This window comes from Pontibacter sp. HSC-14F20 (assembly GCF_019599265.1).
GTDB lineage: Bacteria > Bacteroidota > Bacteroidia > Cytophagales > Hymenobacteraceae > Pontibacter.
Map to the genome: position 1 here is coordinate 1 of NZ_JAHZTC010000021.1, position 57,671 is coordinate 57,671.

Consider the following 57,671-nt stretch of genomic DNA (forward strand, 5'->3'; position numbering starts at 1 on the left):
TTTGTTGCTGTTGCGCTACCATCTGAATGCTCTCTGATTCCACCAGGAGATACGAAAAAAGGAGCAGAAAACTTAATTCCTGCTCCTTTAATTCTCCAGTTTTCACGGAGACTTTTTCAGTGCCCTCGCCCTGTGGCGGGGGCTTTTTGATCAACCTATACCTGAGATTAATAATTCAGCAACTCTTCTATGGCAGCGGCTACTTTATCAGGATTTGGAAGCATCATTTTCTCCAGTTCGACATTCAAAGGTATAGCAGGCAGGTTGGCGGCACCCAGGGTATAGACTGGCGCATCCAGCTGCTGGAAACACGCTTTCGAAATACGACCGGCTAATGATTCAGCGAATGAGTTCATCAGTGGTTCCTCGGTCAATACTAAAGCTTTACCATGGCGGCGAACTGAGGCAACTACTGCTTCAAAATCTAAAGGGTTAAGTGTGCGCAGATCCAGGATCTCTACACTGCCTTTAAATTGTTTTGATGCTGTTTTGGCCCAGTATACGCCCATACCGTAGGTAATCACGGTCATGGAGTTACCCATACGCATTTCCTCATCGCTTGCATGCTGCACTACATTGGCTTTGCCAAGCGGCAGGATGTAGTTTTCGTCTGGTTCTACTGTTTTGGCATCTTCGGTGCCGGCTACTTTCGACCAGTACAGGCCTTTGTGCTCCAGCATGATGACCGGATTCGGGTCCAGGAAGGCGGCTTTCATCAAACCTTTCATATCAGCAGCGTTGCTCGGGTATACCACCTTAATACCACGTATAGTTAACAAGGTCGATTCGATGCTGCCGGAGTGGTACGGACCGCCGCCGCCATAGGCACCGATCGGCACCCGGATCAGCGACTGCACCGGGAACTTGCCCATCGACAGGTAACAGCTTTTTGAAAGTTCTTCTACCAACTGGTTCATACCCGGCCAGATATAGTCTGCAAACTGGATCTCCACGATCGCTTTTGCTCCCACAGCGGACATACCTGCGGTTGAGCCGACAATGTAAGCCTCCTGGATTGGGGTGTTGAACACGCGGTTGTCACCATATTTCTTGGCCAGCAAAGCAGCTTCACGGAATACACCACCAAGTTCACCTCCTACGTCCTGACCGTAAAACAGCGCCTCCGGATAAGTACGCAGGATATCGTCTACAGCATGAAGAGCGGCGTCCACCATAATGGTTTTTTGAGCACCGGATGGACTGCGTTCACCCAGCTCTTCAGTTACAGGTGTTAATGCAAACTCGTGCTGGTCAAATGTAACGGGATCAGGTACAGGCGCATCCAATGCACGCTGGTAGTCGGCTGCTACTGTTTTCTGAGCTTCCTGTTCCAGCCACTGTACTTCTTCAGAGGTTACTTCTGCTTCCAGCAAAGCCTGCCGGAGTTTCGGGATCGGGTCGTTTACGCTGTGCTCCTGCAGGTTGTCTCCGCGGTACCACTCACGGCGCACCCCGGAGGTATGGTGACCCAGCAAAGGCACTTTGGCGTGCACCAGGATCGGCTTGCGGATCTCCCGCACATACTCAAATGCTACCCGCATACCTTCATAAGACTCAGTAAAATCTGAGCCGTTTACACGCAGTCGTTCCATGCCCTTAAAGCCAGCCGCATATTCGTAGGCATCCATAGCACGCATTTCCTTGCCGGTGGCCGAAATGCCCCAGTCGTTGTCCTGCACCAGGTATACGATGGGCAGATTCTTGAGCACCGCCATCTGGAAAGCCTCGGCTACTTCGCCTTCGGTTACAGAACCATCGCCCAGCGAGCAAAGCACAACTGGTTTTTCCGCGCCATTGGCCAGGCCCTGCGATTCGAAATAAGATAGCGCGTGTGCCATACCTGTGGCAGGTATAGCCTGCATGCCGGTCGCTGAACTTTGGTGCGGAATCGTCGGGAAGCCCTCGCGACGCAGTGACGGGTGTCCGTAATAAGTACGGCCACCTGAGAACGGATCATCTGCCTTTGCCATCAGCTGCAGCATCAGTTCGTATGGTTGCATGCCTATACCTAGTAGCATGGAGTCATCGCGGTAGTAAAGCGAGGCGTAATCGTAAGGCTTCAGCTGAAAGGCGGTAGCCAGTTGAATGGCTTCGTGGCCGCGCGATGTGCTGTGCACATACTTGCTACAAATCGTTTTATTTTCTTCGTAGGTGTCTGCCATGGTTTTGGCAGTTATCATCAGGCGGTAGGCCCTTTTAAGGATAGCAGTGTCAATCTTAAAAGCCTCCATCAGTTCTTTTGACATAGGTTGCGCTTAGTTTATGCCCGAAGTTAAGCAAAAAAGCCCTTTTTCTGAAATCCTTACGAATGTTCGGTAGAGCGGCGTTATTTTGGTAATTTTGTGTTCTGATTTTAAGTGTGTAGTGCTTTACACTGGTTTTCAGGAATAGCACTCATACAAAATCTGATGTCTTTTGTCTTACAACTAACATCTATAAAATGTTCAGAGAAGAAGTTAAAGCTTTTATGCGCCAGTTCCAGCTGGATTTGGTGCGTGACCTTGAAAACTGCGATGGTGGTGCTACTTTCCAGAAAGATGAGTGGCAGCATGAGCAAGGCGGTGGCGGCATTTCCCGCATCATTGAGAATGGAAACGTGCTCGAGAAAGGCGGCGTCAACTTCTCTGCCGTTCAGGGTGAGCTTTCTCCCCAATTCCTGAAAATGCTGCAGATGCCCGACCCGAAGTTTTTTGCAACAGGCGTTTCGGTAGTCATGCACCCGCACAGCCCGATGGTGCCGATCACGCACATGAACGTGCGTTATTTTGAGGCGGGCGACGGCACGGCCTGGTTTGGCGGCGGCATCGACCTGACACCTATTTATGTTGATTTGAAACAAGCGCGGGAGTTCCACGAGGCCATGAAAGCCGTATGCGATAAGCACCATCCCTCCTATTATCCGGAATTCAAGAAATGGGCAGACGACTATTTTTATAATGAACATCGCCAGGAAACACGCGGTGTAGGCGGCATATTCTTCGACCGGCTGATGGCCACTGACGAGATCAGCATGGAAGAACAATTTGCCTTTGTACGCGATGTGGCCTATGCTTTTGCGCCTTTCTATACCAAGATCATCAACGAGAATCGCAATTTGCCTTTTGGGGAGCGCGAAAAACAGTGGCAACTGATCCGACGTGGGCGCTACGTCGAGTTCAACCTCGTGTACGATCGCGGCACCAAGTTCGGACTGGCCACCAACGGACGCATCGAGTCGATTTTGATGAGTCTGCCGCTGCACGCCTCCTGGGTATACAACCACAAACCGGAAGCGGGTGGACCAGAAGAAAAAACGCGGGGCTACCTCAAGAAAGAAATCGACTGGATCAATATAGCTTAGCGCTGCATTGCAGGAAATGATAGCTCGTGTTTAATTTCTGACAAATGAAAGACAGGTTTCTCGCCATTATTTCTAATTCAGAATTTCTAATTTTTAATTAAGCGTAGCGTTCATATGCTCGATCAACTGGAGAAGCTGGACCAGGAACTGTTCCTATACCTGAACGAACAGCAGAGTCCGTTCTGGGACACCGTGATGGTTACGGTTTCCAACAAATACTTCTGGATTCCTTTTTACCTACTGCTTATCGGCTACATCATCTGGCGCTATAAAATGCAGAGTATCCCGATGCTGCTCATGGCAGTAGCAGGTATAGGATTGGCTGATTATGTGGCTTCTGGCATCTTCAAACCGTATTTTGCCCGTCTGCGTCCGTGCCACGATCCAGAGCTTTCAACAATGGTGAACCTGGTGCAGGGCTGCGGGGGTAAATTCGGCTTCCTCTCCTCCCACGCCTCCACGGGTTTTGCACTGGCTGTTTTTTTTAACCTGATCCTCTCCGATCGTTACCTGATCTTCAAGATTGTGCTGGTGATCTGGGCTGTGCTGGTTTCCTATAGTCGTATTTACCTGGGCGTGCATTATCCGGGTGATATTATTGGAGGCGCTTTGGTAGGCACTGGTACGGCCATGCTGGCTGTGGTGGGCTACCGGTTGTGGCTGCGAAAATATACCCGCTTTCAGCATGAACCTTTGACATAATCCGCTGTTTCTGTCGTATTGTTAGAACAGCTGATTTCCGGACTTGCAACTACGACGCTTTTTATACCTGTTTCTGCCGCTATTACTCCTGCCTTTGCTACCCGCCTGGGCACAGGATGACTTTGTTCTGCGCGGCCAAGTGTTAGACGCAAATACAGCAGCACCGCTGGCAGGCGCTTCCATCAGTTTGAAAGAACGCCCTTCTATCGGCACCGTCTCGGAGCCCGACGGCAGGTATAGCCTGCTTGCGCCGGCCGGGAGCTATACCTTGGTTATCCGCTACATCGGTTACGAAAACCAGGAAACGCCGCTGCATCTCTTTCGCAACGAAACCCTCGATCTCAAACTAGCCCCGGCTACCTACAGCACGCGGGAGGTGGAAATCATCGGCACACGACTCAAACCCATTACCCAAACCGCCACGATGGGCGAACTAGATATTCCCATGCAGTCGGTGAAGAGGCTGCCGGTACTGTTTGGCGAGACGGATATCATGAAAACAGTGCAGCTGATGCCGGGAATTCAATCTGGTGGGGAAGGTAATACGGGCTTTTATGTACGCGGCGGTGGGTCCGATCAGAACCTGATACTGCTCGATCAGGCGGTCGTCTATAATCCGGGACATCTGCTCAATTTCTTCTCGGTCTTCAACAGCGACGCCATCAGCAATGCCACGATGATCAAAGGAAATATGCCGGCCAGGTATGGTGGACGACTTTCGTCGGTGCTGGACGTGGAGTTGCGCGAAGGCAGTGCCGACAGTCTGCAGGCTGAAGGCGGCATTGGAATGATCGCTTCCCGACTGACGGTGCAGGGACCGCTGATTAAAGACAAGTCTGCCTTTATCTTCTCGGCCCGCCGGACCTATGTGGATGTTCTGTTCGGCCCGTTTTTGCGGAACACCGAGCAAGGTGGTGTGCCTTATTATTTCTACGATTTTAACGGGAAGGTCTCCTATACCTTGTCACCCGAAGACAAGCTATACCTGAGCGGTTACTATGGCAAGGATGCGGGTACGCTCACGCTTTCTTCCGGACGCTTTGAGGCCGATTTTCAATGGGGAAATGCCACTGCCACAGCTCGCTGGAATCACCAGTTTTCGGACAAGCACTATGTGGATGTTTCAGCTATACTGAGCGACTACGCGTTTGATTTCACCTGGGATTTCGGCGATATTACAACCTCAGTGGAAACCGGCATCCGGGATTATACCCTCAAGACAGATTTTGCCTATACCCCTTCAGCGCAGCATCATTTGGAATATGGGCTGCAGTACACGCACCATACCTTGCGTCCCCGCACGGGCAGCGCCGAAACCGCTGAGGGTGATGTATTCACTACGGACCGGATTCTTTCCAAAACTGCCCATCAGGCAGCGATCTACCTTTCTGACGAATGGAACGTGACGGACCGGCTATTGCTGAGTCTGGGTATACGCGGCAGCTATTTTGCGCAGATGGGGCCTTTTACTTTCTATGAGTTTGACCAGAATCAATGGGCTGTCGATTCGGTAGCGTATGGCGATGGAGAACGTGTGAAGACTTTTCAGGCGCTGGAGCCGCGGGTATCAGCTCGCTATACCTTGAGTGCGACATCGTCTGTCAAAGCCAGCTATACCCGTTCGGCGCAGTACCTCCACCTGGTTTCCAATGCCTATACCACCTTGCCGCTGGATGTCTGGGTGCCGAGCTCAGCCATTGTGGAGCCGCAAAGGGCGACCCAATATGCGATTGGTTATTTTCAGAGCTTCAGCCAGAACATGTACGAAGGCTCAGTGGAGCTTTATTACAAAACTATGGCAAACCAGCTCGAGTACCGCGAAGGTTTTGTGGCCGGGCCGAGCAACCGCGATCTGGAATATGAATTTGTTCGTGGCAGCAGCGAGTCGTACGGAGCGGAGTTTTTCCTGCGTAAGAACTATGGCGACCTGCAGGGTTGGATTGGCTATACCTTATCACGTACTGAACGCACATTCCCCGACATCAACCAGAGTCGTCCCTTCCCCGCCCGCTTCGACCGCCGGCACGATGTGTCGCTGGTGGCCACTTATATCTATAATCCGCGCTGGACCTTTGGCGGCAGCTTCGTCTACGGCACCGGGCAGGCGACCACCATGCCCGAGCGGCGTTACCTGATTGAAGGCACGGTCAATTACCAATACGGCGACCGCAACAGCTTTCGGATGGAGCCTTTCCACCGTCTTGATTTGTCGGCCACTTTGGAGGGAAAAGCGCAACGCAGGCTGCAGTCGAGCTGGACTTTTGCGATCTACAACGTGTATGGCCGCCGCAATCCCTTCCTCTACTACATCGATAGCGAGGGCGCACCCTACGGCACAGATACAAAAGTGCAGGCCAAAAAGGTGTCGCTGATTCCTTTCCCGCTGCCATCAGTCACCTGGAATTTTAAATGGTAAAACGATGCAACTGAGATATTTCCTGCTTTTGCTGTTACTATCTTTTCTCACCGCCTGTGAAGAGAACCTGACCATTGACATACCTGCCGGGCAGGAGAAATTGGTGGTGGAAGGGCATATTGAGCAGGGGGCGCCGCCGGTGGTGGTACTCACGCGCAGCAGGCCGGTTTTTGCGGGCTTCTCTCCTGCCGATATTGAAGACAGTTTCGTGCACGGTGCGCAGGTGGTGGTGTCGAGCGGCGGACAAAGCTATACCTTAAAAGAAGCGCCAGCCGTTGCCTTTCGGCCTGAACTGCGGCGCGTGGTTTCGGAGCAATTTGCTATACCTGAAGAACAACTGACTGGCAACAGCAATTTTATTTTCTATGTCTATACCTCCGAGGAGTTGCTGGGTGAAGTGGGCAAAAGCTACCAGTTGCGGATCAGTTACGAAGGGCGTGTGCTGACTTCTTCTACTACTATCCCCAACCTGAATCCGCTGCAGGAGCTTTTTATGCAACCCCACCCCGACCCAAGTCAGGACAGTTTGTTCACGCTGTTTTACCGCTACCAGGATCCTGATACAATCGGAAACAGCATTCGTTATTTTACAAAGCGCAACAGCGAGCCTTTCTACCCGGGCTATTTTGCTTCTGTCTTCAATGACGAGCTGATCAATGGCGTACAAAATTTGAGTTTCCCACTAGACCGTGGCGAGCCACGTGGTCAGGATGTGGACTTCGATACTTACAGCTACTTTGCAAAAGGTGACACGGTTATTGTGCGCTGGGCGGCAATTGATATTGAACATTACCGCTTCTGGTATACTCTGGAGAACGAGCGAAACAATAATGGCAGCCCCATCGGCTCGCCTAATACCACGCGGTCAAATATTAATGGTGGACTGGGCGTATGGGGTGGCTATGGGGTGACCTATCATCAGATTGTAGTGGAGTAAGGTTTAAGCTTTCCCCAGCAACCTCGCCACATACTTCCCGATAATATCAAACTCCAGGTTAACAGTCGCCCCAGGCTTTACCTGGTGCAGATTGGTATGTTCGTAGGTATAAGGGATGATCGCTACAGAAAAACGGTCCTCCTGCGAATTGACTACCGTCAGGCTGATGCCGTTTACCGTCACAGAACCCTTCTCCACGGTTACATTGCCTAAAGTTGTATCATAACGGAACGTAAAAACCCAGCTGCCATTCTGATCTTCTACAGATTCACACACTGCTACCTGGTCCACATGCCCCTGCACGATGTGGCCGTCGAAGCGGCCGTTGGCGCTCATGCAACGCTCCAGGTTTACTTTATCACCCACTTTCAGGTTGTTCAGGTTCGTTTTCTGCAGCGTTTCGTCGATAGCTGTTACCGTATAGTCAGTCTCTGAAATATTCACTACCGTCAGGCAAATACCGTTGTGGGCCACACTCTGGTCTATCTGCAATTCGTGCGTGAAAGGAGACGACAGCTTGAAATGCTTGTTGGTGCCTTCTTCCTGAATGGCCTGTACTTGGCCCATACCTTCAATTATACCTGTAAACATGGCTCTGTGGGGTTGTTAATTCAATTCAAAATTAACCATGTTTTCACTTAAATGCACGGTCATACTCTGCAAATCCGTGCGCTGGCAAGATTAAATTGCGATCGGGTTAGGTAACTGTGGGCAGGTATGCTTATTTTCGCATACACGAGCTTCAGGCTGATTTCAGGCAAGGTATAGCGGAATTTCTATACCTGAAACTGTTCAGCGTGCTTGTTTTTTACATTATAAAAGACTCACAGGGAAATGCAGACAGATTTGTACAAGCACAAAGGCATGCGCCGCGCCTTAGTAAAACAGTTGAGAGACAAAGGTATACGCGATGGACGGGTGTTAGCGGCAATCGAAACTGTACCACGGCATTTTTTCTTTGAGAAAGCTTTCCTCGAACAAGCCTACCAGGACAAAGCTTTTCCGATTGGCGAGGGCCAGACCATCTCACAACCTTATACCGTGGCCTTTCAGACGGAGCTTTTAAGGCTGCAACCAACCGACAAAGTGCTTGAGATCGGGACCGGTTCCGGTTACCAATGCTGTGTGCTCTTGCAGATCACGCCCAAGGTATACACCATCGAGTACAACAAGCCACTCTACGATAAGGCGGTGAAGTTTTTCAAAACGTATGGCTTATTTCCGCATACCTTCCACGGCGATGGTTCTCAGGGACTACCAGCCCATGCCCCTTACGATAAGATCATTGTGACGGCAGGTGCGCCAGGTATACCGAAAACGCTGGTGAGCCAATTGAATATTGGTGGCATTCTCGTGATCCCTGTTGGAGGCGAGTCGAGCCAGAAAATGCTGCGCATTACCCGCACCAGCGAGAGTGAATTTGCACAGGAAGCATTCACCGATTTTAAATTCGTACCATTGCTCGGTAAATCCGGCTGGGACAAGCCTTCTTTTTAAGGTAAAGTAAAACTCTCTAAATTTTTACCCGGCTTTTTGTTTGGCCGCCTGTCCCCTATATTTGCGGCAGATTTTATAGAACAGACATGCGTAAACAGAAAAAAGTAAGCGAATCCTACGTGATCATGACCGAGTTGGTATTGCCCAATGATACCAACACCCTGCACAACCTGATGGGCGGCAAAATGATGCACTGGATGGACATCGTGTCGGCCATCGCCGCCCAGCGTCACTCCAACCGCATCGTGGTAACGGCTTCGGTAGACAACGTTTCTTTTGCTGAAAGTATAAAACTGGGCAATGTGGTCACTCTAGAAGCCAAGGTAACCCGTGCTTTTTCCTCTTCTATGGAGGTGCACATTGTGGTGTATGCCGAGGACATACCTTCCGGACGAAAAGTTATGTCGAACCAGGCCTTCTTTACTTTTGTGGCAGTTGACCAGTCTGGCAAAGCGATTGATGTGCCAGAGGCTATACCTGAAACAGAAGAAGAGATCAAGCTTTATGAAGGTGCACTGCGTCGTCGTCAGTTGCGCCTGGTGCTTGCTGGCCGTATGAAGCCGAGTGAAGCAAACGAATTGCGCTCCATTTTCGATCTTAAGGAAGATCAGGATTAATTTATACCTATACAAATGACTGCACTCACGCCAGAGCAACTAAACAGCGAGTTTCTCCGACATTTTATGCCGGAAATGCTATACCTGATCGCAGAAGATCAAGTAGCTGGGCTCGATGTGCCTGCTGTTGCGCCTGAAGTAGAAAGTGCATCAGATTTTTCTGTGTCAGCAAGTTCCGAACAACCAGCCGAGTCTACCAGCCAGGCAACTGCAACCCCGGTTCCCTCAGTTTCTGCTGCAGCTATACCTAAAATACCAAAAGTTGAAAAGACGCAACAGCCAAAGTCTTTTGAGGTGATTGGTGATAACCGCAAGGGGCTGGTCGTTTTGGTCACGCTGCCAGAGCCAGCATTCAAAGCTTTGCCGCAGTCCGATTTTCTGATCAAGATTCTGGCTGCGATTGGTTTTGGTCCTGCTGATGTCGCTTTTGTGAATAACGTATCCGGTGCCACGACCAGGTTTGAGGCTCTTTCTGATGCACTTCAAACCAATTATATCCTCAGCTTCGCCAGCCGCCTGGATACTGAGCTGCCACACGATAAATTTACGCTTTACAATCCGGTGCTGGTTGGCAGTGTACCAGTGGTTTTTTCGCAATCGTTAGCTGTGCTCGATGGTGATCAGGAGCAGAAGAAGCTACTTTGGGGAGCGCTACAACGCGTGTTTAAAAAGTAATTCGGGATTATGCTCTTCAGTAAACAGTTCATGGGCTTATTTATTGCCAGTAATTAAAACCCATTATGAACCAACAGCTACAAAAGCTAAAGGAAAGATATGCTGCCGGAGAACGTCTGAAATATTTGTTTTTTTGGGGCCATTTGCCAGGACATGGACAGACGGTTGGTCCGTTCCTCTTCAGCCAATGGTATCCTTCTGAATTTACTGTAGACGGTATTAAATATCAGACGGCAGAGCATTGGATGATGGCTGGAAAGCAAAACTATTTAAAGATAAGGAAACGGAAGAAAAAATTATCAATGCTACGACTCCGGGACATGCAAAAGATTTGGGCAGACAGGTAAAAAACTTTGATAATCAGAAGTGGCTAGATAATAGATATGATATCGTCAGGGCTGGTGCTTATCACAAGTTCAATGCTCATGAATACATGAAAAAATATCTGCTCTCAACAGCAGACAGAATATTGGCTGAGGCCAGCCCCGTAGATAATATTTGGGGGATTGGTATGCCAAAGGGCCATCCTGATGCTGAAAATCCTATAAAATGGGAAGGCGAAAACCTACTAGGTTTTGCGCTTATGGATGTGAGGGAGGAAATGAAGAATAGCAATTAATTCCTGGCAACGACAGAATAATGCAAGAGACTGCTTAACGGTCGAAGATCATATTACGGAATGCTTATAAACCAGAAAAGCCCCTCCTGTACGGAAGGGCTTTTCTGGTTTTAGAGGTATAGCTATATCTTATTGAACGAGCGAAGCAATTTTAGCTTCCAGTTCTTCTCCTCTCAAACCTTTGGCGATAATATTTCCTTCTTTGTCAAGCAGAATAGTCTGTGGGATGGCGTCGACTTGGTAAAGTTGAGCCGCAGAACTTTCCCAGCCTTTCAGGTCAGAAACTTGTGGCCACGTTAATTTGTCATCTGCGATTGCCTTCAGCCATTTTTCGCGTGACTGGTCCAGCGATACACCGAAAATCTCGAAACCTTTGTCTTTATACTTATTGTACATCTTCACCACATTCGGATTCTCTTTGCGGCATGGTGCGCACCAACTGGCCCAGAAATCGATCAGCACGTACTTACCTCTGAGTGAGGAAAGGGCAATTGCTCCACCTTCCGGTGTCGGAAGCTTGAAGTCTGGTGCAAGGGAGCCAATGGCCGTTGTGCGCAAGGATCCAAGTCGCTCCGTCAATGTTTTTGTATACTTCGACTCAGGCAGGTGCTGGGTATAAAGCGTGAGCATGCTATCGGCAAAAGCAAAATCCAGTTGCGGATTCACCAGGCTCAATGTTCCAAATGCCGACACGATGGATTCAGGGTGACTGGCAATGAAATTCTTAACCTCTTTTTGCAAATTCAGATACTGCTGTCGGTACCCTTCGGCTTCCTCCGTTTTACCTTCCGACATGGCACGGTTAAATTGTTCGCTCAGCGCCATTTCCTTCTGACGGTTTTCATTCACCATCTTGTTCAATTGCTGGAAGAGCTCCGAGTCGTCTGAGTTTTCGAATTTGGCGGTGTTGTTCAGGTCGCGCGCATCAGCCTCTACTTTGATTGCCTTATTCTCCAGCACCATCATCATTGCATTTTGCTGGTCAAGGCCAAGTCGGTACAGCGTTGGTTCTGTCACCTCGCCCTGAAAAGTAAACGTGCCATCCTGACTAATATCAGCAGTGTCGCGCGCAATGAATTGCTGTTCTCCCAGTTCAAACAAAAAAATCTGACCTGGCGTGGCATTTTGCAATTTCCCTTCTATAGAATAGGCGCTGCCGTTGGTTGCTGTTTTGTTGCCCTGGCAGCTGGCCATCAATGCAGCCGCTGAAGCCAATACGACATAGTTTCTTAGGTTCATATTTATCTTTGTTGACTGTTTGATAAAAGACTATTAGACAAAGTAATATATCATCAAGCAGGCTCTCCTATCAAAAATAGAAGAGCTTGAGTGTTGACAACTTTGAGTAAAGCAATAAGAACAAGCTTCCTTTGCCCGATATAATTAAGCGTTCAACCCTTCTTGTAGCAACTTGTTTGCCACTTTCGGATCGGCTTTACCTTTGGTTTTCTTCATGATCTCACCCATGAACATACCTATCAGCGATTGTTTGCCTGCTTTATATTCTTCCACTTTCTGTGGATTAGAAGCCAATACTTCAGCTACTATAGTCTTCAAAGACTCAGAGTCTGAATCCTGTAACAGATTCTGCTCTTCGGCTACCTGGTGTGCAGGTATACCCGGATTCTCCAGCATGTAAGGGAAAATTTTCTTGGCCGCTACCGAGTGACTCACCTTGTTGTCGTCCACCAGCGCGATAATCTCCGCGATGGTGTGCGGCTGCAGTGGGAAGTCCTTAATGTGTAGCTGCAGTTCGTTCAAGTATGACTTCACCGGACCCGTTACCCAGTTGGCTGCACCTTTATAGTTTTGAGTGTGCTTGCAAAGTTCTTCGTAATACAACGCAATTTCTTTCGCGTCTGTCAATACACCCGCGTCATATTCAGACAGTCCAAATTCTTCTGTGAAGCGCTTGTACAGTTCCTGCGGCAGACTTGGCATGGTTGCCTTAATGCGCTCCAGCCACTCCTGCTCGATCACTAGAGCTGGCAGGTCCGGCTCAGGGAAGTAGCGGTAATCATTCAGTGTCTCTTTTGAACGCATGGCCGTGGTCGTGCCGGTGTTCGCATCGAAGTTGCGGGTTTCAGAATCAATCGTACCTCCATTTTCGATCACCATGATCTGGCGCTCTATTTCGTGCTCGATGGCACGCTGCACGTTGCGGAATGAGTTCATGTTCTTCACCTCTACCTTTGTACCCCAAAGCGGTGAATCTTTCAGCATCACCGAAATATTGGCGTCGCAACGCAATGAGCCTTCTTCCATGTTGCCGTCGCAAATCTCCAGATAACGCACCAGACGGCGGATTTCCGTCAGGTAATTATAAGCTTCTTCTGAATCACGGATATCCGGTTCCGAAACGATCTCAATCAGCGGCACGCCGGCACGGTTCAGGTCAATCAGCGTTTCGGTTTCGCCTGCCAAGTGTATGGATTTACCAGCATCCTCTTCCATGTGAATCCGTGTAATACCGATACGTTTGTCATTGCCTGCAGCATCTTTTACGTCCAGATAGCCAGCCGTACAAATAGGTGTTTTGTCCTGCGTGATCTGGTAGCCTTTCGGAAGATCCGGGTAGAAATAGTTTTTGCGGGCGTAGATGTTGTAGCGTCTGATGTCGCAGTTTGTCGCCAAACCCATCTTCACAGCCATCTCCACCACAGACTTATTTATGCGTGGCAGCGTACCGGGGTGACCCAGTGTAATTACGCTCAGGTTTGTGTTTGGCAGTACGCCATACTCGGTTGAGTCAGACGAGTAGGCCTTGCTCTCTGTCAGCAGCTGGGCGTGTACTTCCAGACCGATAATCGCCTGGTATTTGTCTCTTATTGCTTTATCCATGATTCTTATTTGGAAAGCTGTGCTTTTATATGTCTAATTTGGGATATATACTAGTCGATAAATGACTTTTTTTCTGTTACCATCATAAAGACTAGGTACAAAGCCAGACTGTTAATCAATAGTAAACCCAGCAGGTATACCCATTGCTGTTTCTTGTTTTGCTCTTGTTGCTGAAAGCTCTTCAGTATAAAAATGAGCCCAACTGGAGCCAGCAACAAGCCAAGAGCAGCGGGACCAAAACCTACTATTTCTTTTGCGGGGCTCATCAGCTTTATATACCTTGTCAGTAAGCTTAGCGGAACTGCCGAACCAACTGCCCAAAGTATAAAGGTATAAAATGATTTAGCCTTGTCTAAATAAGGCGTTTCTATACCTGCCACTTACCTATTGCAGTAGACCTTTCACCAATTCCTGTGCCTTACCTGGCACGGCCTGCAAACCAGCAACTTCCTTGCCACCAGCAGTAGCGTAGAACGGCTGTCCACCGCCCCCTCCTTTTATCTCTTTGGCGAGTTCGCGCACCATTTGGCTGGCGTTCAGTTTTCGGTCAGCAACCAGGTTATCCGACAGCATCACCGCAATCTGTGGCTTGCCGTCAATCTCGGCGGCCAGTACCAGCACCAGGTTGTCAACTGCCTGACGCATGTCGAAAGCCAGTTTTTTCAGGTAGTCGGCGTTGCTTACATCTACTTTTTCCGCAACAAAGTTAACCCCATCAATCGATTGGGTTTTCTGTACCAGACTTTCTTTCAGGCTAGTGAGTTGCTTCAGCTCAAATTGCTCGAGTTGCTTTTGCAGGGCTTTGTTGTCTTCCTGCAACTTCTGCACAGCACCTGAAATATTGCTGTGTGTACCGAGTACTTCACGCACGGCGTTCAGCTCGTTCAGCTGTTGCTGCATGTATTCTTCTGCTGTTGCTGCTGTGGTTGCCTCGATGCGACGCACGCCAGCAGCTACGGAGCTTTCTGATAGAATTTTGAAATAACCGATTTCACCAGTGTTGTGCACGTGTATACCACCGCAAAGCTCCACAGAGTGGTCACGGTCGAAGGCTATCACACGAACAAACTCGCCGTATTTCTCACCAAACAGTGCCATGGCACCCATTTCTTTGGCTTGGGCAATTGGCACGTTGCGTTGCTCTTCTAAAGGTATAGCCTGGCGCACACGCTGGTTCACGATTGTTTCAACTTCCCGCAGTTGCTCGTCGGTTACTTTGGAGAAGTGCGAGAAGTCGAAACGGAGTACTTTTTCGTTCACCAAAGAGCCTTTTTGCTGCACATGCTCACCTAAAACTTTACGTAAAGCGGCATGCAGTAAGTGCGTAGCAGAGTGGTTCTTACGAATCAGGTTGCGGCGCTCAAAATCGACTTCGCTTTTGAAAGTAGCCTCTATATTCTGTGGCAGCTTAGAAGTGATGTGCAGAATCAGGTCGTTCTCCTTTTTCGTGTCGAGCACTTCAATTTGCTCTGCATCCGAAATCAAATATCCCGTGTCACCTACTTGTCCGCCGCTTTCGGCATAGAACGGCGTGCGGTCGAGCACAACATGGTACTCACTCTTGTTCTTGGTCTTCACCTGACGGTAGCGCACAATGTGCGAATCAGCCACGTTATGCTCGTAACCTAAAAACTCCGTCTCCACGTCTGGCTGAATAATCACCCAGTCGCTCTGCTCCGATGCCGAAGCGTTGCGGGAGCGGTTTTTCTGCTGCTCCATCTCTACACCAAAACCAGCTTCGTCCACCTTCAGGCCTTTTTCGCGCGCAATCAGCGCAGTCAGGTCCAGCGGGAACCCGAAGGTATCGTACAGTTCGAAGGCGGTTTTGCCGTCGATGGTATTGTTGTTCTCTTTAAATCTGGCTTCCAACGCATCAAGTCGCTTCAAACCATTTTCCAGCGTGCGCAGGAAGGCATTCTCTTCTTCCTCAATCACGCGCTGCACAAAGCTAAGTTGTGCCTTCAGTTCCGGGAACACGGTTTCCATCTGGTCGGCCAGCACAGCTGCCAGTTTGTAGAGGAATGGCTTTTTGAAGTCCAGGAAAGTGAAGCTATACCTAACAGCACGGCGCAAAATGCGACGAATCACATAGCCTGCCTTGTTGTTAGAGGGCAGCTGTCCATCCGAAATCGCGAAGGCAATAGCACGTATATGGTCGGCCATCACGCGGATAGCAATGTCTACTTGCTCGTTCTCACCATAAAGTACACCGGCCTCTTTGGCGATGAACTGAATCAGCGGCTGAAACACATCGGTATCGTAGTTGGAGCGCTTGCCCTGTATGGCCATGCACAAACGCTCGAAGCCCATACCTGTATCCACGTGCTGCGCAGGCAGTTTCACCAGCGAGGCGTCGGCCAGTCGGTTGAACTCCATGAATACGTTGTTCCAGATTTCGACAACCTGCGGATGGTCTGCATTCACGAGTGTTTTACCATCAACCTGCGCACGTTCTTCGTCGGTACGCAAATCCACGTGTATCTCCGAACACGGACCACAGGGACCTGTGTCGCCCATTTCCCAAAAGTTGTCCTTCTTGTTGCCCATCAGAATACGGTCTTCCGCAATCATAGACTTCCAGATGTCAAATGCTTCCTGGTCCATTGGCAGGTTCTCAGAGCTATCACCCTGGAAAACTGACACATACAGCCTGTCTTTCGGCAGTTGGTATACCTCTGTCAACAGCTCCCATGACCAGGCAAGGGCTTCTTTCTTGAAATAGTCACCAAATGACCAGTTGCCCAGCATCTCGAACATGGTGTGGTGGTAGGTGTCGTAGCCTACTTCCTCCAGGTCGTTGTGTTTGCCCGATACACGCAGACACTTTTGGGTGTCGGCAATGCGCTTAGACGGGGCTGGTTTGTTGCCCAGGAAGTAATCCTTGAAAGGCGCCATACCTGAGTTGATAAACATCAGGGTGGGGTCATCCTTTACCACAAGGGGTGCTGACGACACGATCTGGTGCTGTCGCTGCGCGAAGAAGTCAAGAAACTTTTGTCTAATCTCAGCTGAGTTCATCTATGATTATTAAGCCTTTAGATACAATCTGCTATACTTGTTGTTTAATAACAAAAAATATAGAATTTTTGCCTTATAGAAACAGCCCTTTCGGGCAATGCTTATGCGGGCCTGCATTAGGGCAAAAGTAGCAATTTTAGCCGTAATAGTGCGTGCTATACCCGAAAATTAGTGCTGTGACCCTATACCTTGAAACCGACACTATGCCTTATAAAGAGAAAGAAATCGAAAAGCAGTACTACACCATCGGGGAAGTAGCTGCCATTTTTGACGTTGCCCCTTCGCTGATCCGCTTCTGGGAGACCGAGTTTGACCAGCTCAAGCCAAAGAAAAACAAGAAAGGCAATCGTCAGTACACCGCCAAAGACATTGAAGAACTGCGTTCGGTTTACCATCTGGTGAAAGAGCGCGGTTTTACGATTCAGGGCGCCAAGGAAGTACTCAAGAACAAATCGGTACAAACCAAGGATAAGATTGAGATCATCAACTCGCTGGAGAAAGTGCGTTCTTTCCTGGTAGGTATAAAAGAGCAGCTGAACACAAAAAGCTAAGCCTGCGTACCTTGGTGCATGTCACACGAAGCTCAATTTGAAGTTGCCCTCTCATTTTTGCCCCACGTCGGCGACCAGCTGACAAAGGTGCTCGTGAGCTATTGCGGCTCCGCCAAAGCTGTGTTCGATGCGCCTGTTGCCAAACTGATGAAGGTGCCAGGTATAGTTGAAAAGGTTGCTAAAAGTATACGCGACAACGGCCGCCAAGCTTTGCTGGAGGCGGAAGATGTGCTTAAAAAGGCGGCAGATAAAGATGTTCAGTTGTTGTTCTATACCTCTCCGAAGTACCCGAACCGACTAAAACAGCTTCCTGACTCTCCGCCCCTACTCTATTTCCGTGGTAACACCGACTTAAACCATCGCCGCATTATCAGTATTGTAGGCACCCGTTAACCAACGAGTTATGGTCAAGGTATAACCGAGCGGATAGTTGAAGAGCTGAAGCCCTATAATGTGATGATTGTCAGCGGGCTTGCTTACGGCATTGACATTGCCTCACATCGGGCCGCTTTGCAGGCGGGCTTGCCCACTATTGGCGTTATGGCTTCCGGTCCTGACACGATTTACCCAGGCGTGCACAAGAAGTATGCAGAGAAAATGCTCGAGCAAGGCGGTATGATTACAGAGAATACCTTCGGCACCAAACCCGATGCGCCACGTTTTCCGGCCCGCAACCGCATCATTGCAGGGTATGTCCGACTGCACGATTGTGTTGGAAGCGGCTTTTAAAAGTGGCACCTTGATCACCGCGGATATTGCCCATAGCTATGATAAAGACGTAATGGCTGTGCCCGGAAATATAAACTCACCCATGTCGGAAGGCACGAACTGGCTTATTAAATCGCACCAAGCTGCCGTGCTGACCTCCACACAAGACCAGATCGAACTATTGAACTGGGATGTGGAAGATAACTTGGCGGCGAAACGTGCGAAGTCTATACCTTCGCTAGATCCGGCGGACTTTACACCCGAAGAAATGCAGGTACTGCAAGTGCTGATTCAATCTGGTGAAGAGCAAATGGACAACTTGGGATGGAAGTCACAAGTACCGGTTAGTCAATTGGCCTCCGTGCTGTTATCGCTTGAGTTTAAAGGAATGGTGAAAGCCATGCCAGGGAAGCGTTTTGCCCTGATCCGACAAATTTTAATAGATTAAAGTGTTGATTTGCCAGATAGAGTAATTTCGTATTCCTCATTTTAAGTGTATAGTCTACATGCAGAATTTTTATCTCTTCGTGAAATCAGCTTATAGTTTTAAACTTTGAACTCTTAAACTAAAGAAATCTTGCTTCTCTACAACAACGCCTTCCTACCATTGCAAGACCTGAAGCTCCCAGTTACGAATCGTGCTTTTCAGTATAATGATGGGTTTTTTGATACAATGATGGTGGTTGCTGGCAAGTTGTGTTATTGGCGCGACCATCAGGCGCGTATGCGGGAAGCTGCTGACGCTTTGAGCTTAGCTATACCTGACAGTTTTTGGAATGGTGAGTTGAAAGATAACCTGTTGCAGTTGGCCAAACAGCGCAAGGCTTTAAAGTATGGCCGCATCAAATTAAAGGTATGGCGAACTGGTGGCGGTCTTTACTCTCCACAATCAAATGAAGTGGAGTGGCTGGCGACGGCCCAGGTTGCACAACCTATACCTGATGCAGGTATGCGGATCGGGATTTGCAAGTCAGTAAATACAATTTTTTCTCCCCTCTCCCATTTTAAAGGTCCTCAAGCCCCGCTTTATGTGCTGGCAGGTATAGAGAAACAGGCCAGTAGTTTTGATGATATGCTTCTCTTAGATGCAGAAGGACATGTCTCAGAACTGATTTCTTCCAATATCTTCTGGATGAGGGAAGAAGTGCTGATGACCCCTCCGCTGGAGACAGGGTGTATAAACGGTATTTTGCGGAGAAACATTCTGCGCTGGTATGAGCAACAAGGTATAGCTGTGCAGGAGATTTTAGCTAAACCAGAAGAGCTGGCTCACGCTGATTGTGTGTTTGCTTCGAATGTGACAGGTATAAGAAATATAAACCAGCTGGAACAAACTACTTTAGCGACTGAAAGCAATTGGCTACAGGGCATAAAATATGGCTTGCAGATATAAACAGGTATAGCTGGATAATGGAACCAGCGTCTTTACCTTATACCTTAAACTTAATTATTGTTCGTGCGTCTGTTTTGTATTTTCTGACAGAGAAACAAGTCTCTTTTTTTGGCTGCAGCGTTCATGCACGTTCCTGCTCTCAAATTAACCTCATTAACTTTATGTTTTGCCAAACTATAACTTAAGATGATGCAGCAAAAAATTTCAGTAGGCCTTCTGGGCTTCGGAATGGCCGGACGGGTCTTTCATGCACCCATTGTGTCAGCTATCGGCGGTTTGAGACTCAGCAAAATAAAAGCGAATCGACCCGAAAGCATTGCCCTGGCAAAACAGCTATACCCTGATACAACCGTTGTTAGTGACACTTCTCCAGTCTTGGAAGACCCTGAGATTGAGCTGGTGATAGTTGCGACGACCAACGCTACTCATTTCGAGCTGGCAAAAGCTGCCTTGCAAGCCGGAAAGCATGTGGTTGTCGAAAAGCCCTTTACCGTGACTTCAAAAGAGGCAAACGAACTCATAGAATTAGCCCGTGCTGAACGAAAGCTGCTGACTGTGTATCAAAACCGCCGTTGGGACAGCGATTTTAAGACAGTAACAAAACTGCTCGAAAATGAAATGTTAGGGCGATTAGTAGAGTATGAAGCGCACTTCGACCGTTTCCGGCCTATACCTGCCCACAACACCTGGAAGGAAGAAAACCAGCCAGGCACAGGTATACTGTATGACCTCGGCTCTCACCTCATCGATCAGGCACTTGTTTTGTTTGGCACTCCCCGGGAGGTATACGCCGACTTACGCACCCAGCGCAGCTGCGGGCAGATCATCGATAGCTTTGACCTGAGTCTCTATTATGCCAATGGCTTTAAAGCAATTTTGAAAGCAGGTATGCTGGTGAGGCAGCCGGGCCCTCGCTTTCTACTTTCAGGCGACCAAGGCTCTTTTGTAAAGTATGGCCTCGATGTGCAGGAAGCTGCCCTGAAAGCCGGCCTCGCTCCTACGGCACCAAATTGGGGCGAGGAGCCGGAAGAGATCTGGGGCAGGCTGGATACAGAAGTACACGGACAAAGAATCGTGGGTAAGATCCAGAGTGAAGCGGGTGATTATAGGGGCTTTTACGAGAATGTCCGCGATTCCATCTTAGGTATAGCAGAACTTGATGTGAAAGCTGTACAGGCTCGCAATACCATCCGAATCATTGAACTGGCCATGCAGAGTAATGAAAAGAAGCGTCGTTTTCCTTTTGAATAATAGCGTGTGTTGGCGAATATTGGGAGCAACCCTCATTTTTTAAGGCAGACTGTCGTATATTTGTAGCTACAAACATTGCATATTTATTACATGGAATCATTAAAAGGAAAAAGTGCTCTGATCACAGGCGCTGGTAAAGGTATAGGCCGTGCCATAGCAATTGCGCTGGCCAAAGAAGGTGTAAATGTAGGTCTGCTAGCCCGTACAACATCACAACTGGAAGAAGTGGCAGCAGAAGTGCAGCAACTGGGCGTAAAAGCTGCTGTCGCTACCGCTGATGTGACGGATATAAACTCAGTGAATGAAGCAGTGAAATATATCGGCACTGAACTTGGCCCGATCGACATCCTGATCAATAACGCAGGTACTGCTAAGTTTGGCAAATTTCTGGAACTGGAGCCTGCTGACTGGGAGCATATTATTCGTGTCAACCTGATGGGGGTATATTTTGTAACCCGCGCCATGCTGCCCGAAATGATCGAGCGCCAGACAGGTGATATCATCAACATATCTTCTACAGCCGGACAGCGGGGTGCTCCGGTTACGAGTGCCTATAGTGCTTCGAAATTTGCTGTTATTGGTTTGTCTGAGTCGCTGATGCAGGAGGTGCGCAAGCATAATATCCGGGTGAGCACGCTTACACCAAGTACTGTGGCAACTGACATGGCCATTGATCTGAATCTGACTGATGGCAACCCGGAGCGCGTGATGCAACCAGAAGACTTTGCCGAACTGATCGTGGCACAGCTCAAACTGAACCGTCGCGTATTCATCAAGGAAGCCGGAATCTGGTCCACTAACCCATAACAAACAAAAGGCCCGAAGCTTAACTTCGGGCCTTTTGTTTTAAGCCTCTATACCTTAAACTGTTATACCGCAACAGGCGCTTTTATACCTGGGTGCGATACGTAATTTTCCAGTTTAAAGTCCTCGAACTTGAAGTCGAAAATATCCTTTACTTCCGGATTCAGATGCAAAGTCGGTAGTGAATGCGGGGCTCGGGTGAGTTGCAACTGTGCCTGCTCCAGGTGATTCAGGTATAGGTGCGTGTCGCCGCCAGTCCAGATAAACTCTCCTGGCTCCAACCCGGTTACCTGAGCCATCATTAACACCAGCAAAGCATAGGAGGCAATGTTGAACGGCACGCCCAGAAACACATCGGCTGAGCGCTGGTATAGCTGGCAACTCAATTTCCCTTCGGCTACATAAAACTGGTAGAAAGCATGGCATGGCGGTAACTTCATGTGCTCAATCTCAGCCACGTTCCAGGCACTCACAATGATGCGGCGAGAGTCGGGGTTATTTTTGAGTTGGTTCACCACCTGGGTAATTTGATCGATGTGGCGACCGTCAGGCGTTGGCCAGCTGCGCCACTGCGATCCGTATACCGGACCAAGATTTCCTTGCGCATCCGCCCACTCATCCCAAATGGTAACGCCGTTTTCTTTAAGATAGGCGATGTTAGTGTCCCCTTTCAAAAACCACAGCAGCTCATGGATGATAGACTTCAGGTGTACCTTTTTGGTCGTAACCAACGGAAAGCCCTCTGACAGGTCGAAACGCATCTGGTAGCCGAACACACTGAGGGTACCGGTGCCGGTACGGTCTTCTTTTTTCATCCCGTTTTCAAGGATGTGCTGCATCAGGTCCAGGTACTGTTTCATAAGGTATAGCGGTAAAGAGTGTATTGGAATCTTAAATATAAGGCAAAAATAAACCTGCCAAAAACCCGATACCTTTTTTAAATGGCTCAAGGTATAGCAGGTTGTTTACTTGTAAAGGTTAATGAGATTTAAAACGCTTTAAGGCTGCGCAGTACCCGGCATGCGGTTCACGATTTCCTGCACCTGACTTTTCACTTTGCTGTAGCCGGCATCAAAGTTTTTTATGGCGCCTTCGGTCCAGCCGCGCCAGAGCAGTTGTTTTGACTTTGGATTGATCACATCCACGATCAGCGTACCTTGCTTAAAGAGGTCTACAGCGCGATAACCAGGCAGTTCAGCATTGCCATAGCTATACCTGTAGCCAGTCATATAGGCGTAGCTATACCCAAAACCCGGGCCATAAAGCTCGGGCTTGTCCATGGCATCGGGCACCGAAACACTCACATCGTAGGCCACCAGCATATCCGGGTTTACAGTAGTTTTGGTGTAGCCTTTGCGCTGCAACTCTTCCTCTATTGCCTGCAGCAGGTGTTGGTGCAGGTCAGCATTAAAGCCGGGCGCGTAGGCAGACGCTGCCGTTAGTTTAGGCTGATACCAGGCATACGTGGCTTTTTTGCCCAAAATTCCTTCGGATGAACTAATGCTATTGGTGTTTTCAATGCCGGAAGTGGCTACGCATGAGCTGAAAAACAGTACGCACAGCAAAAGGCATAGCGTAGATGTAAGTTTAGTTTGCATGCTTTTCATAGTTGATGTGGGTGTTGCAGGCGAAGGTATACGGCTTCGCTACTCCCCTCCTTACGGGAGCTTAATTTTAAGGGTGACAATTATCATCACTTGATTCCAAATTTATGTATTCTTTTGTGAATTAGTAAATTTGCAGATCCGAATTCCAAGGCATTTCATACAGAATGCCTGACAAGTCGTATTTTAAGCGGTACGCCCGGAGCTTACAATCATAAACAACGAACCCATGAACCAACACCAATTGAAGTACTCTTCAGCAGAAGAAGCCCTTTCTGTTATCAAATCAGGTGATCGCGTATTTGTGCATGGCAGTGCTGCCACACCACAGTACCTGTTACATAAACTGGCTGAGCGCGCAGATGAGCTGCGGAATGTGGAACTGGTGAGTATTTCTACTTTTGGTCAAATGCCCTGCGCGGAAGAGCGATGCAGCGATGCTTTTTACATCAACTCGCTTTTCGTGTCAGCTAACGTGCGGGAAGCCGTCAACAGTGGACGTGGCGATTATGTGCCCATCTTCCTGAGCGAAATCCCGAACCTGTTCCGCTCCGGCATCATGCCGCTCGATGTGGCTATTGTGCATGTGTCGCCACCTGACCGCCACGGCTTCTGTTCCCTGGGTGTCTCTGTGGACATTGCCCGTCAGGCTGTGGTCAGTGCCAAGCACGTTATTGCGCAGGTAAACCCCCAGATGCCCCGTACCCATGGCGATGCCCTCATTAATATCGCGCGCTTTGATGCACTAGTAGAGGTAAACGAGGCCCTTCCGGAAGTTGACTATGGCCCGCGTATCACCCAGACAGAAGAAACAATTGGCCGCTACATTGCCGGACTGGTAGAAGATGGCGCTACCCTGCAAATGGGTATAGGTGCTATACCTGATGCCACACTCAACAGCCTGACCAATCACAAAGGGCTGGGTATTCATACGGAGATGTTCTCCAACGGCGTGCTGCCACTGATTGAGCAGGGCGTGATCACCAATGAATTCAAGAAGAAACACAGGGGAAGAATCGCGACTGGTTTTATTGTCGGCAATCGCAAACTCTACGATTTTGTGGATGACAACCCGCTGATCACGATGCTGAGCTCTGACTATGTAAACGATGTGACTGTTATTCGCTCTAACCCCAAGGTAACGGCAATCAACAGCGCGATCGAGATCGATCTGACCGGCCAGGTGGTGTCTGATTCAATTGGTACCTACCAGTATTCAGGTATAGGCGGGCAGATGGATTTTATCCGTGGTGCTGCTCTCTCGAGAGGCGGCAAGCCCATTATTGCGCTGCCTTCTATGACGAACAAAGGTATTTCGCGGATCACCCCATACATTAACCAGGGTGCAGGCGTGGTAACGACGCGTGCGCATGTGCACTATGTGGTAACAGAATACGGTGTTGCTTATTTGTACGGGAAAAATCTGCGGCAGCGTGCCAAGGCTTTGATCGAGATCGCGCATCCAACGCATCGTGCCAGACTGGAAGAGGAAGCGTATAAGCGATTCAAAAACTTATAAGCAGAGTGTTAAACTTTCGCTTTTAGTTTGCGTGTATGGGAAGGTTACTAGACTTGTCTTATGGATATTTCAATTTCACCTTCCCGTATACCTACCCCCCGCCCGGAATGGGTGTTGCGTTTCGCCCGCATCGGCCTGATCGCTAAAGGAATTGTGTACTGCCTAGTTGGAGCGCTTGCTTTTATGGCTGCCTTTGAACTGGGTGGACAAACAGCGCAGGGCGCCGGCAAGACAGGCGTTTTTCAGTTTATACTGGAGCAACCTTATGGCAAAGTGCTGTTGGCGATTGTGGCGGCTGGTATGTTGTGCTATACCTTGTGGCGCTTGATCCAGGCCATCCGAGATACGGAAGAGAAAGGAACAGACGCTAAAGGTATAGGAAAGCGCATCGGTTATGCCTTTAGCGGGGCTGTTTATGGTGCGCTGGCCTTTACTGCTGCTCAATTGCTACTGGGTAATGGCGGAGGCGACAACGGCTCGGATTCGCGCCAGACGCTGGCCCGCGAGTTACTGTCCCAGCCTTTCGGGCAGTGGTTGCTGGGAGCTGTAGCTGTTGGTACCATGGTAATGGGCATTTACCAGTTTTACCGCGCCTATTCTGGAAAATACATGAGCAAAGTGCAGGCAGAACAGCTCAAACCTGAACTCAGAACTTCGCTGGTACGCGCCGGAATGGTGGGCTATATTGCCCGCGGATTTGTCTGGCTGATCATCGGTTTTCTCCTCTTGCGCGCCGCCATTAATTCAAATTCCAGTGAGGCAGGCAGTAGTTCACAGGCCTTCCAGTTTCTGGAGGAGGCTTCCTACGGCTCATACCTGCTGGGTATTCTGGCTTTAGGGTTGATCTGTTATGGCGTCTTCATGTTTGTGCGGGCCAAGTGCGAAGTGATCAGTACAAAGGTCTAGCCCGGCCTTTTTGTCACCTGTAGTAATACATCCGTCCAAGCCTCATCTTACTAGGTGATCTGGCTATTGACCCTTCCATGGAAAGGTATTTAGTTTGCCGCTGGGTCACTAGCCACATTTACGTAATGTTAAGTACTGAACCGTGGCGAATTATAATATTATTCTGAAATGTTAATTCAGCAGTACTGTTAAACCAAAATTGACTTGCAATCTGTTAATAGGATATAACTTTTGCGTTATATTTGACTCAAACTTTGCAACTATCCGACTGCCTGATGACAAACGGTTCTTTTAAAATATTTATACTGGATGATGACATCTGGTATAGTGAACTGCTGGAGTACCACCTCTCGTTAAACCCGGATTACGAAATCCGGAAGTTTCATGCAGCTAACGACTGTCTGGCCAACATGCACCTGCTGCCCAATGTGGTAACGCTCGATTATTCGTTGCCTGATAAAAACGGCTCGGAAGTACTCAAACGCATAAAAGAACAGAATCCGGATGTGCAGGTCGTGGTAATTTCTGGTCAGGAAGACGTGGCCACAGCTGTAGACCTGCTCAAACTAGGCGCTTACGACTACATTGTAAAGGACGAAGACACCCCGGAGCGACTCTGGAATACGATCAACAAGATTCGGGAAAACGTGTCGCTGCGTGAAGAGATCGACCACCTGAAAGAAGAGATAGGTCAGAAATACGACTTCAGCAAAGTGATCATTGGTAACAGCGACGCCATCAAAAAGGTGTTTAACCTGATGGACAAAGCCTCGAAAACCAATATTACCGTATCGGTGCACGGTGAAACGGGTACCGGTAAGGAACTTGTAGCCAAAGCGATACACTATAACAGCACCCGCAAAAAAGCACCCTATGTGGCTGTAAACGTAGCAGCTATACCTCGCGAATTGATTGAAAGTGAACTGTTCGGGCATGAAAAAGGAGCCTTCACTGGGGCCGTATCCCGCCGCCTCGGTAAGTTTGAAGAAGCGAACAAGGGTACCATCTTTCTGGATGAGATCGGTGAACTGGACATTAGCCTGCAATCTAAATTGCTTCGGGTACTTCAGGAAAAAGAGATTACCCGTGTAGGTGGTAACGCTGTGGTACCGGTGGATGTGCGCATTATTGTTGCCACGCACAAAAACCTGGCTGAAGAAGTAAAGAAAGGCCGGTTCAGGGAAGACTTGTATTATCGCTTACTGGGATTGCCTATCCAGTTGCCGCCTTTGCGCGAAAGAGGCAGTGATATTCTGGTACTGGCAAAGTTTTTCATTGACGCCTTCGCCAAAGAAAATGGCATCGGACGCAAATACTTGTCGCCTGAAGCGCAGCAAAAGCTCCTCTCCTATGCTTTCCCGGGTAACGTACGTGAGCTGAAAGCGTTGGTAGAACTAGCTGTCGTGCTGGCAGATGAGGATGCTATACAGGAGCAGGACATCAATTTCTCGGCCAGCCACATGGATAAGGATTTCCTGGCCGAAGAGCGCAGTCTGAAAGAGTACACAACAGCCATCATTCAGCGCTTCCTGGATAGGTATGACTACAATGTGCTGCTGGTAGCTGACAAACTTGATATTGGCAAATCAACGATCTACCGGATGATCCAGAGCCATGAACTTACAGTGAAGTAAGGTATAGCACTCCTATGGGGCGGCTAATTAAGTGCGCTGTTATGGTTGGTTGAAAGAGCAGGTTTAGCAGTTCGGAAGCGTAACCGTAAAAGTGGAACCTTTGTCTAGCTCGCTATCCAGACTGATCTGGCCACCCATCAGCTTTACTTGTTGGTTCACAATATATAATCCCAATCCGTTTCCTTCTGCTACTTTCGGAGCAAAGCGCCGGTGCATCTGAAACAAATCCTTGCCGATACGAACCAGGTCCATGCCAATGCCATTGTCTTGTACCTGAATGGTGATGAACTCATCGTGCAGCAAAGCTGATACTCTTATGATTGTTTGGCGGTTAGGACTGCGGTATTTCAGCGCATTGGAGATCAGGTTGCGGAGTATGCTATTTAAATAGGCTTTGATGGTGTGGATCACGATCTTGTCAGCCATTTCCAGTTCCACGAAAGCACCGCTCTGCCGGATCTCTCCCTGATAGAAATTGAAAATACGCTTGATCGTTTTAACGACATCTACTTCCTCCTTGCTTTCCTTACCTGTCGATTGTAACGCAATAAGCTCGTTTAGATCGCGCAGCATCACATCAATTGACTCTACAGTGTGCAGTAGGTAGCGCTTCAGCTCCGTCTCTTTGTTATCCGGAAGGCTGCTCTGCAGAAGTCTTGCAAAACCGAGCGCATTGGCAACCGGCTTTCGCATGTCATGGGCCAGTATCTTCCGGAATATTTCCAGCTCGTCGTTTTGCACTTTCAACAGCGCTGTGTAGTTCTCAAGCTCGATCTCTTTGTGTTTTTTTTCGGTGACGTCTTTTGCAATACCAAAAATTGCCATTACGCGGTCTTCATCCTTTAGCGGAAAATTAGTAACGTCCAGGTATTTAAAGCCGTTTTTACTGATAATAGCTGTTTCGTAGCGCTGTGGTTTGTCCTGCATTGATTCCAGGAATCGATCCCTTGTGAAGGCTCTCATACTTTCATCGATTAAGGGCTCGAAATTCTGGCCGATCAACATCTCCCGACCATACCCAGTGATACGACACACCTCTTCATTGACCATCATAAAATTCCCCTCCAGATCCAGTAAATAAATGGCATCCGGATGGTTCAGAAAGAGCGTCTGGTAAAGTTTTTCGAACTGATAAAGTTCCGATTCCTTATTTATATCCATCAGTATTGGGATATCTGCAGTTGTGATCTAGGCTCGTTTTCTAATGTACGGCTGCAAGCAGGAATCGACGTCTTTTAAGGGCCAATTTCAACATGTTATTTTCTTTACCAATTGTCCCCAAGCACCCACAAAAAAAGCGAAACAGAATGCCAGGCCGTTTCAACTATTTCAGTGTGAGAAGGTATAGGAAGTTTCCGGCGGAATAACTTACATAATGGTAATTGACTGAGCTAAAAATAACAGAAAACTATTTTCCGCTTATACCTTTTTTTAGCCCCTGAAGGGCTCCTTTCTTGGGTAAATTTCATTGTTTACGTACTGCTGCTGTTTAATCACATATTGATCATTATGCACTTTGCCATGTCTTCAGGTATAGAAGATAAGTCAACTCCCAGGTTATACGTCATGGCATCCACAATTGAGTCAGTTGGTTACTTTGCTTTTTTTGGACTTGCCTATACCTGAAGCATGCAGCAGAATTTAAAGTTAACATAGTAATGTACTATTTAACATGGGTTAAGGTATAGTTAATTTTTGGCTTCTGAAATCCATAACACGGGTCGTAAGCGGTCATTTTTCCATCTCACTTCACCGGCCAGCATTTCTGGCTACGGTGTGTGTTTATTGGCTTTATTAAATATTGATAATATTTATTGTGTCAAAAAATTCTGATTTTCATTAAAATTATATCCTCCCATCGATTGTTACCTCACTGAAAAGCGATAATTTGCGTACAAATCCGCCCCTGTTTTTTTACTCGGATCTCATTGATTACATGATAGAAATTTCAAACGAGCTGCAGCTACTGCGACAGGAGTTCGAAAAAGAAAGAAAAGCACGACAGGAAGCTGAACTTACGGCTGCCAGACTGGCCAGCGAACTGCAGCAACTCCGCACCAATCAGTCAGATACATCGTCTGAGCTCGTGCAGAATATCATGCACATGGTGCCAAGCATCGTGTATATCTACGACCTCGACCAGAATAAAAGCATCTACCTGAACAATGGCATAAAGACCATTCTGGGCTATACCCAGCAGGATCTGGATGCTATGGATGGCCACTTCTTTATGTCTGTGGTACAGGATGCTGATAAGCCCCTTTTGCTGCAGCACTCTGCCGGCATGCTGAGTGCCCGGGATGGTGAAGTGCGCGAAATTACCTATAGTGTGCGGGCCAGCGATGGTTCCAATAGAATTCTGTTTTGCCGCGAGGCTGTTTTCAGACGTGATGCTGATGGCAAAGTAATTCAGATCATCGGATCGGCGGAAGACACGACCAAACTGCGACACAAGAACCAGGAACTTGCCGAGCAGAAAGAGTTCTATGAAGCTATACTGAACAATCTCCCTTCGGATGTGGCCGTTTATGACGATCAGCTGCGTTATATTTTTGTGAATCCGACAGCCGTGTCGGACCCTCACCTGCGGGAGTGGATCATCAATAAAACGAATGAAGAGTACTGTGCCTACCGCAACGTGCCGCTGCACCGCATCGAAAATCGGGGCAAGCATCTGCTTAAGGTTATGGAGGAGCGTTGCCAAGTTTCTTTTGAAGAAAAGCTGGTTGACAAGCAGGGCAATGCCAGCTACCATATCCGTAAACTAAATCCTGTCCTGAATGAGCAGGGCGAAGTAAGGCTCGTTATCGGGCATGGGCTCAACATTACCGATCTGCACAACGCCCAGCAAGAGATCAAGAACAGTGAAGCCAAGATCCGGGCTATACTTGACGCTATACCTGACCTCATGTTTATCGTCGACAAAAATGGGATATACCTGGAAATGCATAACGAACATTCGCAGCACAGCGTAATGCACTCGTCCGAGGTAATCGGTAAGTCGCTTTTTGACCTGCTCCCTGCATCTCTCAGCCAGAAAACCTTTGACCTGATACAGGAAGTGCTTGCAACCGGACAGCTGCATTCCGTTGACTACGAACTGAACGACCGCTACTATGAAGGGCGTATCGTAAAGCATATTGAAGAACAGGTGCTCACCATTGTGCGCGATGTGACGGATGAGCGAAAGGCCGCTATCGAAGTAAAAGAGAAAAATGACTTCATCCGGCTCGTGCTCGACACTAGCCCTACCCTGATTTATGTAAAGGACGCTGCAGGAAACTATAAACTCGTGAACCATGAATGCGCTGCGTTTTTTGGTTTGGAGCCAGCAGATCTTCTGAATCAGAATACCCACAATTTACATAATGTGCCACAAGAGGTGCAGCACTACAGCCGCGTCGATCAAATTGTGATTGAGTCAGGTCAGGAACTGCGTGTACAAGACAGCTATACCTTGCCGGACGGTCGTGTAGAATGGTTCAACACCATCAAAAAGCCGCTCACCACAAAAGATGGAGAAGTGCAAGTGCTGGGTATATCCACGAACATCACGGAGCAATACAACGCCAATAAGCGATTGGAGGAAAGTGAAGAACTGCATAGACTGCTGTCCGAAAATTCTCGTGACCTGGTGTGTCTGCACGATGCGGACGGCAACTACCTCTATGTATCAAATGCCGTGGAAGACTTGCTAGGCTACAAGCCTGCTGAGTTGATTGGTGTTTCGGCCTATTCCATTACACACCCGGATGATGTACATAAAGTGCACAACATGGGGCACCAGGTTGCATTTAAGCACAAGCACAACATCACTGTGCAGCACCGAAAAATGCATCGCGCTGGTTATTATATCTGGGTTGAAACCAGCATTAAGCCGATCACAGACGAAGCTGGAAATGTGATCAAGATTCAATCCTCTTCCCGTGATATAACGGAACGTCGCCTGGCAGAAGAAGCGCTAAAGAAGGGTGAGAAAAAATACCGCGACCTGATCAAGTATAGCCAGGCCTACCTGTGTACGCACGACATGCAGGGTGTTATCCTGTCTGTTAATCCGTTCCTGGTCGAGATGCTGGGATATACAGAAGAGGAGATCATTGGCAAGGAGTTAAAACAATTCTTCCCACTCCTCCACCGCCAGCACTTCCCGGATTATCTGAAGCAATTTGAAGAAAGTACCGTGGCCAAAGGTATCCTCTGCGTGCTGCGCAAAGACAAAGAAGAGCGCTTCCTCAATTACCAGAATTACAAAGTAAGTGAAGACGGACAGGAGCCTTATGTGATCGGTATAGCGCACGATGTGACCGACCGGATCCAGACTGAACGCGAGCTTAAAAATGCGAAGGAAGCAGCAGAAGAATCGGCGCGTGTGAAAGAGAATTTCCTGGCTAATATGAGTCACGAGATCAGGACACCGCTCAATGGTATACTAGGTATGAGTGGTCTTCTGAGTAAAACCCAATTGGACGAAACACAGCTCAATTACCTGAAGATCATTAACCGTTCGGCCGATAACCTGCTGGTTGTTATCAATGATATTCTGGATGTAGCAAAGATCGAAGCCGGTAAACTGGAACTCGAGTCTATACCTTTCCGGATTGAAGAGACGGTGCAGGCAGCTTATCAGACTTTAAAGTACAAGGCTGAAGAAAAGGATATTGCGCTGCTGCTTGGTAAGCTGGACCTGCCTCATACCTTGCTGCAGGGAGACCCTTACCGATTGAACCAGATCCTGCTCAATCTCCTCAACAATGCCATTAAGTTTACGGAGGAAGGAAGCGTTACCTTACATGCCAAAACATTAGAAGAAACATCTTCCACCCTGACCATCGAATTTTCAGTAGTCGATACAGGTATAGGCGTACCGTCCGATAAGAAGGATTTAATTTTCGAAGGGTTCACGCAGGCCTACTCCAGCATTACGCGGAAATACGGCGGCACAGGACTGGGACTCAGCATCTGTAAAAACCTGGTAGAGCGCCAGGGTGGCGATATCTGGGTCGAAGATAACCCGCAGGGCGGCAGTGTTTTCCACTTTATGATCACTTACCCTAAAAGTGATCTGGAAAAATTGCCTGAAAATGAGGCAGTCAATATTGACTACAGCAGTCTGGGGGCCATACAGGTATTGCTGGCAGAGGATAATGAAGTCAATATTTTCCTGGCGCAGGCTATTATGGAAGATTGGGGCTTTCAGTTAGACGTTGCCGTTAATGGCCTCGAAGCAGTAGAAATGGTGCAGCGTTCTGATTACGATATCATCCTGATGGACATTCAGATGCCTGAATTAAGTGGAATTGATGCTACACTGCAGATCAGGGCCATGAGTGACAAGCGAAAAGCAGGTATACCTATTATTGCGGTGACGGCCAATGCGCTGAAAGGAGATGCCGAAAAGTACCTGAGCGCAGGTATGAATGATTACTTGTCCAAGCCGTTCGAAGCAGAGTTATTGTATACCAAAATTGCAAGCCTGGTACCCGGGAAGCGATGTAATGACGAGGTCAGTGACACGGAAATAGCATTGGAAGAAGAGGAAATCGCCGGACCACTTTATAGCATGGAGGTCATTCAGAAAATGTCGCATAACAATGAGGCATTTATGAATCGGGCCCGCCAACTCTTCGCCGATACAATACCTGTTACGGTGCGGGACATGCAAAAAGCCCTGGAACAGGAAGACTGGAAAACAGTAAGTGCGTTGGCACATAAAGTGAAGTCCACGATTGACACCATGAAAATCGAGTCTTTAAAAGAAGCCGTGCGCTTTGTTGAGGCAAATGCGAAGCTGGAAGCTAATCTGCCAGAAGTTCGTGCAGGAGTTAATAAAATCAGGCGTGTCCTTTTGCGGGTAGTGGACCAGATCTCTGCGGAAATCAGTTTGTAATTAAGTATTAGGAATAGTATCATTGCCTGCCCTGCTCGCGTTAAGTTTTAGCAGGGCAGGCTTTTTTTGTAAAGTTTTGCCCGTAACAAACGTAAGCCCACCTGAAAGCTGTACCTATGTCATCTATGTCCTTTAGCTCCTCCCCCATTTCTATACCTGATCTGAAAGAGATTGTAACGCTGCGGCACCATCTGCACCAGCACCCTGAACTTTCCGGACTCGAGTATGAAACAAGCCACACGCTTCAGAACTTTCTGCAGCGTTATCAACCTGATGAAATAGTTTCAGAGCTAGGCGACACTGGCTTCGCAGCTATCTTCCATGGAAAAAAGCCGGATGCCGGGCCTACCGTGCTGTTTCGGGCAGAACTGGACGCGCTTCCGATACTGGAGAAAAACGAGCTTACCTATACTTCCATACAAAAAGGTGTCAGCCATAAGTGCGGGCACGATGGGCACATGGCCACGTTAGTCGGACTAGCCAGCATGCTGCATCAGCAACCCCTGTCAAAGGGGCGCGTGGTTTTGCTGTTTCAACCGGCAGAGGAAACCGGCGCCGGCGCCTGGGCAGTACTCCATACGCCCGCTTTCCAGAAAATTGCGCCGGATTATGTATTTGCGCTCCACAATTTACCCCCTTTACCGATGGGGCACGTGCTTGTGCGTTCCGACGCATTTGCTGCAGCGTCAGTGGGACTCAAAATACAGTTGTACGGAAAGGAATCACATGCTGCGGAGCCTGAGAACGGTCAGAACCCTGGAGAAGGTATGAGTGAGTTGATACAAGCCTTTACCATATTGGCACGTGACCAGCACCACTTTCAGGACCTGACGCTGCTTACCGTTGTACATGCCCGTTTGGGTGACGTTGCTTTTGGCACCAATCCGGGTTTTGCGACGGTAATGGCTACGCTGCGTGCTTTTGAGCAGGACGACCTGAATAAACTGAAGTCTCTTGCAATAGAGGCTGTTAAGTTGGTTTCGCACAAGTATAACTTAAAGTACAATTCCGAGTGGGTTGAAGAATTTCCCGCTACCAAAAACAGCGCTGAAGCAACGGCATTGGTAAAACAGGCTGCCCTAGATCTGAACATGGATGTGATTCGGGCGGTTAAGCCGGTACGCTGGTCCGAGGACTTTGGCCACTTCACCAACCTATATAAAGGCGCCTATTTTGGCCTAGGATCCGGGCCGAACCGACCGCAGTTGCACCACGCCGACTACGACTTTCCCGATGAACTTATACCTGTGGGAGCCTCCCTGTTTTACCGCATCGCGGAATCTGTTACAAACCCCTAGACTCTTTCATGTTCCATAGCTCTTATATCGAAATAAGCCGCTCAGCCTTAGCGCATAATATAACCTTTCTTAAAGCGCAATTAAGTCCGGGTACGCGCTTTTCTTCGGTTATCAAAGGGAATGCTTACGGGCATGGTATTGAGGAGTTTGGACAGCTGGCCTATACCTGTGGGGTCGATCATTTCTCTGTTTTCAGCGCCGATGAAGCCGATCGTCTGCACCGGGTTCTACCACAGGATGCTACCATCATGATCATGGGCTATATTGATGATGCGGAACTGACTTGGGCCATTGCAAACGACATTGAATTCTATGTTTTCTCGCTTGACAGGCTGGAAGCAGCAGCAAAGGCAGCAAAATCGTTACGAAAGCCTGCCCGGATACACCTCGACCTGGAGACCGGGATGAACCGTATAGGACTAGGCACCAACGAATTACCGCATGCTGCAGATATTATCATCAAAGAGCCTCAAGCATTTGAGGTCGTAGGTATATCTACACATTTTGCGGGTGCCGAGAGCAGCGAAAACGAGGATCGGGTGACAGGCCAGCTAAACCGGTTTCATTTGGCTGTGCGCTCGCTCAGGCATAAAGGACTTAGCATTCAATCGCTGCACACAGCCTGTTCTGCAGCCATGATGGCTTACCCCGAAACGCACTTGGATATGGTGCGGGTGGGGATCATGCAGTATGGGTTCTGGTCAAGTCCGGAAATCTACCAGCGTTACATGGGCATCAGCACCGACCGTACGGATCCTCTAAGGCGGCTTATTAACTGGAAGAGTCACGTGATGAGCCTAAAGTCCGTGCCGGTTGGTGAGTTTATTGGGTATGGTCAAAGTTTTCAGGCGAGTAGTGACATGCTGATTGCCGCTATACCTGTGGGGTACGCCTGGGGGTTCAGCCGCAGCCTCAGCAACCAGGGCCAGGTTCTGATCCGATCATACAGAGCACCGGTGGTGGGTATTGTTAATATGAATGTACTGATGGTCGATGTGACAGGTATACCGAATGTGGCCCTCAAAGACGAAGTGGTGCTCCTTGGCAAACAAGGCAACGAACACATAACGGTAGCCTCATTCGCCGAACTCAGTACCCAGCTCAACTACGAGTTGCTGACAAGACTCCCCTTGAATATACCCCGCATTGTTATTGATTAGGCACTGTTGTCTCCTCCTTTGCATGCAATTCGTAGCCGCAGTTATCGCAGTATTTGGCGTCAGAGCTGTGCCCTTCCTTGTGGCAATTTGGGCAGACTCTTGACGTGGAATCCAGCTTGTCAGCCCTTGACAGCTCTACTGAGACTATACCTGTGGGCACAGCGATAATGCCATAGCCCATGATCATCAGGCAACTTGCCAGAAGTTGCCCCAGGGGCGTAACCGGTGTTATATCGCCAAACCCTACAGTCGTGAGCGTTACAATGGCCCAGTAAATACTCATGGGAATGCTGGTATACCCGCTTTGTCTGCCTTCAATGACATACATCAAAGCACCCACTACGATCACCATCATCAACACAACACCCAAAAATACAGTGATCTTGGTTAAGCTGGCACGCAGTGCTTTGGACAGAACTTGTCCTTCATTAACAAATCTGGTGAGGCGGAATATCCGGGCAATACGAAGTAAGCGAAAAACCCGGATCACCAGCAGGTATTGAGAACCTAGTACGAACAGGCTCAGGTAAGTAGGAATAATGGCCAGAAAGTCTATTATCCCGAAAAAAGAGAAGATATACCTGAGAGGCTTTTGCGAACTGTAGATGCGAATAAAATATTCAATTGTAAAAAGAATTGTGAAAGACCACTCAAGTGCCTGAAATATGTGCAGGTAGTCCCTTCTCAAAGAAACAACACTCTCCAGGGAAACCACAACTACACTGGCCACAATCATGGTCAGCAGGATGATGTCAAAGGTCTTGCCCGAAGGTGTTTCAGCTTCGAAAATGATACTGTGAAGCTTCCGTTTCATAGAGCCACTTTTATGTCTTGCCATACTGCACTTTATAAGGTAGAGGAAACTCTCACAGAATCGCGGCGGAAGCGGTTGGCCATATACTGTTGTATACGCTGTTCATATTCAGTTACCTTAGCCGGGTCTACAAATACGGCACCGGTACTTTTGGCCGGATTGGCAGCCTGTGGTTTTTTCCAGCCGATCATCACCAGCATAACTGTGTCTAGCTTTGCTTTATTTTCGGCAATCGATACGATCTCTCCCACCTCTACTCTTTCTATTTCAGGGAAGATCAGCTTGAGTTCACGGCTGGCACTGACTGGCGTAAAGGAGTTGGCAAGCCGCATGAGACTGTCGGTCCGTTGACTCTGCATCTTCTGAATCTCGATCGTTCTTAAAAAGTCCTGCGTCAGGTTATTGGTAATGTCAGACGCCATACGACGCACATCCTCTGCTGACACATCGAGCTGCACCAGCTTTACCTGATGATTTGAGAGTGAATTGCTGGCTAACAAGGTGTTGTAATGGGTGATAAGTGTATCGGGCACGGGGTTGCCAACGCTGTAAATCTTGATGGTGTTGAGAGAGTCTGTGTCATTTACTTCCCATTTTATAATTTCATTGTTTCGGCTGGCGAAGTCGCGCACGATCAGGTTCTCAATTTTCTTTTTAGTCTGTACGTTTTTATAGATGTTGTAGAGAAAGTAGGCGCTCGGCGACACCACAATGAAAAGCACCACCGCCATAATGCGCGCCACGCGGAGTTCCGTGGCTTTATCGACGTAGTGCTTGGTGTCAAACTTGAGGTACTTCACGATCAGGAAAGTTGCCAGGCTGATAAAGACGGCGTTGATGAAAAACAGGTAGAAGCCTCCGAAAAAGAAGTCAAAACGCCCCAGCGCAAGCCCGTAACCCGCTGTACACAGCGGTGGCATCAGCGCGGTGGCAATGGCCACACCAGGTATAGCGTTCGATTTATCGGACCTCGAGATAGAGACGATACCTGCCACACCGCCAAAGAAAGCCACCATCACATCGAGCAAGGTTGGTTTGGTACGGGCCAGCAGTTCATTTGTAGGCTCGCCCAGGGGTGTAATCATAAAGTAAAAGGTGCTCACAATTAGACCGGCAGCAGCTGCAATGGACAGGTTCTTGACTGATGCCCAAAGCATTTCGCGGTCGTTGATTCCCACCGCTAAGCCTAATCCCAGGATGGGCGACATAAGCGGTGAGATAAGCATGGCCCCAATAATGACAGCGCCAGAGCCGGTGTCCAAACCGATAGAGGCCAGCATGGCAGAGCAGATCAGCATCCAGGTGTTGTTGCCGCGCACCGGTATTTTATCGTAAATTTCACGAATAGTGCCTGGCTCATCGGTCTCGTGAACAATATTGAGCACACTGTCCAGGGCTTTCTTAATCGAATCAAAAATCATAAACAAGAATTAGCAATTCCTGTAAAAATAACTTTTTCATACCTAAGTCCCCAATTAATTGCTGAGCATAGGCAGTGTTTGGGGCAGCATGCAGGTTTCGTTCAGGGCTTTAATCATATCGTTTATCTTTCCCCGATCTCCTGCATTATGGACGGTTTCATCCGCATCTGCTATGATCAGCTTTGATTCTGAAGTAATTGGCTCCAATCTTTTGGGATGTGACTTTGCTGCCAGGCATAGGTTTTTGAGCAGGTTTAACAGGCGCAGCAAAATAACGGGATCCTCCCTGCCATATACCCTAATTGGCCCTAAACACAGGCTGAGCAATTCTGAAAAGCTAACTTCGTCCAGACGCAGACGCAGCACATTTTCCTTGTCATGAAATATTTTCTCGTCGGTGAGCCGCATCCGGACAATTAAAAGATCAGTCAGATAATCTATTGCTTTTATGGCGGTGCCGGGGTCGTTAATGCTGGGACTAAGTGCCTTCACCGCACTTTCAGTGATTTGCTTAAATCCATAGAGGTAATTTATCTCCGCCATTTCTTCCTGATAGTAACTCACCTGGGTGTTAAGCTCATCGCAAAAAGCCTCCTTATCTTTTAATTGCCCTGCTACCTTGGCAAAGGGCAGGCCTTTAATCACGAAATGGCCGAGTGGCTGCAAAAACTCCAGCACCACATCATGCTCCCTGCAAAGTTCGACGACAGCGTTTTTGTTTACTTTTTGCAGGTAACCGCTTTTGCTGCTGTCGAGTAGTTGCCAGTTGCCGGTTTCAAAAATGGCCGGTAGCTCTTTTCCTTCGTCCTGCTTCAGTTCTTTGCGCAGCTTGTTCAGTGTCAGTTTATAGATATCCTCTAGGATGCTGCCAATTTGGATAGCAGTTGAAATGGAATGAATAAAATACACAAAAAAGGCCAGGCAAAGGATGGTGAAGCACATCGCCATGAACACAGCCAGCCCTGGCAGGTCGGTGTCATAGTGTTCTGAGCGCACATTCACCATCACCACCAAGGTATAGATCAAGGTTCCCAGGAATAAGCCCAGCACTTTCTGGTTTGACTTAGAAGTTATGAGACCCGGAATTACCCGGGGCGAGAAGTTTGCGCTGGCCTGGTTGAGCACCAGCATCACCATTGTAAAACTGAAAACGATCAAGGAGAAAACGCCTGTTGCAATCGAGCTAAGGATCATGTTGGCAGTTTCGCCATGACTGATGATGAAAAAAGGAAGTTTGTCTTCGAGTGCTTTACTGATGCCCCTGGTCTCGAAATAGATCATTACAACCGCAATTCCGAAAAAGAGCAGAGAAATCAATGTCGGATAAAAGCCTATGCTGGTATAGACGAACTGAATAACAAGCTTCAGCCGGCTTATGATTCTCTTCATAAAATTGGGGCGTGATCAAACTGTTTCTGTTTACTGGCAGCTTCGGGTATAGGTTGTAAAAACAAAAAGCCGGTAGCTATGGGCTACCGGCTCCTGATCATAAACTGGTTGAATTATTCGAATGCCATTTTGGTGAGGCTTGCTTCCCAACTCATCATTTTGAGCAAGTATAGCCGCAGCACCGGCGTCTCATGGAGTGCTTTTCGTACTGTTTCCTTCTTTATTTTGATCAATTGTGTTGGTTCCAGCGTAAAGGCCGTGAAACTGTAGGTATCATGCAGCAGGTCAGTGATGCCTAGCAGGAAGTCGGGAGGGGTAACTATCTGGTCATCTATACCTGTCGTGTTATGCGAAACCGCTACGCTACCCTGCGTAACCAGGTATAAATAGGTAACGTCCTCCCCTTGTCTGAAAATGCATTGTCCAGGCTCCAGGTACTCCACCTCTCCCTCGATCATACCTCTGTTTATAAAATCCCTTACTGCCATACCTGAAAGTAAATTATTGGATGGAAGCCTGCAGTTGCACTTGCGCCTGTTTGCTTTTGCAGTTCGCACAACAGCCGGAGCATGGCTTTTTCTTGATCTGCCGGTAAGTCAGCAGCGGTATGCGCGTGTGGAAGGCCAAGGTTTTCATGTAGTTGGTGCTGAATAGGCGCTCCAGCAGGTAGTTGTCCTGCGTGGCCAGTATCAGCAGATCTGCCGAAGCCTCTTCCGAAAACTCACTGATTCCCTCCAGCATATCTTCTTCTTCCAGCAACGTGAAGGCTACTTTCCTTCCCTTCAACTGCTTCTCAAGCTCCAGCATGGCTGCTTTGTAAGCACACAACTCGGATCGTTTCTCTTCACTGTATACTTGTACAAGCGTTAATTTAGCTTTCAGCTGATGCGCCAGATCCGCTATCCGGAAAAGCACCCGTTGGTCCTGGTCTGTGAAGTCAGTTGCAAATACCAGATTCTTCAGCTTTCTATACCTGACATTGGCTGGTAGCACCATAACCGGGCAGGAAACGAGGTCCATGATGACAGCGGCCTGCTCTGCTGCTTCACCCGTTAGGCCTGTGTTGGCGCGTGCCCCAGCATCCATCAACACCAGATCGATCTGATAATCCTGCACGACACTCTGGATGCTATCACGAATCTGACCGGGGCGTACCACACAGTCGAAAGGCGCGGCTACCTGAGCGGCCTTGAATTCGCGGCTAAACACACGTTCGGCAAAAGAGCGAAGCTTCTGAATGCAACTGCTTTGCTGTGTAAAAGTCAGGTCGGCCGTTTTGCAGGCATGGAACAGGTATAGCTCCGCACCCAGCGCCTGGGCCAGCTGCCCGGCATAGTACAGCAGGTCCTCGCCCGTTTCATTCAGATCGAGCGGAACCAGGATGCGTTTAATCTGCGATGGCGTTGTCATAGTAGTCATGGTTAGTATCGTAAAGGTATAGGTATACTGGTCAGGCTGCAGTGAGCTGCATCACCTGAAAAAGTGACTTTTAACAGTACTGCCTTTTGGTTTATTCCGGCTTCGAGCAGCAGCTCATTTCGGTTGTATGCTGTGCCGTATGTACTACTTTGGGGCTCAGGTAAGGTATACCCAGGCCAAGTCCGCGCATAATGAAAAGCACTGCCAGTGCCATGCCCACATAAGGCACAGCCCGGTTAAACATGCCCCGCACCTTTAGGCTGATGAGCTTGCCCGAAAGCGAGACAATATACATAAGCGGGAAAGTACCCAGCCCGAAGAGCGCCATGTATAGCATGGCACCGCCTATACCTGGCGCGCTGATAGCGCCGGCCAGGGCAATGTAAACGAATCCGCAGGGAAGCAGACCGTTGAGCATGCCCACCATGAAAAGTGATCCCATGGAGTTTTTCTGAAAGTAATAGCCGAGTTTTTTGCGTACCCAACCCATTACTTTGTCAGTTCCCAGCATGTTGGAAGCCTTTCCTTTAAAAGCAGCCGGCAAAACCAGCAATAAAAGGATCAGCACACCAGATACAATGGAAACGGTTTGTTGCAGACCCGCCATCTCAAGTGACTGGCCAAAGGCGCCTGCGATTGCGCCCAACGATGCGTAAGTGACGATGCGACCACCATTGTACAGGAGCCGGCCGACGTAGTAACGCCAGCCGGTACTCCCGACAAATGGTAGCGCCATTGCTATAGGGCCGCACATCCCGACACAATGGAAACTGCCTAATAAGCCAAATAAGAATCCTGCCCAGATCATGGCCTTATTTTATTTGAACTGTTTTCTCTGAATAATATGCTTCTGCGCCATCGCTGAAGTTCACACGAACTTTCCAAAGACCTTTTTCCAGGCCCCCCACGTCAATAAGCTGGCTCTTGTCCCGGCCGAGTTGTAAAGGCAACTGCTTGTCCAGTTTGTCGTCCGATGGTCGGAACAGGGTGATCGTGCCGCTCAGGTTTTTATCCTGGTAAGTAGCCGGTACCTGCAGCAGGATGTTGCCTGCTTCCTCGTTGTATTGCAGCATCACATCGCCCAGAGCCTGTGTGCGGCGGACCCGATCGATCTGATCCTGGTAGGCGATCTCCTGGGCGTAATAGTCTTTGCTCACTAGGTCTACATCCTGGTTCATGGCCTGTACCACAAAATAGATGATGTAAGCCATGAAGGAGGCCAGCCCAATGACAATGGCATAAGGCCAGAAGGTAAATTTTTTATTTTTATCAGTTTTCATGATGAATATGCTTGAATGGTTGCTTCTGATATAAGCTGTCTTTACTTGGCAGGGGCCAGAAACTTGGTATCCTGTGTCGTGATGAGCTCATCATCGTGGTACACTCCGATTTCAATTTCGGCGTTCATGCCTGTCAACTGATTTTGCGGTATTTCTGCGAAGAACACCCCATCTGCCTTGCCCTGCGCCGGCAGTACCAGCTCACTGCCCACCATCTGGATTGTTCCATCTGTATTGTGCAGTTTCAGGGTCAGCGGCATATTGGTGTTTGTCTTGTTGATCACCGAGATGTTGTAGAGGTTCTTCACTGTGCCCTGCTCAGTTTTCTGATAGAGTTGTCCTGGAGTGCGCAGTATGGTGGCCTGGGCATCGTCTCTTGTTAGCAGCAGCGTTGTGAGGGCAACCAGAAGGAGCATCAGCACGGCACTGTAACCCATAACACGTGGCGTGAAAAGCTTCCACTGACGGCCTTCTGCAATGGCTTCTTCGGAGTCGTATCGAATAAGGCCTTCCGGCTTGTCGATCATGCGCATGATGTCGTTACAGGCATCAATACAGGCTGTGCAGTTGATACATTCCAGTTGCTGTGCGCCGTTGCGGATGTCTATACCTGTCGGGCAAACCTGCACACACTGGTGACAGTCGATGCAGTCGCCATCGGTACGCTCCTGCCCCTTGCGCAGCTTGCCACGCGGCTCCCCACGACCATAATCATAAGCTACTGTCAGACTTTTCTTGTCGAGCATCACACCCTGTAGTCGGCCATAAGGGCAAACGATTGTACATACCTGCTCACGGAAGTAAGCAAATACCCAGTAGAATACGCCTGTGAAAGCCACCAGAGAGCCAAAGCCGGCCAAATGATTGATAGGGCCTTCTGCAATTATTTTCTTCAGTTCATCTATACCTATTATATAGGCCAGGAACAAGTTGGAGATCAGAAAAGAGATCAACAGGAAAATGGCTGTCTTGGAGCTCTTCTTCAGGATCTTCTCGGTGTTCCATGGCATTTTATTCAATGCCCGTTGCTTGGTATAATCACCCTCAATCAGGTACTCGATGCGGCGGAAGACCATTTCGAGGAAGATAGTCTGCGGACAGACCCAGCCACAAAATAGCCTGCCGTATATCACGGTAAACAGGATGATAAAGACCACCATTGCCAGGAAAGCCAGTACCAGAATAAAGAAGTCCTGAGGCCAGAAGAGGATGCCGAAGATAACGAACTTGCGCTCCACGATGTTGAGCATCAGTAGCGGCAGCCCGTTAATTTTGATGAAAGGCCCTATAAACAGCAGTGTCAGCAAGCCATAGCTTACCCACTTCCTGTAGTCGTAGAGTTTGCCTTTGGGTTTTTTAGGGTATACCCATACCCTTTTTCCATGCTCGTCAATAGTCGAGATGTGATCGCGGAATTCGTCCGGAGCGGTGTGTGATTTAATTGCCATGGCAGTTTAATTTGTGCGGATATTAATCCTGCCTCTAAAGATAAAATTGGTAGCCAGAAACTGCTTTGTGCTGCTCTTTGCTGATACAAAATTCCTTATTTGCGGCTTTTAAAAAGATGACCAATGTCATTCTTACAGGTGATTGTCATCAGTAATACCTTAAAACACAAAAGGCAGACACTCTTTCGAATGCCTGCCTCTCATGTAGGGAGGGTTAAAGTTATTCTTTTTCGCCTTGTGCCTCTTTGGCATTAGGCGGGTTGCTGCCTTGCAATGACAGGATGTAGCTACTCACTTCCAGCATCTGATCTTTGGTCAGTTTGCCCTGCCAAGGCACCATACCTTTGCTTGGTACACCAAATTTCACGGTTTTGAAAATATCGTTCACATCGCCGCCATGTAGCCAATATTCGTCTGTCAGGTTAGGACCAACGGTACCTTCACCGGCCTGGCCGTGGCAGGCTGCGCAGTTCTGTATATAGAGTGCCTTGCCTGACTCCAGTGCAGCAGCATCTGTCAGCACTTCGTATTCAGTCACTGCATTCGGGTCTTCCACGTTCTGGGCGGCAATAAGAGCTGCCTGGGCCATTTCCGTTTCATACTCCTCTAACTGCAGCGCACCGGTGCGGAACACGTGGTAGTGCAGCATATAACCTACAGCAAACACAATGGATGCGTAGAACATATATTTCCACCAGGGCGGCAGGTCGTTATCGTACTCCTGTATACCGTCGAAATCGTGGGTAGAGTGAATTTCATCTTTTGCCTTACCTGTCATAACAGAGGCATCACCACGCATCAGCGCGTATACACGTCCTGAGAAAGTAGACTGGAATTCTTCATCCTTCAGCGAATCGCCCATCATCGGCACGATTAGTCGGAAGAGCATGATCAGCACGATAACAATCAGCAGGATGATCAGACCAACCAGACCGTAGATAAAGTGTACGATTGGTGGCAGATCCATGAAAGCTACATCCTGTACTGCAGCTGGTGCAGCCGCTTCAGCCGTGCTCGTGGCTGCTGGCTCTGCTGCTACGGCAGGTGCTGCGGCGCTGGCTTCTTTTATGTAGGCTATCACGTGGTTGATGTCGTCGTCTGACAGGGATCCCTCAAAAGCCGGCATCGGCATTTTGTTGAACTTCTCGAAAACAGCTACGGCATCCGCATCACCTGACTGAACGAGTTCCTGCGAGTTTTTAATGAACTTATGCAGCCATTCATCACCACGGCGTTCGTGCACATCTTTCAGGGCTGGTCCTACCACATCAGCATCTATGCTGTGGCAGACTGCGCAGTTTCCATCAAAGATAGTCTTGCCCTGCACCGCATCCTGCGCAAACGCCGGGGCGCCCGTCATCAGAACAAAGCCGGCCGCCAGGGCCAGTTGTTTCAGTTTTAGCATGGGAGATTTCATTGTCTGTTCCCTCCTATTGTTTCGTCTTGATCATCATCTGAGCAGGCGAAGCTGCTCATGTTGCTCACATACTTCTTATCCATCAAGGCTACATAGATCAGCAGCCCCAGGAAGAACAAAAAGAAGATAGTAAATGAAATGAGCGGGTATATTTCAATGCCTTCTATGGCTTGTAACACGTTCTTGTACATTGTCTTAGGCTTTTTCGACGTCAGACTTTGTGACAAAGGACTTCCGAGTTGCTCTTCTGTCCTTTGCCATAGAGCCTTATGTCAGGTTTACTATTCTTCTACTTCTTCAGCTTTCACCTTAATGTCGGTACCCAGACGCTGCAGGTAGGCGATCACGGCCACAATTTCGGTTTCAGGACGCACTTCCAGACCTTCTTTAGCCAGGTCGGTGCTAATCTCGCGGGCCTGCTTCATCAGTTCTTCGTTTGCGTTGGCAATGTACTCGTCCTCATAAGGCACGCCCAGTTGCTTCAGCACTTCAAGTTTCTTCTGCGTTGTGGTCAGGTCCACATCCTGCTCAAATAGCCATGGGTATGCCGGCATAATAGAGCCTGGCGACATGGAAGTCGGGTCGAGCATGTGGTGGTAGTGCCAGCTGTGCGGATACTTGCCACCCACTCTGTGCAGATCCGGACCGGTACGCTTGGAGCCCCACAGGAAGTTGTGATCATACACGAACTCACCTGCTTTGGAGTACTCGCCGTAGCGTTCAGTTTCCGATCTGAACGGACGAACCATTTGCGTATGGCAGTTCACACAACCCTCTTTGATGTAGAGGTCACGTCCCTGTAATTCCAGTGAGGTATAAGGCTTCACGCTGGCAATGGTCGGTACGTTGGACTTGATGACGAAGGCAGGTATAAACTCTACCAGACCGCCAATCAGGATGGCTATGGTTGCCCATATCGCCATTTGCATCGGACGTTTTTCGATCCAGCTGTGCCAGTGACCTGCGTTGTGGCTCACTTCTTTCACAATAGGAGGAGCTACTGCAGCCTCGTTTGCCTCCAAAGCACCAGACTTCGCTGTCTTGTACAGGTTATAGATCATCAGGAACACGCCGCTCAGGTATAGCAATCCGCCAACACCACGCAGGTAGTACATCGGAACGATCTGAAGAACAGTCTCCAGGAAGTTAGAATATTGCAGGGTGCCCTCCGGAGTGAACTGTTTCCACATCAGACCCTGGGTGAAACCAGCCCAGTACATAGGTATAGCGTAGAACAGGATACCCAGTGTGCCTAGCCAGAAGTGCGCGTTGGCAAGCTTCTTAGAGTGTAGTTTTGTTTTGTAAAGTCGCGGGAACAACCAGTACAGCATCGCAAAAGTCAGGAAGCCGTTCCAGCCCAGGGCACCTACGTGTACGTGTGCTACGATCCAGTCAGTAAAGTGGGCAATGGCGTTTACGTTCTTCAGCGACAGCATCGGCCCTTCGAAAGTAGCCATACCGTAAGCAGTAATCGCTACTACCATGAACTTCAATACCGGCTCTTCACGCACCTTGTCCCAGGCACCGCGCAATGTTAGCAGACCGTTGATCATACCACCCCAGCTCGGAGCGAGCAGCATGATGGAGAATACAACACCCAGTGACTGTGCCCAGTCAGGCAGTGAGGTATAAAGCAAGTGGTGCGGACCAGCCCAGATATAGATGAAGATCAGTGACCAGAAGTGGATGATAGAAAGTCGGTATGAGTATACCGGACGATTCGCAGCCTTTGGCAGGAAGTAGTACATCAGGCCCAGGAACGGTGTTGTCAGGAAGAATGCAACCGCGTTGTGGCCATACCACCACTGCACCAGCGCATCCTGCACCCCGGCGTAGCCAGAGTAGCTTTTCCACATGGTAACAGGCAGTTCGTAAGAGTTAACAATGTGCAGTACCGCTACAGTCAGGAAAGTGGCAATGTAGAACCAGATGGCTACGTACATGTGCTTTTCACGACGTTTGGCAAGGGTACCGAACATATTCCAGCCGAATACTACCCATATTAATGTAATGGCAATATCGATTGGCCACTCCAGCTCGGCATACTCTTTTGAGGTCGTCATACCCAGTGGAAGCGTGATAACAGCGGCGACAATAATCAGCTGCCAGCCCCAGAAATTCAGTCTACTTAGTACATCGCTGTACATGCGCGACTTACAGAGGCGCTGCAGCGAGTAGTAAACACCCATAAAGATGGCATTACCCACGAAGGCAAAAATTACCGCATTGGTGTGCAGTGGCCTGATACGGCCGAAAGTTGTGTACTGGTTACCCATGTTCACATCGGGGTTGGCAAGCTGGAACGCGATCAGGGTACCGATAATCATACCGGCTACGCCCCAGAACACGGTAGCAATACCAAAGTCGCGAACGATCTTGTTGTCGTAGAAGAAGGATTCTGACCCCCCGGTGTCCTCGCCTACCCGCTTCGGGTTCGGCTCTAAGACGGTTCCTACATTAGTTGACATGTGCGGTGTCCTCCATTGGTTAAGGTGTGTTGTGAATTACTGTTTGTTTGCTTGTTAATCATGTGCAAAATTGATAAATCAGCCTCTCCGAAAAGATGACTAATGTCACTCTTCCAGGTGATTGTCATCAGTAATCAGAGCGACTTACTGCTGTTTCTGGGCTATTTTGTCGTTTTTAGGTGCGCCGCCCACCTCGTTCTCGAAAAGCATGCGAACGGCTGGCGTATAGTCATCGTCGTACTGCCCGGAGCGCACGGCCCACAGAAAAGCGGCCAGAAAAGCAGCTGCTACTAGCACACTGATGGATATGAGAATGAAAATGATATACATGGCGTTTTTTGGTTTAGGAGTGTTGGTGATTGAGTGAGTGAATTAGTGAATTAGCGAATGAGTGATTGAGTGACTGTTAATACATGAGAAAATTATTCACTCATTCGCTCAACCACTAACTCACTCAATTATTAAAGTCCCGCTTTCTTAGCAGCATATCTGACAGAGAGTGTTGCGAAAGTCATCACGCTGAGCGTACTGATCGGCATCAGAATGGCCGACACAATTGGAGTAAAGAGACCCATTACAGCCATGGTGAGGCCCACCACGTTGTAAACCAGCGACACTGCGAAAGTCAGCAGGATCAGCGACATGGTCTTTTTAGAGAAGTTCAGAAAAGTGCTCAGTTTATCGAATGAGTCTGCATCCAGAATAGCGTCGCAGGACGGTGAGAAATTGGTGACGCTGTTGCTCAGGGCTATACCTGCATCACTCTGCTTCAGAGCGCCTGCATCGTTCAGGCCATCTCCCACCATCAGTACCTGGTGTTGGCCCTGCTCTTTCAATTTCTGAATGTACTCCAGTTTCTGAACAGGCGATTGGTTGAAGTTCAATTCGGCTTCGTTGCCCAGCAATTCCCGCAGTCTTGCCGCCTCGTGGTTGTTGTCACCAGAGAGCACTGCAATTTTCTTGTCTTTCAGATCACCCAGCACTTTGTTCAGGCCGTCGCGGTACACATTAAAGAAGGTATAGTAACCCAGCACCACGCCGTCTACAGACACATAAACGGTTGTTTTGAGTGTGTCATTTTGCTTATCAGCAGGTACACCCAGGTATGTGGCTGATCCTACACGCACCAGCATACCGTTTACTTTACCTACCAGTCCTTTGCCGGTAAACTCTTGGAAGCCTATAACCGGAGCCGTGCTGCCCTTCATCGCCTCGCTTATGCGCTGGCTGAGCGGGTGCGTTGAGTGGCGTAGTACTGAAAGTATAGCTTGTGATTGGGCTTGTGAAAGAGCTTTACCTGTGTATGTTACCTCAGCTTCGCTTGGCTCTGTCAGTGTACCGGTTTTGTCAAATACCACGGTGTCAATTTTGGCCAGCCTTTCTACTACGCCTGTGTTTTTGAGGTAGAATTTGTTTCGCCCGAACACACGCATGGTATGGCCATGCACAAAAGGCGTGGCCAGCGACAAGGCACAGGGACAGGCAATGATGAGTACTGACGTAAACGCTTTCATGGCGATGTCCATATCGCGCGGCACCCAGTAAATGAGCGCTCCGGCTGCCACCAGCAGGGTGACAATGATGAAGTATTTGCCCGCAATGTTGGAGTAGGTATGGAGGTACTGTGCTTCGTTTTTGGAGAAGACAGTATCGTTCCAGAGTTGAGTCAGGTAGCCTTGCGACACCTCTTTCACAACTTCCAGCTCGATACTTTCGCCTACCTGGCGGCCACCGGCGTAGATCACCTCGCCTACTACTTTCTCTACCGGCTCCGACTCACCCGACACAAAACTATAGTCGATCATGGCGCGTCCGTGCAGCAGGATGGCATCGGCAGGTATAAGTTCCTGGTTTCTAATCCGGATACGGTCTCCTACCTGAAGGTTTCGTACAGCTGTAGACGATTCCTCGCCGCCCTCTTTCAGCACCGTAATCGATACTGGGAAATAAGAGGTATAATCGCGGTCAAACGCGAGCGTGTCGTAAGTGCGCTGCTGAAAGTATTTACCGATCAACATGAAGAACACCAGACCCGTGAACGAATCCAGGTAGCCGGGTCCGCGGCCGCTCAGGATATCAAAAAGGGAAACAAAAAAGAGCGCCAACAGACCGGTGGAGATCGGCAGGTCGATGTTGACCATCTGCTGCCTGATACCTTCCCAGGCCGAAGTGAAGAATCCACGGGCGCTGTAAAAGAACACAGGTATAGACAGAATGATGCTCAGGTACCCGAAGAAGGAGCCAAAGTTATTATGCAGACCTTGTGTAAAATCCAGGTAATCAGGGAAGGCCAGCAGCATCACGTTGCCGAAAGCAAAACCGGCTATACCTAATTTGTAGATGAGGGCACGGCTCTTTTTGGTGGTTTTCTTGCCGTCTGTATCAGCGAGTGTAATGGCTGGTTCATACCCGATGCGGGTCAGCAACTCTACTACTTCACGTAAAGAGGTCTTTTCGTGAAGGTATGTAAAGGCCACTTCCTTACGCATGAAGTTGACTGTTGTTTCGGCTATACCTGGGTTCAGCTTAAACAGGTTCTCCAGCAGCCAGATACAGGAGCTGCAGTGCATCTGAGGTATGTAAAACGTCAGTTTGCAGATTTTATCGCTACGGAAATTGATCAGTTGGGCCTCTACTCCCGGATCGTCCAGATAGGCAAAGCGGGCTTCTGAAACAGGTTTTGTACCGGTCAGGCCCGGGCTTTCTTCCAGGTTATAGTAAGTACAGAGGTTATTTTCTTCGAGAAGTTCATAAACGGCTTTACACCCATCGCAGCAGAAAGCTTTTTCATGCGCTACAATGGGCTCGTCACCACAGGAATCCCCGCAGTGGTAGCAGTTCTGAATATTGGTTTGGAGTGCGGCTTCCATCACAATTATCCTTTATTAATGTCTGACACAAAGGTAATTGGATGGCAAAGCCTAAAAGATGATGCATGTCACTTTCTGAACTGATAAAGCTCAGTGTATTCTCCGGCCGTCAGCCCGACCTTTGTAACATCAAACAAGATAATATTGGCAGGCGCAGCAGGGCTTCGAGCCTTTGAAGATAAAGTTTAGTGATTAAAGTTTAGTGTTTAGTATAAGGTGATTTTAAGCTTAGAGGAGAGACTGAGCTTCAATAACGGCAGGCGTCCTACGGCTGCCGTTTTTTATTGCCTATACCTTATACCTGGCAGCAAACTGCCTAGTCGTACATGTGGCTGATCTTGTACAGCTTTTCGTGGTCCAGAATGGTAATGGAGCTGCCTTTGGCAGTGATGAGTCCTTCTTCTTTGAACTCAGAAAGCAGTCGGATAGTGGTTTCCTTGGCCGTACCGACAATAGAGGCCAGGTCTTCACGGGAAATGGAAATGGTGAACTGATCGCCTTCTCCGCGCTCCTGGTAAGTTTTCTGAAGCAGCAGCAGGGCTTCTGCCAGCCGCTCGCGCACCGGCTTGTAGGCCATCTGCACCATGCGTTCTTCTGCCTCACCCAACGCATTGGAGATCAGTTTCATCAAACCGCCTGCAAATTCCACATTCTGACTGATCAGCTCCAAGAACTGCGAACGAGGTATAAAACAGATCACGGCATCTTCGAGGGCAACTGCCGAGGCAGAATAACTTGAATCAGCCATCAGGGCACGGTAGCCGATCAGATCGCCCGGTTTGGCCAGGCGCACGATCTGTTCTTTGCCGTCGCTGCCGAGCTTGGCAATTTTTATCTTGCCGGTGTTGATGCAATAAAGTCCGGATGGCTTGCCCCCTTCATGAAAAATCAGCTGCCCTTTCTTATAAGCGAAACACGATTTAGTTTCAGAAAGGTGCGACAACTCAGATGCTCTGCAGCAGCTCAGCAGGGAACTCGCTCGGCTCGAACAGTTCAGACAGTCAGGGTTGGTGAATTTCATAAGTTATCAGGATGCTACAAAAGTATGCATTTCGCCTGTTAAATCGTATGCTTTCTAACATGGTTTTTTTGCAATTCGTTCTAAGGCTTTACCTGTAAGTGTTTAAAGCTCAAAAAGAAAGCCCCTGCCTGTGGGCAGCGGCTTTCCTGAATGCTATACCTGAATCAGTGCTTACTCCTTGATAATCAGCTTACCTTTCATCAGTGGGGTTTCGCTTGGGTAGGTGTTTACGTATTCAAATACACCGGATGTGTCGGGCACTGCAAACTCCATCTTTACCGTTTGGCCGGGCAATGCGAGCGGCGATGCTGCCAATAGCAGTGAGCTGTCGGGCAGGTAATTACCGGATGCTCCGGCTTTGCTGCCATTTTGAGCGACCTGTGCCGAGTAGCCTTCTTTCGTAAACACGATGTTATAAATCATCTTAGGATCTTTGCCCTCGTTGGTAAATGTCAGTTTTACGAGCGTACCGGCCTTTACCTCGATCGTGTCCTGGTCAAAGGTCATGCTTTCCAGTGCCTCGCCCCCGGTTGCCCGAATATCTATTTCTGCCACCTCCTGCAGCGTGGTATCCTGCTCTCCTGTCTGTAGTGTCAGGGCTTCTACTGTTATAGTCTCCGGTTTGTCAACTGTGCCCTGCTCTCCGCTGCATGAGGCAAAAAGCAGGAGCCCGGACAGCAAACCTGATATTCCAATTTTTTTCATGGCTCAACATTAATTTTTAATCCTCATACTTCCGGATTAGCTGAAAAGCTCCTGCTCCAGCCTTTTGTCGTGGCCATAAATGTCATCACGGAAGTGAACGTTTCCATCCTCGTCCACCCAACTGGTGAAGTATACCAGGTATACCTGCACCTTTTTAGGAAGGGTGATCCACTTCTCTTCTCCCCCGTTGATGGTTTCCCGGATGCGGCTTTCGTTCCACTCGGGCATGTCTTTCAGCACATATTGCGCTAAGTCCATAGGGCGCTCCAGCCTGACACAGCCATGACTAAAACCGCGCTGGGTCTGACTGAACAACGAACCGGAAGGTGTGTCGTGCAGGTATACGGCGTGCTCGTTTGGAAAAAGGAATTTCATAGTACCGAGCGAGTTTTTGGGGCCCGGACGCTGACGAACCATGTAAGGGAAGTCTTTTTCTGTAACAGATGACCAGTCGATGGAAGACGGGTCAATCTGCTTCGGTTCGCGTTCTTTTGTTACCACTTCCATGTTCTGCGCATTCAGGTAGCCCGGGTTGCGTATCATAGCTGGCCCTATCTCCTTCTCTACGATGCTGTTCGGCACGTTCCAGAACGGAGCCAGCACCACATATTCCATTTTATCGCTGAAGATAGGTGTAGAGTGCATGGTTTTGCCCACGATCACATTCATCTCCATGGTTTTCTTGTAAGCGCGCTCTGCCTCCGGACTATTGCTCGGGTCTTCGTACACATAGAGTTTATACTCCGGTATGTTCACCCAAATGTACTTCTGGTCCAGACTCTTAGGTACAAGGCGTTTTGGAATCCAGCGCCAGCGCTCCATGTTCATCATGATCTGCTGGATGCGATCTTCCACCGGCACATTCATCGTGCGCAGAGTATTGCCGCCCACTTTTCCATCAGGCACGATGCCGTGCAGCTCCTGAAAGTTTTTTACCTGTGCTTCCAGTTTGTCATCGTATTTGCGCATAGCCGGATCGTTGGCATTGATCTGTGCATCAGGGTTAAGGCGTTTACGAAGCGACACCACAGCAGCGGCTGTATCTCCTTTCGTCAGCATCTTTTCGTTACCCAGCTCCACTTTGGCCCAGCCCCCTTTTTCTTCCAGTTCGCGGTATTGTTGCAGGGCATCGCGGAGGTCAGCGTAGCCTTTGTGAAGCGCCTCAAACTCGTAGTACGGATAAGTACTTTCACGTTCCTTCAGAATGGTCTGGAGCGCTTTGTGAAGTTTTATTTTATTGTTGCGAACGCCCCACTGCACCTGTTTCACATCGCTTGGGTTAATACGGCCCTTATAAAAATCAGAGGCATAATTAAAGTATGTGGCGGTCAGAGCAATATCGATCTGCTGTTGCAGTTCCAGTCTGGCGGAGTCTTTTCTGCCTAATTCGTTATATTGGCTGATCAGTTCGTCAATCGCGACAACTTTGTACTCCTTGGGGTCCAGGCCTTCCTGCGCGGCATTGTCGAGGGTGGTCAGCAGTTTCTCTGACTCCGGCACCAGATCTGATCCCTTGAACCAGCCTAAGCGGTATTCCCGATCACCGTAAAACTGGTAGATCAGGTCTTTGTGCTCTTTAAATTCCTTATGCTGCCCAATATAGTCTTTAATGTATAGGCTGTCGGTTTCAGTGGCAGCCACAGTATTAAGGCCCAGCATTTCTTTTACACCGCCGCCTTCTTCTTTTTTGTCTCCGCTTTTGTTGCAGGAGGCAAAGGCAAGCAGGCAGAGTATCACCAGCCCAGTTGGTTTTAATTTCTGTAGGATGAAAGGATTCATGGTTATTGGTTTTATGGCTTCTTGCGAAAGGTTGATGGGACGCTAAGATTATGTAATGCTTAAAATTGTACTATTTTCTGCTGCCGGTGCCTTTTCGCTTTGATTTTGACTTATGTACTTTAAACAGGCGTAAAATGTTCTGTATACGCCAAAGCAGCGTACCTATCGCGCAAGTATAGGGCTTGCCCGAAAGCAGCAGTTCGCTAATAAACCCCAGCGTATACCTCTATAACATAGTACGTACCTGCAGCGTTTGCCGATGCATTCCGGTGCCGGTACTTTACAGTTCATCACAAAAAATGTATCTTACACCACCATAACTAAAGTATACAATGACTCCATACCGTAAATTTTTACTTGGATTGGGTTTGGCCGGTAGTCTGCAGCTGGGTGCCTGCTCTACCCAAACAACCACCACTGATGAAACTATGACAGCAGAACAGCAAGGCAGGGCCGAGACGCCAGCCGACGTACACAGTTTTGCCCGACCTGCCGAGGCCGTGGCACGCCACCTGGACCTGGATATTGCCGTGAACTTCGAGCAGAAAGTGATCACCGGCAAAGCCTCTTACCAGATCGAAAACCTGGCCAAAGGAAACGAGATTGTTTTCGATACGCGAGGGCTTGAGATTGAGCAGGTATACCTGGGCAAAGATCAGACACCAACCACCTTTAAACTAGGTGATAAAAAGGAGTTCCTGGGCCAACCGCTGATCATTGCGATTCAGCCAGAAACGGACTACGTGACTATACAATACCGCACCACCACCAACGCCGATGCGCTGCAGTGGCTCAACCCGCAGCAGACGGCCGGCAAGAAACACCCGTTCCTGTTCACGCAGTCGCAAGCGATCCTGGCCCGCACCTGGATTCCGATTCAGGACAGCCCAGGTATACGCATCACTTACAGCGCCAATGTGCAGGTTCCAAAAGAGCTGATGGCTGTGATGAGCGCAGATAATCCGCAGCATAAAAACAATACAGGCAGCTATACCTTTGAAATGCGCCAGGCTATACCTTCTTATCTGATGGCCCTTTCTGTAGGTGACATGGTATTCAAACCGATTGGGCAGCAGACGGGCATTTATGCCGAGCCGGCCACCATTGATGCCGCCGTGTACGAGTTTGCCGAGATGGACAAGATGCTGGTAGCCGCTGAAAAGTTATATGGCAAGTACCGCTGGGATCGCTACGATCTGCTGGTGCTGCCTCCTTCTTTCCCCTTCGGTGGTATGGAAAACCCACGCCTGACTTTCGTAACGCCTACCGTGTTGGCCAAAGACCGCTCGCTCACCAGCCTCATCGCACACGAACTGGCACACAGCTGGAGCGGCAACCTGGTTACCAACGGCACCTGGGGTGATTTCTGGCTGAACGAAGGCTTTACAGTATACTTTGAGCGCCGCATCATGGAAGAAATCTACGGAAAAGACTATGCTGATATGTTGAACGTGCTGGGTTACCAGGATTTGCAGCATACATTAGAAGACCTTGGGCCGAACAGCGATGACACCCGCCTGAAACTGGATCTGGAAGGTCGCGACCCGGACGAAGGACTGACTGATATAGCGTACGAAAAAGGTAATTTCTTTTTGCAGAACATAGAACGAGCTGTAGGCCGGGAACGCTTTGATCAGTTCCTGAACAAGTATTTCCAGACTTTTGCCTTCCAAAGCACAAACACCGACCTTTTTCTCGTTTTCCTGCGCAAAGAACTGATTCAGGGAGATGATAAAATGGCTGAGCAGATCAACATTGAAGGCTGGGTGTATACGTCAGGTCTTCCGGAAGATCATGCTAAACCAACCTCAAAGCGCTTTGCACAGGTAGAAGAATCGTTCAAAGCCTGGCAGGGCGGCAAACCAGCCAGCCAGCTTCAGACCAAAGACTGGTCGAGCCACGAATGGCTGCACTTCATCCGCATGCTGCCAGAGCAAATGAGTCAGCAGCAAATGACAGACCTTGACAAAGCCTTTGGGTTCACCAATTCGGGCAATTCCGAGGTGCTGGCCGCCTGGTTTATCCATACTATCCGGAACAACTACGCGGCTGCAGACCAGGCACTCGACAACTTCCTGACCAATGTAGGACGCCGCAAATTCCTGGTGCCGATCTACAAAGCTCTGGCCGCAACGCCGGAGGGTAAGAAAAAAGCACAGGAAATTTATGTGCGGGCGAAGCCTAACTACCACGCCGTATCCACTAACACGCTGGATGCCATGCTGAAATAGGTATAACCATCCGAGCACAAAAAAGCCCTGCAGCAATGCGGGGCTTTTTCTTTGGCATAGGTATAAACAAAAAAATCTGTCTCTTTCTGACCAGCTTGGTTGGCATGGGGAAAGAACAGATTTTTTTCGTTATGCTGTGTGAGAGCTTACTTTGCTCCTTTGTGTTCTGCTTTAACATTGATCTTGCTTTCAGCCAGATCAGTCAGTTTAAGGTCTGTGGCTTTTTCTTCTTCCAGCGTGGTGTGCAGCAGGTTCAGGATTTCTTTGTGACCCAGCTGCTTGGCGTAGGTACAGAGAGTGCCGTAACCAGCTATTTCGTAATGCTCCACACGCTGTGCCGAAGCGATCAGGGCAGCGTCCATCACATCAGAGTCAGCGTTTTCAGACATCATGTCCTGCGCCTCCTTGATGATTCCTTCCATCGCCTTACACTTCTCGCCGGAGGCTTTCATGCCCAGAATTTCGAAGACTTGATCCAGTCGCTCTATTTGTATCTCTGTTTGGCTGAGGTGCATCTCAAAGGCCTTCTGTAACTGGGAGGACGAAGCCTCTTTCATCATTTTTGGAAGTGCTTTGGTGATCTGCTGTTCAGCGTTGTAGATATCCTTAAGTTCATGGATGAATAAGTCATTCAGGTTGTTTAGTTTCATAGCTTGGAAAGGTTTAGCGTCGTAAATAATTATAAGCTTAAGCTTGTGAGTTTACTATACGGCCGCAATTTGCAGAGGTTTAAAAATATAACTTTTATTAGATAAAGTATATATAGTAAGATATAATATAAGGCACATATATAATATTTAAGATATTTGTATTGCTTGCAACTGGTGTATTTTCTTTAGTGCAATTTGCAGAAACAAATAAAAGAGGCTCGAAAACACAATTAGGAGGCACTTCCCGTAACGATTTTAAAAAATATAGGTAATCTTAGGGAGGGTGATGCTATCTTATATCATCATACCTATAGAGTAAGCATACAACCAGCATTAAAAGAAGCACCCGTGGATAGACCAAAAGGAAAGCTGATAGCCATTGGCGGAAATGAAGATAAAGGCTCATACCCGAACCCAAAACACAAAAAGAAATACTACTTAGATTTCTTTGAGTTGGGCATACTCAAACGCTTCCTGAACGAAATCCCAGTGTCAAGCCCTACTATTGAGGTCATCACGACGGCTTCACTTATACCTGAGGAGGTGGGCGAACGCTACGAAAGTGCATTCGGAATTCTGGGGTGTGAGCATGTGAATATGATGCACATCCGGGAAGAAGAAGATGCCCTGCAACCTGCATACCTGGAGCGCATCCGCAACGCCAATGGCGTCATGTTCAGCGGTGGCGACCAGTCACGACTCACCCGCATTTTTGGTGGCACTGAATTTTTACAGATCATAAAGGACAGATACTGGAACGAGAACTTTGTCGTAGCCGGAACCAGTGCAGGAGCTATGGCGATGTCAGAGATCATGATCAAGGGAGGCAGTTCTACGGAATCGCTGCTGCGGGGCTCTGTTAAGATGGGACATGGCTTCGGACTTATCAGTGGGGTTATTATCGACTCGCACTTCGTGATCCGGGGACGATTCGGGCGCCTGATGGAAGCCGTGGTGACACATCCCAAAACAGTAGGTATAGGCCTGGGCGAAGACACCGGCGTGCTGATTACAGACGGGCACATGATTGAGACAATTGGCTCCAACCTTGTAGTGGTCGTGGACGGGCACGGCGTGGAGTATACGAACATCAATGAAATTGAAGCCGGACGCCCGGTATCCATTGCAGGTATGATGATGCACGTGCTGGCCAAGGGAAACGTGTTCAACATCAACTCGCGCGCCTTTTACAAAGACATGAAGGACGTGGAGAAAAATGAACTGGCATCTGAGTCGAGAAGCTAGTCTTTGTAGATCGCTACTCTACCCACTTTGCCGCTGCTGCGATAGCCCCTGTACATGCCCTCAGAGTTAAAAGGCAGGGCTAGTTCCCCTTTTCCGTCTACAGCGATCAAACCACCTTCGCCGCCAAATTTGAC

48 protein-coding genes and 1 pseudogene (1 of these 49 running past the window's edge) are annotated in these 57,671 nt (G+C 48.7%); 22 read left to right on the forward strand and 27 right to left on the reverse strand.

Annotation, left to right across the window (positions count from 1 at the left end; translation table 11 throughout):
- Positions 1-167 precede the first annotated feature (167 nt).
- Entirely contained in the window at positions 168-2,246 is a 2,079-nt protein-coding gene (locus tag K3G39_RS17310; protein WP_220627434.1) for a thiamine pyrophosphate-dependent enzyme, read from the reverse strand.
- 194 nt (positions 2,247-2,440) lie between these two features.
- Between K3G39_RS17310 and hemF the strand changes: the two genes are divergently transcribed.
- The 4 genes from hemF to K3G39_RS17330 all read left to right on the forward strand — a co-directional run bounded on the left by hemF (position 2,441) and on the right by K3G39_RS17330 (position 7,395).
- A complete protein-coding gene (hemF, locus tag K3G39_RS17315) occupies positions 2,441-3,340 on the forward strand; it encodes an oxygen-dependent coproporphyrinogen oxidase (protein WP_220627435.1) in 900 nt (299 codons plus the stop codon).
- Positions 3,341-3,454: 114 nt separating this feature from the next.
- The gene (locus K3G39_RS17320; protein ID WP_220627436.1) at positions 3,455-4,042 is read left to right on the forward strand and encodes a phosphatase PAP2 family protein; all 588 of its coding nucleotides are present in this window, start codon (positions 3,455-3,457) and stop codon (positions 4,040-4,042) included.
- Between the two features lie 43 nt (positions 4,043-4,085).
- Positions 4,086-6,458 carry a TonB-dependent receptor gene (locus K3G39_RS17325; protein WP_220627437.1) on the forward strand — a complete coding sequence of 791 codons (2,373 nt, stop codon included), beginning with the start codon at positions 4,086-4,088 and terminating at the stop codon, positions 6,456-6,458.
- Between the two features lie 4 nt (positions 6,459-6,462).
- Positions 6,463-7,395, forward strand: coding sequence for a DUF4249 family protein (locus K3G39_RS17330; RefSeq protein ID WP_220627438.1), 933 nt, complete (start codon positions 6,463-6,465; stop codon positions 7,393-7,395).
- Positions 7,396-7,398: 3 nt separating this feature from the next.
- Here K3G39_RS17330 and K3G39_RS17335 read toward each other — a convergent pair whose 3' ends face one another.
- Positions 7,399-7,986: a riboflavin synthase gene (locus K3G39_RS17335; protein ID WP_220627439.1), complete on the reverse strand. Its 588-nt coding sequence runs from the start codon at positions 7,984-7,986 to the stop codon at positions 7,399-7,401.
- A 243-nt stretch (positions 7,987-8,229) separates the two neighbouring features.
- On the opposite strand from K3G39_RS17335, the gene K3G39_RS17340 reads away from it, so the two are divergent.
- The 4 genes from K3G39_RS17340 (at position 8,230) to K3G39_RS17355 (ending at position 10,803) form a co-directional block, all read left to right on the forward strand.
- A complete protein-coding gene (locus tag K3G39_RS17340) occupies positions 8,230-8,892 on the forward strand; it encodes a protein-L-isoaspartate(D-aspartate) O-methyltransferase (RefSeq protein WP_220627440.1) in 663 nt (220 codons plus the stop codon).
- Between the two features lie 86 nt (positions 8,893-8,978).
- Positions 8,979-9,509 carry an acyl-CoA thioesterase gene (locus tag K3G39_RS17345; protein ID WP_220627441.1) on the forward strand — a complete coding sequence of 177 codons (531 nt, stop codon included), beginning with the start codon at positions 8,979-8,981 and terminating at the stop codon, positions 9,507-9,509.
- A gap of 15 nt (positions 9,510-9,524) precedes the next feature.
- Positions 9,525-10,184 (forward strand): hypothetical protein, encoded by a 660-nt coding sequence (locus K3G39_RS17350; RefSeq protein WP_220627442.1) that lies wholly within the window; start codon positions 9,525-9,527, stop codon positions 10,182-10,184.
- A 241-nt stretch (positions 10,185-10,425) separates the two neighbouring features.
- On the forward strand, positions 10,426-10,803 hold the full coding sequence (locus tag K3G39_RS17355; RefSeq protein WP_255594451.1) for an NADAR family protein: 378 nt from the start codon (positions 10,426-10,428) through the stop codon (positions 10,801-10,803).
- 129 nt (positions 10,804-10,932) lie between these two features.
- Here the strand turns inward: K3G39_RS17355 and K3G39_RS17360 are convergent, their stop codons facing one another.
- From K3G39_RS17360 to alaS, 4 genes are all read right to left on the reverse strand, one after another.
- Complete coding sequence (locus K3G39_RS17360; RefSeq protein WP_220627443.1) at positions 10,933-12,042, reverse strand: TlpA disulfide reductase family protein; 1,110 nt, start codon at positions 12,040-12,042, stop codon at positions 10,933-10,935.
- A 144-nt stretch (positions 12,043-12,186) separates the two neighbouring features.
- A complete protein-coding gene (gene gatB, locus K3G39_RS17365) occupies positions 12,187-13,644 on the reverse strand; it encodes an Asp-tRNA(Asn)/Glu-tRNA(Gln) amidotransferase subunit GatB (RefSeq protein WP_220627444.1) in 1,458 nt (485 codons plus the stop codon).
- Between the two features lie 50 nt (positions 13,645-13,694).
- Complete coding sequence (locus tag K3G39_RS17370; protein WP_220627445.1) at positions 13,695-13,910, reverse strand: hypothetical protein; 216 nt, start codon at positions 13,908-13,910, stop codon at positions 13,695-13,697.
- 118 nt (positions 13,911-14,028) lie between these two features.
- The gene (gene alaS / locus K3G39_RS17375) at positions 14,029-16,662 is read right to left on the reverse strand and encodes an alanine--tRNA ligase (protein WP_220627446.1); all 2,634 of its coding nucleotides are present in this window, start codon (positions 16,660-16,662) and stop codon (positions 14,029-14,031) included.
- A gap of 203 nt (positions 16,663-16,865) precedes the next feature.
- Between alaS and K3G39_RS17380 the strand changes: the two genes are divergently transcribed.
- The 6 genes and pseudogenes from K3G39_RS17380 to K3G39_RS17400 all read left to right on the forward strand — a co-directional run bounded on the left by K3G39_RS17380 (position 16,866) and on the right by K3G39_RS17400 (position 21,372).
- Positions 16,866-17,213 (forward strand): MerR family transcriptional regulator, encoded by a 348-nt coding sequence (locus K3G39_RS17380; RefSeq protein WP_220627447.1) that lies wholly within the window; start codon positions 16,866-16,868, stop codon positions 17,211-17,213.
- An 18-nt stretch (positions 17,214-17,231) separates the two neighbouring features.
- A pseudogene (locus tag K3G39_RS21215) lies at positions 17,232-17,942 on the forward strand (DNA-processing protein DprA).
- The gene (locus tag K3G39_RS21220; protein ID WP_370627278.1) at positions 17,905-18,369 is read left to right on the forward strand and encodes a DNA-processing protein DprA; all 465 of its coding nucleotides are present in this window, start codon (positions 17,905-17,907) and stop codon (positions 18,367-18,369) included. The pseudogene K3G39_RS21215 and the gene K3G39_RS21220 overlap by 38 nt, the downstream one beginning before the upstream one ends.
- A 129-nt stretch (positions 18,370-18,498) precedes the next feature.
- Positions 18,499-19,314 carry an aminotransferase class IV gene (locus tag K3G39_RS17390; RefSeq protein ID WP_220627448.1) on the forward strand — a complete coding sequence of 272 codons (816 nt, stop codon included), beginning with the start codon at positions 18,499-18,501 and terminating at the stop codon, positions 19,312-19,314.
- Positions 19,315-19,500: 186 nt separating this feature from the next.
- A complete protein-coding gene (locus tag K3G39_RS17395; RefSeq protein WP_220627449.1) occupies positions 19,501-20,565 on the forward strand; it encodes a Gfo/Idh/MocA family oxidoreductase in 1,065 nt (354 codons plus the stop codon).
- A gap of 90 nt (positions 20,566-20,655) precedes the next feature.
- Positions 20,656-21,372, forward strand: a complete 717-nt coding sequence (locus K3G39_RS17400; RefSeq protein ID WP_220627450.1) for a 3-ketoacyl-ACP reductase — start codon at positions 20,656-20,658, stop codon at positions 21,370-21,372.
- A gap of 62 nt (positions 21,373-21,434) precedes the next feature.
- Here the strand turns inward: K3G39_RS17400 and K3G39_RS17405 are convergent, their stop codons facing one another.
- Together K3G39_RS17405 and K3G39_RS17410 are read right to left on the reverse strand one after the other, a co-directional pair.
- Positions 21,435-22,229, reverse strand: a complete 795-nt coding sequence (locus K3G39_RS17405) for a thymidylate synthase (RefSeq protein ID WP_220627451.1) — start codon at positions 22,227-22,229, stop codon at positions 21,435-21,437.
- Positions 22,230-22,367: 138 nt separating this feature from the next.
- Positions 22,368-22,967, reverse strand: a complete 600-nt coding sequence (locus K3G39_RS17410; RefSeq protein WP_220627452.1) for a DUF4136 domain-containing protein — start codon at positions 22,965-22,967, stop codon at positions 22,368-22,370.
- A gap of 235 nt (positions 22,968-23,202) precedes the next feature.
- On the opposite strand from K3G39_RS17410, the gene K3G39_RS17415 reads away from it, so the two are divergent.
- The 3 genes from K3G39_RS17415 (at position 23,203) to K3G39_RS17425 (ending at position 27,032) form a co-directional block, all read left to right on the forward strand.
- On the forward strand, positions 23,203-24,492 hold the full coding sequence (locus K3G39_RS17415; RefSeq protein ID WP_220627453.1) for an acetyl-CoA hydrolase/transferase family protein: 1,290 nt from the start codon (positions 23,203-23,205) through the stop codon (positions 24,490-24,492).
- A 60-nt stretch (positions 24,493-24,552) separates the two neighbouring features.
- Positions 24,553-25,398: a DUF1206 domain-containing protein gene (locus K3G39_RS17420; protein WP_255594452.1), complete on the forward strand. Its 846-nt coding sequence runs from the start codon at positions 24,553-24,555 to the stop codon at positions 25,396-25,398.
- A 275-nt stretch (positions 25,399-25,673) separates the two neighbouring features.
- On the forward strand, positions 25,674-27,032 hold the full coding sequence (locus tag K3G39_RS17425) for a sigma-54 dependent transcriptional regulator (RefSeq protein WP_220627454.1): 1,359 nt from the start codon (positions 25,674-25,676) through the stop codon (positions 27,030-27,032).
- 63 nt (positions 27,033-27,095) lie between these two features.
- Here K3G39_RS17425 and K3G39_RS17430 read toward each other — a convergent pair whose 3' ends face one another.
- Positions 27,096-28,193, reverse strand: a complete 1,098-nt coding sequence (locus K3G39_RS17430; RefSeq protein ID WP_220627455.1) for an ATP-binding protein — start codon at positions 28,191-28,193, stop codon at positions 27,096-27,098.
- Between the two features lie 775 nt (positions 28,194-28,968).
- Between K3G39_RS17430 and K3G39_RS17435 the strand changes: the two genes are divergently transcribed.
- The 3 genes from K3G39_RS17435 (at position 28,969) to alr (ending at position 35,380) form a co-directional block, all read left to right on the forward strand.
- Positions 28,969-32,922, forward strand: coding sequence for a PAS domain S-box protein (locus tag K3G39_RS17435; protein ID WP_220627456.1), 3,954 nt, complete (start codon positions 28,969-28,971; stop codon positions 32,920-32,922).
- A 116-nt stretch (positions 32,923-33,038) separates the two neighbouring features.
- Positions 33,039-34,220 (forward strand): amidohydrolase, encoded by a 1,182-nt coding sequence (locus tag K3G39_RS17440; RefSeq protein ID WP_255594453.1) that lies wholly within the window; start codon positions 33,039-33,041, stop codon positions 34,218-34,220.
- Between the two features lie 8 nt (positions 34,221-34,228).
- Positions 34,229-35,380 (forward strand): alanine racemase, encoded by a 1,152-nt coding sequence (gene alr / locus K3G39_RS17445; RefSeq protein WP_220627457.1) that lies wholly within the window; start codon positions 34,229-34,231, stop codon positions 35,378-35,380.
- On the opposite strand, the gene K3G39_RS17450 is transcribed toward alr, so the two are convergent.
- From K3G39_RS17450 to K3G39_RS17525, 16 genes are all read right to left on the reverse strand, one after another.
- On the reverse strand, positions 35,370-36,194 hold the full coding sequence (locus K3G39_RS17450; RefSeq protein ID WP_255594454.1) for an ion transporter: 825 nt from the start codon (positions 36,192-36,194) through the stop codon (positions 35,370-35,372). The two genes, alr and K3G39_RS17450, sit on opposite strands and share 11 nt — an antisense overlap.
- 32 nt (positions 36,195-36,226) lie before the next feature.
- Complete coding sequence (locus tag K3G39_RS17455) at positions 36,227-37,615, reverse strand: DUF389 domain-containing protein (protein ID WP_220627459.1); 1,389 nt, start codon at positions 37,613-37,615, stop codon at positions 36,227-36,229.
- 54 nt (positions 37,616-37,669) lie between these two features.
- A complete protein-coding gene (locus K3G39_RS17460; protein ID WP_220627460.1) occupies positions 37,670-39,004 on the reverse strand; it encodes a DUF2254 domain-containing protein in 1,335 nt (444 codons plus the stop codon).
- 113 nt (positions 39,005-39,117) lie between these two features.
- On the reverse strand, positions 39,118-39,492 hold the full coding sequence (locus K3G39_RS17465; protein WP_220627461.1) for a cyclic nucleotide-binding domain-containing protein: 375 nt from the start codon (positions 39,490-39,492) through the stop codon (positions 39,118-39,120).
- Positions 39,493-39,505: 13 nt separating this feature from the next.
- Positions 39,506-40,423 (reverse strand): universal stress protein, encoded by a 918-nt coding sequence (locus tag K3G39_RS17470; RefSeq protein ID WP_220627462.1) that lies wholly within the window; start codon positions 40,421-40,423, stop codon positions 39,506-39,508.
- A 91-nt stretch (positions 40,424-40,514) separates the two neighbouring features.
- Positions 40,515-41,231, reverse strand: coding sequence for a sulfite exporter TauE/SafE family protein (locus tag K3G39_RS17475; RefSeq protein ID WP_220627463.1), 717 nt, complete (start codon positions 41,229-41,231; stop codon positions 40,515-40,517).
- Between the two features lie 4 nt (positions 41,232-41,235).
- Positions 41,236-41,703, reverse strand: coding sequence for a FixH family protein (locus tag K3G39_RS17480; protein ID WP_220627464.1), 468 nt, complete (start codon positions 41,701-41,703; stop codon positions 41,236-41,238).
- Positions 41,704-41,744: 41 nt separating this feature from the next.
- Complete coding sequence (gene ccoG / locus K3G39_RS17485) at positions 41,745-43,151, reverse strand: cytochrome c oxidase accessory protein CcoG (RefSeq protein ID WP_220627465.1); 1,407 nt, start codon at positions 43,149-43,151, stop codon at positions 41,745-41,747.
- Between the two features lie 220 nt (positions 43,152-43,371).
- Positions 43,372-44,568, reverse strand: coding sequence for a c-type cytochrome (locus K3G39_RS17490; protein WP_220627466.1), 1,197 nt, complete (start codon positions 44,566-44,568; stop codon positions 43,372-43,374).
- Positions 44,565-44,759 carry a hypothetical protein gene (locus tag K3G39_RS17495; protein ID WP_220627467.1) on the reverse strand — a complete coding sequence of 65 codons (195 nt, stop codon included), beginning with the start codon at positions 44,757-44,759 and terminating at the stop codon, positions 44,565-44,567. Before K3G39_RS17495 ends, K3G39_RS17490 begins: the two co-directional genes overlap by 4 nt.
- Positions 44,760-44,849: 90 nt before the next feature.
- The gene (ccoN, locus tag K3G39_RS17500; RefSeq protein WP_220627468.1) at positions 44,850-47,036 is read right to left on the reverse strand and encodes a cytochrome-c oxidase, cbb3-type subunit I; all 2,187 of its coding nucleotides are present in this window, start codon (positions 47,034-47,036) and stop codon (positions 44,850-44,852) included.
- A 144-nt stretch (positions 47,037-47,180) separates the two neighbouring features.
- Positions 47,181-47,366: a cbb3-type cytochrome oxidase assembly protein CcoS gene (ccoS, locus tag K3G39_RS17505; RefSeq protein WP_220627469.1), complete on the reverse strand. Its 186-nt coding sequence runs from the start codon at positions 47,364-47,366 to the stop codon at positions 47,181-47,183.
- Between the two features lie 131 nt (positions 47,367-47,497).
- On the reverse strand, positions 47,498-49,906 hold the full coding sequence (locus tag K3G39_RS17510; RefSeq protein ID WP_220627470.1) for a heavy metal translocating P-type ATPase metal-binding domain-containing protein: 2,409 nt from the start codon (positions 49,904-49,906) through the stop codon (positions 47,498-47,500).
- A gap of 316 nt (positions 49,907-50,222) precedes the next feature.
- Entirely contained in the window at positions 50,223-50,927 is a 705-nt protein-coding gene (locus K3G39_RS17515) for a Crp/Fnr family transcriptional regulator (RefSeq protein ID WP_220627471.1), read from the reverse strand.
- A 171-nt stretch (positions 50,928-51,098) separates the two neighbouring features.
- The gene (locus K3G39_RS17520; RefSeq protein ID WP_220627472.1) at positions 51,099-51,632 is read right to left on the reverse strand and encodes a plastocyanin/azurin family copper-binding protein; all 534 of its coding nucleotides are present in this window, start codon (positions 51,630-51,632) and stop codon (positions 51,099-51,101) included.
- Positions 51,633-51,668: 36 nt separating this feature from the next.
- Complete coding sequence (locus K3G39_RS17525; protein ID WP_220627473.1) at positions 51,669-53,411, reverse strand: murein L,D-transpeptidase; 1,743 nt, start codon at positions 53,409-53,411, stop codon at positions 51,669-51,671.
- Positions 53,412-53,743: 332 nt separating this feature from the next.
- Between K3G39_RS17525 and K3G39_RS17530 the strand changes: the two genes are divergently transcribed.
- Positions 53,744-55,642 (forward strand): M1 family metallopeptidase, encoded by a 1,899-nt coding sequence (locus K3G39_RS17530; RefSeq protein WP_255594456.1) that lies wholly within the window; start codon positions 53,744-53,746, stop codon positions 55,640-55,642.
- A gap of 146 nt (positions 55,643-55,788) precedes the next feature.
- Here the strand turns inward: K3G39_RS17530 and K3G39_RS17535 are convergent, their stop codons facing one another.
- Positions 55,789-56,292 (reverse strand): ferritin-like domain-containing protein, encoded by a 504-nt coding sequence (locus K3G39_RS17535; protein WP_220627474.1) that lies wholly within the window; start codon positions 56,290-56,292, stop codon positions 55,789-55,791.
- Between the two features lie 348 nt (positions 56,293-56,640).
- On the opposite strand from K3G39_RS17535, the gene K3G39_RS17540 reads away from it, so the two are divergent.
- Entirely contained in the window at positions 56,641-57,537 is an 897-nt protein-coding gene (locus tag K3G39_RS17540) for a cyanophycinase (RefSeq protein ID WP_220627475.1), read from the forward strand.
- Here the strand turns inward: K3G39_RS17540 and K3G39_RS17545 are convergent.
- Positions 57,534-57,671: the 3' portion of an isoaspartyl peptidase/L-asparaginase family protein gene (locus K3G39_RS17545; RefSeq protein ID WP_220627476.1), read on the reverse strand. It continues 789 nt past the right edge of the window; the window shows 138 of its 927 coding nt (coding positions 790-927); its start codon lies beyond the right edge, outside the window; its stop codon occupies positions 57,534-57,536. The two genes, K3G39_RS17540 and K3G39_RS17545, sit on opposite strands and share 4 nt — an antisense overlap.

Coding starts and splice junctions, on each gene's coding strand:
- K3G39_RS17310 (WP_220627434.1), bottom strand. CDS start 2,246: ATGTCAAAAGAACTGATGGAGGCTTTTAAGATTGACACTGCTATCCTT.
- hemF (WP_220627435.1), top strand. CDS start 2,441: ATGTTCAGAGAAGAAGTTAAAGCTTTTATGCGCCAGTTCCAGCTGGAT.
- K3G39_RS17320 (WP_220627436.1), top strand. CDS start 3,455: ATGCTCGATCAACTGGAGAAGCTGGACCAGGAACTGTTCCTATACCTG.
- K3G39_RS17330 (WP_220627438.1), top strand. CDS start 6,463: ATGCAACTGAGATATTTCCTGCTTTTGCTGTTACTATCTTTTCTCACC.
- K3G39_RS17335 (WP_220627439.1), bottom strand. CDS start 7,986: ATGTTTACAGGTATAATTGAAGGTATGGGCCAAGTACAGGCCATTCAG.
- K3G39_RS17340 (WP_220627440.1), top strand. CDS start 8,230: ATGCAGACAGATTTGTACAAGCACAAAGGCATGCGCCGCGCCTTAGTA.
- K3G39_RS17345 (WP_220627441.1), top strand. CDS start 8,979: ATGCGTAAACAGAAAAAAGTAAGCGAATCCTACGTGATCATGACCGAG.
- K3G39_RS17350 (WP_220627442.1), top strand. CDS start 9,525: ATGACTGCACTCACGCCAGAGCAACTAAACAGCGAGTTTCTCCGACAT.
- K3G39_RS17360 (WP_220627443.1), bottom strand. CDS start 12,042: ATGAACCTAAGAAACTATGTCGTATTGGCTTCAGCGGCTGCATTGATG.
- gatB (WP_220627444.1), bottom strand. CDS start 13,644: ATGGATAAAGCAATAAGAGACAAATACCAGGCGATTATCGGTCTGGAA.
- K3G39_RS17370 (WP_220627445.1), bottom strand. CDS start 13,910: ATGAGCCCCGCAAAAGAAATAGTAGGTTTTGGTCCCGCTGCTCTTGGC.
- alaS (WP_220627446.1), bottom strand. CDS start 16,662: ATGAACTCAGCTGAGATTAGACAAAAGTTTCTTGACTTCTTCGCGCAG.
- K3G39_RS17380 (WP_220627447.1), top strand. CDS start 16,866: ATGCCTTATAAAGAGAAAGAAATCGAAAAGCAGTACTACACCATCGGG.
- K3G39_RS21220 (WP_370627278.1), top strand. CDS start 17,905: ATGTCCGACTGCACGATTGTGTTGGAAGCGGCTTTTAAAAGTGGCACC.
- K3G39_RS17395 (WP_220627449.1), top strand. CDS start 19,501: ATGATGCAGCAAAAAATTTCAGTAGGCCTTCTGGGCTTCGGAATGGCC.
- K3G39_RS17400 (WP_220627450.1), top strand. CDS start 20,656: ATGGAATCATTAAAAGGAAAAAGTGCTCTGATCACAGGCGCTGGTAAA.
- K3G39_RS17405 (WP_220627451.1), bottom strand. CDS start 22,229: ATGAAACAGTACCTGGACCTGATGCAGCACATCCTTGAAAACGGGATG.
- K3G39_RS17410 (WP_220627452.1), bottom strand. CDS start 22,967: ATGCAAACTAAACTTACATCTACGCTATGCCTTTTGCTGTGCGTACTG.
- K3G39_RS17415 (WP_220627453.1), top strand. CDS start 23,203: ATGAACCAACACCAATTGAAGTACTCTTCAGCAGAAGAAGCCCTTTCT.
- K3G39_RS17420 (WP_255594452.1), top strand. CDS start 24,553: ATGGATATTTCAATTTCACCTTCCCGTATACCTACCCCCCGCCCGGAA.
- K3G39_RS17425 (WP_220627454.1), top strand. CDS start 25,674: ATGACAAACGGTTCTTTTAAAATATTTATACTGGATGATGACATCTGG.
- K3G39_RS17430 (WP_220627455.1), bottom strand. CDS start 28,193: ATGGATATAAATAAGGAATCGGAACTTTATCAGTTCGAAAAACTTTAC.
- K3G39_RS17435 (WP_220627456.1), top strand. CDS start 28,969: ATGATAGAAATTTCAAACGAGCTGCAGCTACTGCGACAGGAGTTCGAA.
- K3G39_RS17440 (WP_255594453.1), top strand. CDS start 33,039: ATGTCATCTATGTCCTTTAGCTCCTCCCCCATTTCTATACCTGATCTG.
- alr (WP_220627457.1), top strand. CDS start 34,229: ATGTTCCATAGCTCTTATATCGAAATAAGCCGCTCAGCCTTAGCGCAT.
- K3G39_RS17450 (WP_255594454.1), bottom strand. CDS start 36,194: ATGAAACGGAAGCTTCACAGTATCATTTTCGAAGCTGAAACACCTTCG.
- K3G39_RS17455 (WP_220627459.1), bottom strand. CDS start 37,615: ATGATTTTTGATTCGATTAAGAAAGCCCTGGACAGTGTGCTCAATATT.
- K3G39_RS17460 (WP_220627460.1), bottom strand. CDS start 39,004: ATGAAGAGAATCATAAGCCGGCTGAAGCTTGTTATTCAGTTCGTCTAT.
- K3G39_RS17465 (WP_220627461.1), bottom strand. CDS start 39,492: ATGGCAGTAAGGGATTTTATAAACAGAGGTATGATCGAGGGAGAGGTG.
- K3G39_RS17470 (WP_220627462.1), bottom strand. CDS start 40,423: ATGACTACTATGACAACGCCATCGCAGATTAAACGCATCCTGGTTCCG.
- K3G39_RS17475 (WP_220627463.1), bottom strand. CDS start 41,231: ATGATCTGGGCAGGATTCTTATTTGGCTTATTAGGCAGTTTCCATTGT.
- K3G39_RS17480 (WP_220627464.1), bottom strand. CDS start 41,703: ATGAAAACTGATAAAAATAAAAAATTTACCTTCTGGCCTTATGCCATT.
- ccoG (WP_220627465.1), bottom strand. CDS start 43,151: ATGGCAATTAAATCACACACCGCTCCGGACGAATTCCGCGATCACATC.
- K3G39_RS17490 (WP_220627466.1), bottom strand. CDS start 44,568: ATGAAATCTCCCATGCTAAAACTGAAACAACTGGCCCTGGCGGCCGGC.
- K3G39_RS17495 (WP_220627467.1), bottom strand. CDS start 44,759: ATGTACAAGAACGTGTTACAAGCCATAGAAGGCATTGAAATATACCCG.
- ccoN (WP_220627468.1), bottom strand. CDS start 47,036: ATGTCAACTAATGTAGGAACCGTCTTAGAGCCGAACCCGAAGCGGGTA.
- ccoS (WP_220627469.1), bottom strand. CDS start 47,366: ATGTATATCATTTTCATTCTCATATCCATCAGTGTGCTAGTAGCAGCT.
- K3G39_RS17510 (WP_220627470.1), bottom strand. CDS start 49,906: ATGGAAGCCGCACTCCAAACCAATATTCAGAACTGCTACCACTGCGGG.
- K3G39_RS17515 (WP_220627471.1), bottom strand. CDS start 50,927: ATGAAATTCACCAACCCTGACTGTCTGAACTGTTCGAGCCGAGCGAGT.
- K3G39_RS17520 (WP_220627472.1), bottom strand. CDS start 51,632: ATGAAAAAAATTGGAATATCAGGTTTGCTGTCCGGGCTCCTGCTTTTT.
- K3G39_RS17525 (WP_220627473.1), bottom strand. CDS start 53,411: ATGAATCCTTTCATCCTACAGAAATTAAAACCAACTGGGCTGGTGATA.
- K3G39_RS17530 (WP_255594456.1), top strand. CDS start 53,744: ATGACTCCATACCGTAAATTTTTACTTGGATTGGGTTTGGCCGGTAGT.
- K3G39_RS17535 (WP_220627474.1), bottom strand. CDS start 56,292: ATGAAACTAAACAACCTGAATGACTTATTCATCCATGAACTTAAGGAT.